The organism is Domibacillus indicus (assembly GCF_023715895.1).
Classification (GTDB): Bacteria; Bacillota; Bacilli; order Bacillales; family Domibacillaceae; genus Domibacillus; species Domibacillus indicus_A.
Genome location: NZ_JAMBOO010000015.1, coordinates 1 through 57,671, shown reverse-complemented (window position 1 = coordinate 57,671; position 57,671 = coordinate 1). Strand labels below are relative to the sequence as shown.

The 57,671-nt window shown below is 40.0% G+C and carries 45 protein-coding genes, 3 rRNA genes, 4 pseudogenes and 1 other annotated feature (1 of these 53 running past the window's edge); of the genes and pseudogenes, 12 read left to right on the top strand and 40 right to left on the bottom strand.

All coding sequences use genetic code 11. The features are described from left to right. The 4 genes in view from M3221_RS17565 to M3221_RS17550 are tightly spaced (at most 31 nt apart) and all read right to left on the bottom strand, a layout consistent with a single transcriptional unit that may run on beyond the window. Positions 1-1,017 carry the 5' portion of a UDP-glucose dehydrogenase family protein gene (locus M3221_RS17565; protein WP_251273020.1) on the bottom strand. It extends 291 nt beyond the left edge of the window, so only the first 1,017 of its 1,308 coding nucleotides appear in the window; the start codon lies at positions 1,015-1,017; its stop codon lies off the left edge, out of view. Between the two features lie 31 nt (positions 1,018-1,048). Then, positions 1,049-2,218 carry a glycosyltransferase family 4 protein gene (locus M3221_RS17560; protein WP_251273019.1) on the bottom strand — a complete coding sequence of 390 codons (1,170 nt, stop codon included), beginning with the start codon at positions 2,216-2,218 and terminating at the stop codon, positions 1,049-1,051. Further along, entirely contained in the window at positions 2,218-3,033 is an 816-nt protein-coding gene (locus M3221_RS17555) for a glycosyltransferase family 2 protein (protein ID WP_251273018.1), read from the bottom strand. The genes M3221_RS17560 and M3221_RS17555 overlap by 1 nt, the downstream gene beginning before the upstream one ends. A gap of 23 nt (positions 3,034-3,056) precedes the next feature. Continuing rightward, positions 3,057-4,013 carry a glycosyltransferase gene (locus M3221_RS17550; protein ID WP_251273017.1) on the bottom strand — a complete coding sequence of 319 codons (957 nt, stop codon included), beginning with the start codon at positions 4,011-4,013 and terminating at the stop codon, positions 3,057-3,059. A 417-nt stretch (positions 4,014-4,430) separates the two neighbouring features. Here M3221_RS17550 and M3221_RS17545 point away from each other — a divergent pair, with 417 nt between their 5' ends. Next, positions 4,431-5,516, top strand: coding sequence for a glycosyltransferase (locus tag M3221_RS17545; RefSeq protein WP_251273016.1), 1,086 nt, complete (start codon positions 4,431-4,433; stop codon positions 5,514-5,516). 65 nt (positions 5,517-5,581) lie between these two features. Here the strand turns inward: M3221_RS17545 and rrf (M3221_RS17540) are convergent. The 5 genes and pseudogenes from rrf (M3221_RS17540) to M3221_RS17520 all read right to left on the bottom strand — a co-directional run bounded on the left by rrf (M3221_RS17540) (position 5,582) and on the right by M3221_RS17520 (position 11,515). After that, positions 5,582-5,696, bottom strand: a 5S ribosomal RNA gene (gene rrf, locus M3221_RS17540). 75 nt (positions 5,697-5,771) lie between these two features. Continuing rightward, positions 5,772-5,927: a sequence feature (23S ribosomal RNA rRNA prediction is too short), on the bottom strand. Between the two features lie 275 nt (positions 5,928-6,202). Beyond that, the gene (locus M3221_RS17535) at positions 6,203-7,237 is read right to left on the bottom strand and encodes a sugar phosphate nucleotidyltransferase (RefSeq protein WP_251273015.1); all 1,035 of its coding nucleotides are present in this window, start codon (positions 7,235-7,237) and stop codon (positions 6,203-6,205) included. A 544-nt stretch (positions 7,238-7,781) separates the two neighbouring features. Then, positions 7,782-8,020 (bottom strand): annotated as a pseudogene (locus tag M3221_RS17530) (TSUP family transporter); the annotation flags it as partial. A 1,044-nt stretch (positions 8,021-9,064) separates the two neighbouring features. Then, positions 9,065-10,225: an FAD-dependent monooxygenase gene (locus tag M3221_RS17525; protein WP_251273014.1), complete on the bottom strand. Its 1,161-nt coding sequence runs from the start codon at positions 10,223-10,225 to the stop codon at positions 9,065-9,067. A gap of 117 nt (positions 10,226-10,342) precedes the next feature. After that, positions 10,343-11,515: an MFS transporter gene (locus M3221_RS17520; RefSeq protein WP_251273013.1), complete on the bottom strand. Its 1,173-nt coding sequence runs from the start codon at positions 11,513-11,515 to the stop codon at positions 10,343-10,345. Positions 11,516-11,711: 196 nt separating this feature from the next. Between M3221_RS17520 and M3221_RS17515 the strand changes: the two genes are divergently transcribed. Further along, entirely contained in the window at positions 11,712-12,146 is a 435-nt protein-coding gene (locus M3221_RS17515; protein WP_251273012.1) for a MerR family transcriptional regulator, read from the top strand. Between the two features lie 423 nt (positions 12,147-12,569). Then, positions 12,570-13,421 carry an aldo/keto reductase gene (locus M3221_RS17510; RefSeq protein WP_251273011.1) on the top strand — a complete coding sequence of 284 codons (852 nt, stop codon included), beginning with the start codon at positions 12,570-12,572 and terminating at the stop codon, positions 13,419-13,421. Positions 13,422-13,591: 170 nt separating this feature from the next. On the opposite strand, the gene M3221_RS17505 is transcribed toward M3221_RS17510, so the two are convergent. Beyond that, positions 13,592-14,026 carry a hypothetical protein gene (locus M3221_RS17505; protein WP_251273010.1) on the bottom strand — a complete coding sequence of 145 codons (435 nt, stop codon included), beginning with the start codon at positions 14,024-14,026 and terminating at the stop codon, positions 13,592-13,594. Between the two features lie 532 nt (positions 14,027-14,558). Here M3221_RS17505 and M3221_RS17500 point away from each other — a divergent pair. Beyond that, positions 14,559-14,879 (top strand): hypothetical protein, encoded by a 321-nt coding sequence (locus M3221_RS17500; RefSeq protein WP_251273009.1) that lies wholly within the window; start codon positions 14,559-14,561, stop codon positions 14,877-14,879. A 561-nt stretch (positions 14,880-15,440) separates the two neighbouring features. Here M3221_RS17500 and M3221_RS17495 read toward each other — a convergent pair. The 9 genes and pseudogenes from M3221_RS17495 to M3221_RS17455 form a co-directional block, all read right to left on the bottom strand. After that, a complete protein-coding gene (locus tag M3221_RS17495; protein WP_251273008.1) occupies positions 15,441-16,421 on the bottom strand; it encodes a bile acid:sodium symporter family protein in 981 nt (326 codons plus the stop codon). Positions 16,422-17,010: 589 nt separating this feature from the next. Next, positions 17,011-17,127 (bottom strand): GapA-binding peptide SR1P, encoded by a 117-nt coding sequence (locus M3221_RS17490; protein WP_251273007.1) that lies wholly within the window; start codon positions 17,125-17,127, stop codon positions 17,011-17,013. A gap of 754 nt (positions 17,128-17,881) precedes the next feature. Beyond that, positions 17,882-18,046 carry a hypothetical protein gene (locus tag M3221_RS17485; RefSeq protein WP_251273006.1) on the bottom strand — a complete coding sequence of 55 codons (165 nt, stop codon included), beginning with the start codon at positions 18,044-18,046 and terminating at the stop codon, positions 17,882-17,884. 330 nt (positions 18,047-18,376) lie between these two features. Continuing rightward, positions 18,377-18,841, bottom strand: a pseudogene (locus M3221_RS27090) (glucuronate isomerase); the annotation flags it as partial. Positions 18,842-19,933: 1,092 nt separating this feature from the next. Further along, complete coding sequence (gene arsC / locus M3221_RS17475) at positions 19,934-20,353, bottom strand: arsenate reductase (thioredoxin) (RefSeq protein ID WP_251273005.1); 420 nt, start codon at positions 20,351-20,353, stop codon at positions 19,934-19,936. A 34-nt stretch (positions 20,354-20,387) separates the two neighbouring features. Next, positions 20,388-21,686, bottom strand: a complete 1,299-nt coding sequence (locus M3221_RS17470) for an arsenic transporter (protein ID WP_285881076.1) — start codon at positions 21,684-21,686, stop codon at positions 20,388-20,390. A gap of 15 nt (positions 21,687-21,701) precedes the next feature. Next, positions 21,702-22,049: an ArsR/SmtB family transcription factor gene (locus M3221_RS17465; protein ID WP_251273004.1), complete on the bottom strand. Its 348-nt coding sequence runs from the start codon at positions 22,047-22,049 to the stop codon at positions 21,702-21,704. Between the two features lie 643 nt (positions 22,050-22,692). Next, positions 22,693-23,454 (bottom strand): polysaccharide deacetylase family protein, encoded by a 762-nt coding sequence (locus M3221_RS17460; protein WP_251273003.1) that lies wholly within the window; start codon positions 23,452-23,454, stop codon positions 22,693-22,695. Between the two features lie 275 nt (positions 23,455-23,729). Further along, positions 23,730-24,887: an endo-1,4-beta-xylanase gene (locus M3221_RS17455; protein ID WP_251273002.1), complete on the bottom strand. Its 1,158-nt coding sequence runs from the start codon at positions 24,885-24,887 to the stop codon at positions 23,730-23,732. Between the two features lie 304 nt (positions 24,888-25,191). Here M3221_RS17455 and M3221_RS17450 point away from each other — a divergent pair, with 304 nt between their 5' ends. From M3221_RS17450 to M3221_RS17430, 5 genes are all read left to right on the top strand, one after another. Then, positions 25,192-26,934: a sensor histidine kinase gene (locus M3221_RS17450; protein WP_251273001.1), complete on the top strand. Its 1,743-nt coding sequence runs from the start codon at positions 25,192-25,194 to the stop codon at positions 26,932-26,934. A gap of 1 nt (position 26,935) precedes the next feature. Continuing rightward, positions 26,936-27,721, top strand: coding sequence for a response regulator transcription factor (locus tag M3221_RS17445; protein WP_251273059.1), 786 nt, complete (start codon positions 26,936-26,938; stop codon positions 27,719-27,721). 109 nt (positions 27,722-27,830) lie between these two features. After that, a complete protein-coding gene (locus M3221_RS17440) occupies positions 27,831-29,150 on the top strand; it encodes an extracellular solute-binding protein (protein ID WP_251273000.1) in 1,320 nt (439 codons plus the stop codon). Between the two features lie 69 nt (positions 29,151-29,219). Continuing rightward, positions 29,220-30,098 carry a carbohydrate ABC transporter permease gene (locus M3221_RS17435; protein WP_251272999.1) on the top strand — a complete coding sequence of 293 codons (879 nt, stop codon included), beginning with the start codon at positions 29,220-29,222 and terminating at the stop codon, positions 30,096-30,098. Positions 30,099-30,160: 62 nt separating this feature from the next. Then, entirely contained in the window at positions 30,161-31,012 is an 852-nt protein-coding gene (locus M3221_RS17430; RefSeq protein ID WP_251273058.1) for a carbohydrate ABC transporter permease, read from the top strand. Positions 31,013-31,245: 233 nt separating this feature from the next. On the opposite strand, the gene M3221_RS17425 is transcribed toward M3221_RS17430, so the two are convergent. From M3221_RS17425 to M3221_RS17395, 7 genes and pseudogenes are all read right to left on the bottom strand, one after another. Continuing rightward, positions 31,246-31,869, bottom strand: a complete 624-nt coding sequence (locus tag M3221_RS17425) for a YesL family protein (RefSeq protein ID WP_251272998.1) — start codon at positions 31,867-31,869, stop codon at positions 31,246-31,248. Between the two features lie 507 nt (positions 31,870-32,376). Continuing rightward, positions 32,377-33,360, bottom strand: a complete 984-nt coding sequence (locus M3221_RS17420; RefSeq protein ID WP_251272997.1) for an aldo/keto reductase — start codon at positions 33,358-33,360, stop codon at positions 32,377-32,379. A gap of 17 nt (positions 33,361-33,377) precedes the next feature. Continuing rightward, positions 33,378-33,914 (bottom strand): annotated as a pseudogene (locus tag M3221_RS17415) (aldose epimerase family protein). 161 nt (positions 33,915-34,075) lie between these two features. Next, complete coding sequence (locus M3221_RS17410; protein WP_251272996.1) at positions 34,076-35,059, bottom strand: glycoside hydrolase family 43 protein; 984 nt, start codon at positions 35,057-35,059, stop codon at positions 34,076-34,078. Between the two features lie 315 nt (positions 35,060-35,374). Continuing rightward, positions 35,375-36,979: a glycoside hydrolase family 43 protein gene (locus tag M3221_RS17405; RefSeq protein WP_251272995.1), complete on the bottom strand. Its 1,605-nt coding sequence runs from the start codon at positions 36,977-36,979 to the stop codon at positions 35,375-35,377. A gap of 83 nt (positions 36,980-37,062) precedes the next feature. Next, positions 37,063-38,454: an MFS transporter gene (locus M3221_RS17400; protein ID WP_251272994.1), complete on the bottom strand. Its 1,392-nt coding sequence runs from the start codon at positions 38,452-38,454 to the stop codon at positions 37,063-37,065. 254 nt (positions 38,455-38,708) lie between these two features. Beyond that, a pseudogene (locus M3221_RS17395) lies at positions 38,709-38,837 on the bottom strand (hypothetical protein); the annotation flags it as partial. A gap of 713 nt (positions 38,838-39,550) precedes the next feature. On the opposite strand from M3221_RS17395, the gene M3221_RS17390 reads away from it, so the two are divergent. Further along, positions 39,551-40,399, top strand: coding sequence for an NAD-dependent epimerase/dehydratase family protein (locus tag M3221_RS17390; protein WP_251272993.1), 849 nt, complete (start codon positions 39,551-39,553; stop codon positions 40,397-40,399). 49 nt (positions 40,400-40,448) lie between these two features. Continuing rightward, positions 40,449-41,288 (top strand): aldo/keto reductase, encoded by an 840-nt coding sequence (locus M3221_RS17385; RefSeq protein WP_251272992.1) that lies wholly within the window; start codon positions 40,449-40,451, stop codon positions 41,286-41,288. Between the two features lie 180 nt (positions 41,289-41,468). Here the strand turns inward: M3221_RS17385 and M3221_RS17380 are convergent, their stop codons facing one another. The 3 genes from M3221_RS17380 to xylA all read right to left on the bottom strand — a co-directional run bounded on the left by M3221_RS17380 (position 41,469) and on the right by xylA (position 45,338). After that, positions 41,469-42,392 (bottom strand): aldose 1-epimerase, encoded by a 924-nt coding sequence (locus M3221_RS17380; RefSeq protein WP_251272991.1) that lies wholly within the window; start codon positions 42,390-42,392, stop codon positions 41,469-41,471. A gap of 12 nt (positions 42,393-42,404) precedes the next feature. Continuing rightward, positions 42,405-43,901 (bottom strand): xylulokinase, encoded by a 1,497-nt coding sequence (gene xylB, locus M3221_RS17375; RefSeq protein ID WP_251272990.1) that lies wholly within the window; start codon positions 43,899-43,901, stop codon positions 42,405-42,407. A 120-nt stretch (positions 43,902-44,021) separates the two neighbouring features. Next, positions 44,022-45,338 (bottom strand): xylose isomerase, encoded by a 1,317-nt coding sequence (xylA, locus tag M3221_RS17370; RefSeq protein WP_396120309.1) that lies wholly within the window; start codon positions 45,336-45,338, stop codon positions 44,022-44,024. A 138-nt stretch (positions 45,339-45,476) separates the two neighbouring features. Here xylA and M3221_RS17365 point away from each other — a divergent pair, with 138 nt between their 5' ends. Beyond that, positions 45,477-46,622 carry an ROK family transcriptional regulator gene (locus tag M3221_RS17365; RefSeq protein WP_251273057.1) on the top strand — a complete coding sequence of 382 codons (1,146 nt, stop codon included), beginning with the start codon at positions 45,477-45,479 and terminating at the stop codon, positions 46,620-46,622. A gap of 481 nt (positions 46,623-47,103) precedes the next feature. Here the strand turns inward: M3221_RS17365 and M3221_RS17360 are convergent, their stop codons facing one another. The 11 genes from M3221_RS17360 to M3221_RS17310 all read right to left on the bottom strand — a co-directional run. Further along, the gene (locus tag M3221_RS17360; RefSeq protein WP_251272988.1) at positions 47,104-47,853 is read right to left on the bottom strand and encodes a ThuA domain-containing protein; all 750 of its coding nucleotides are present in this window, start codon (positions 47,851-47,853) and stop codon (positions 47,104-47,106) included. Between the two features lie 26 nt (positions 47,854-47,879). Then, a complete protein-coding gene (locus tag M3221_RS17355; protein WP_251272987.1) occupies positions 47,880-49,040 on the bottom strand; it encodes a Gfo/Idh/MocA family protein in 1,161 nt (386 codons plus the stop codon). Positions 49,041-49,064: 24 nt separating this feature from the next. Then, positions 49,065-50,108 carry an NAD(P)-dependent alcohol dehydrogenase gene (locus M3221_RS17350; protein ID WP_251272986.1) on the bottom strand — a complete coding sequence of 348 codons (1,044 nt, stop codon included), beginning with the start codon at positions 50,106-50,108 and terminating at the stop codon, positions 49,065-49,067. A gap of 12 nt (positions 50,109-50,120) precedes the next feature. Then, positions 50,121-51,239 (bottom strand): Gfo/Idh/MocA family protein, encoded by a 1,119-nt coding sequence (locus tag M3221_RS17345; RefSeq protein ID WP_251272985.1) that lies wholly within the window; start codon positions 51,237-51,239, stop codon positions 50,121-50,123. 261 nt (positions 51,240-51,500) lie between these two features. Further along, positions 51,501-52,670: a sugar ABC transporter permease gene (locus tag M3221_RS17340; protein WP_251272984.1), complete on the bottom strand. Its 1,170-nt coding sequence runs from the start codon at positions 52,668-52,670 to the stop codon at positions 51,501-51,503. Beyond that, positions 52,648-54,186, bottom strand: coding sequence for a xylose ABC transporter ATP-binding protein (locus tag M3221_RS17335; RefSeq protein ID WP_251272983.1), 1,539 nt, complete (start codon positions 54,184-54,186; stop codon positions 52,648-52,650). The genes M3221_RS17340 and M3221_RS17335 overlap by 23 nt, the downstream gene beginning before the upstream one ends. Before the next feature lie 67 nt (positions 54,187-54,253). After that, complete coding sequence (gene xylF / locus M3221_RS17330) at positions 54,254-55,336, bottom strand: D-xylose ABC transporter substrate-binding protein (protein WP_251272982.1); 1,083 nt, start codon at positions 55,334-55,336, stop codon at positions 54,254-54,256. A gap of 172 nt (positions 55,337-55,508) precedes the next feature. Further along, entirely contained in the window at positions 55,509-55,880 is a 372-nt protein-coding gene (locus M3221_RS17325) for a hypothetical protein (RefSeq protein WP_251272981.1), read from the bottom strand. A gap of 394 nt (positions 55,881-56,274) precedes the next feature. Next, positions 56,275-57,048: a TerC family protein gene (locus M3221_RS17320; RefSeq protein ID WP_242237159.1), complete on the bottom strand. Its 774-nt coding sequence runs from the start codon at positions 57,046-57,048 to the stop codon at positions 56,275-56,277. A 312-nt stretch (positions 57,049-57,360) separates the two neighbouring features. Beyond that, positions 57,361-57,476: ribosomal RNA gene (gene rrf / locus M3221_RS17315) — 5S ribosomal RNA — on the bottom strand. A gap of 76 nt (positions 57,477-57,552) precedes the next feature. Beyond that, positions 57,553-57,671, bottom strand: a 23S ribosomal RNA gene (locus tag M3221_RS17310); the annotation flags it as partial.

The window sequence follows — 57,671 nt, the reverse complement described above, 5'->3', positions numbered from 1 at the left end:
AGGCAGAAGTTTGTTCACAATTTTAATGGCAGGAGATTCTCTTTGGTCATCCGTTTCAGGCTTAAAAGTGAGGCCGAGTATGGAGATTGTCCAGGGTTTCTTTTTTAAAGAAGCAGCCAATTTCGCCAGATACACATCAGGCATTGCTTCATTAACGGATTCTATTTCTTTCAAAATGTGGGTTTTAACACCTATTAGGTCCGCTGTAGAAATCAACGCTTTTACATCCTTAGGAAAACAAGAGCCGCCATAGCCAATTCCCGATTTAAGAAATTCTGCGCCTATCCGTGAATCTAGTCCGACTCCGTAAGCGACTTGAAGGATATCGGCTCCTGTCTTGTCTGCGATTTGGGCTATTTCATTGATAAAGGAAATTTTGGCTGCAAGGTAAGCATTCGAGGCGTACTTAATTAATTCAGCTGTTTCCCAATCACATATAACGTATTTACTGTTAAGCTGGTGATACAGTTTTTTTATAATGGTAATGGCCCCCTGATTGTTTCCGCCAATGATGATCCTATCAGGATTAAGAGAATCATAGACGGCATGACCTTCCCGCAGAAATTCCGGATTGGAGATAACATCGAATAGGGTGCAGTCAGAGATTTTTTTCTCTAGATAATCCGATAACCAGCGATTGGTGCCAATGGGGACCGTACTTTTGATGACAATGACTTTGTAATCATTAATGGAAGCGGCAATTGCATCGGCTACTGAACGGAGATATTTTAAATCGGCAGTACCATCCTCAAGAGAAGGAGTCCCGACGGCAATAAACAAGATGTCACTTGCCTGAATCGCTTCCTTGATCTGATCGGTAAATTTTAATGTGCCCCTCGTGTTATTATCATTCAGCATTTTGTCCAAACCAGGCTCTACAAATGGAAGTATCCCGGCCGATAACTTTTTTACCTTTGCGGAATCCACATCCGCACCGATTACGTGATGGCCTAAAGCAGCCAATACTGCAGCTGTCGTGGTTCCAACATATCCGGAACCAATCACAGTAACTTTCATGATCCATTTCATCCTTTCAAAGTCCTCCGTTTTATGAGGACGAATTTGGCCCTTGCTCATTGCTTTCAAAGAGTTTTGTATAAAGGAGTGCAATATCAGAGGTGACCCGGTCAAAGTTATATATCTTTTTGGCGTCTTTTCGGCCCGCTTTCCCCATTGTGATAGCTTTATGTGGATCATTAAGGATGTCAATCGAAGCAGCTGCGAAGGCCGCTGGATTTTTATAATCATCTATCACAATCCCATTTTTCCCGGTCTGAACTACCTCATGATTGCCGCCCCGTCTGGTTGTAACGATGGGCAATCCTGCCGCCATTGCTTCATAATGCACTCTTGCAAGCGGCTCTTTCCATTGCGATGGACAGATGAAAAGGTCTGCGGCTGCGTAATACTTTGGAATTTCTTCTACTGGTACATAGGAAGCGAATACGATACTGTGTTCATGTTCTCTCGCTAGTTGCTTCAGTCCCTCTATATATTTGCTTGTGGATCCATCTGCATACCACTTGCTTCCAACTATCAGCAATTTTGCATGTTTGACGTTTTTCAGAATCTCGTTCATTGCAGCTAAAACAAGGTGGCACCCTTTGTCTGGAACAAGACGGCCTACAAAGAGAATGACGGGATCTTTTGAATCGAGATTATACAATGAGCGAATTTCATTTCGCCATTTTCGTCCTGTCTTTGACCAAATGGGTGAGTAATCATCCAAATCTACACCAGTGTAAAGGGGCTGGATTTTAGCGGAAGCTTCCGGGAACTTTTCGGCCGTATCTTCAGCGATGAACCTGCTGACCGTAAAAATCCAATCCGCTTCCCTGAATGCTGCTTCGGCAAGAGGGCTTTCTACTTTTAATGTGTTATATACAAGGTTGTGGAGTGACAGGATGATTTTGGACCGGGGGGAGGCCTCCCGAATCAATGGAATATAGCCCGGCCTGTTGTAAACCTGGATCACATCAAACTGAACTTGTTTTACCCTTTCACACACTTGCTGGAAAAACTGGTCCTTATCATAGCGTTCGAAGTAAACACCATTTGTACATTCTGTATCGGGGAGGGAAGGATCAGTGACAGAAAAAACCGTAACTTCATATGTTTTGGCAAGCAATGGTGCAATTTTGCTGATTAATAATTGGATGGCTCCGCCCCTCACAGGGGGGGCGGGGCCCCTGTCTGAACATATTAAAGCAATTTTCATCAAGAGCTACCCCCGTTGACATCAGTGCTGTCTGATCCGTTTCCGGGATTTTTTGACGGGTATTGCACCTCTTGACTCTCCCTTTTCCCGTACTTTTCTTCTAATTTAGCAATCTTCTTCTCATCCCATCCATAAAGCTTTAGCGTGGACTCAATAATTTCAGGATGGTAGATTCTAACCCTGAGGCTGCTGCGATTATCCTCATGGAGCCAATATTCAGCTAAAGGCTCTTCCAGACAATAACCACGATAATAGGCAGCCAGCCGAAGCCACATATCCCAATCCTGGGAATACCAATATTTTTCGATAAAAAGCCCCGTCTTTTCAAAGCAGCTCTTGTGAATCAACAAAGTGGAGGTTCTGATCGTAAATTTGCGGATAAACAAAAAATATTGTAACTGCTCTTTATTCTCACAGGTATTCGGTTTCCGTAGTTTCGTGTATTCCCCTTGATCATTCACATTGTAATACCAGGTATATAAAAATTTGCAGTCAGGGTTCTTTTCGATAAATTCCATTTGTTTTTCGAGCTTCTCAGGTAGAAATCTGTCATCCGAATCACAAAAGGCGATATATTCACCTTCCGCAAGGCGGATACCGGTATTCCTGGCAGCTGAAGGGCCTTGATTTTTCTGCTTTACATAGCGGACCCGATCCTTATATGGCTGCAATAGCTCTTCCGTATTATCTGTTGAACCATCGTCGACAACGATGATTTCATAATCCTTGTACGTTTGAGCAAGGACACTCTCGACTGCATGTACGGTAAACTCTCCCCGGTTATAAGTGGGAATAACGACACTTATCTTGGGCAAAACTCATCACCTCTTACGTAAACTTATTTTGACAGCAGCAAGCTGTATATTCTTTCTAAATTTTCAATTTGTTTATCTATGTTAAAGAACTGTTCAACGGTTTCTCTGCCGTGTGTACCGAACCTTTCCCAATCCTCGGAGTGCTGAACAAGATGCAGCAAGCGCTCGGCCAATACGACGGGATCGCGTTCCGGGACGAGAAATCCCGATTTTCCATCCTCTACAAGCTCCGGTATCCCTGCATGTTTTGTCGAAAGCACAGGCAAACCACATGCCATGGCTTCTTTTAAAACATTTGGAATTCCTTCTTGATTTCCGATGTTGTCAGTCGTACTGGCGAGGGCGAATAAATGGGCTTTTTCCATTTCTTCTACTACAGCCTGATGGGAAACTTCCCCGAGGAACTTGACGATTCCATCCAATTGCAGCTGTTCTACCTGTTTTTCAAGCGTCGGTCTTAACTTCCCATCTCCGGCAATACGCAGCCTGATGCCTGGGTAATGCTGGTGAACCCGATGAACAGCTTCAATTAGGTATTCCATTCCTTTCTTTTCAACGAGCCTCCCGACCGTCAAGACCGTGATGATTCCATTCTCTGGTGCTGTGCGCTTTTTGTATGAAAACTTACTTACATTGATTCCGCTGTGATGGACGAATATTTTATCCGGAGAACATCCGTATTTGATAAGGATTTCCTTCATGTTCTCTGAAGTAACCGTGAATGCATCTCCATGTTCAAATAAATGCTGCAGCCGATCACCATATCTTCGCATGGACTTTACATTTGTCGGCAGGTCAAAACCATGAAAAGAAGTCAACATCGGGATCCCGAGTTCTTTTTTGACTTCAAGCAAATCAGCTCCAGTTACGCCAAACCTTGCGTGAATCAGGCTGATTTTTTGGGCGCGGAGGATGTCTATCAGATCATCATTATCCTTGTATTCATGGATGGTCTCAAAAGGAAAATGCACAAGGTTCATGATCTTCTTGCAACAAACGATAGGGGAAACCGATTTGACATTTACCAATTCAGAGTAAATGAATGTTTCACTGATCGGAAGGTACCGTCCTCTGACAACTGCCACACGTAATATGGTTTTTCACCACCTCTATCGGAGCTGTAAATTAGCAGCGGGAAGCGACACAACCTGTTCTTCCATGCTGCAATCACTATATTTTATGAAAGTCTTGTTTGATGTGTTCATGGGTGTATAAACAGTATTCTCTGATTTTTTTCTGAGGAGAGAGGCTGCAGATTAAAAGGTTAGAAGTATGGTCAGGATGATCATGGAATATCCTCATTTTTCGCCTTTTTGGGTAAAAGCCAAGTACTAAAGGATGTGCGGAACATATATAATAGAATATCTTAGACGGCAGGAAAGGAAGGCGGAGCAGGATTGATTCATTATATTGTCGGAAAAAACCTGGGTCATTTGAATCCCTGTGTGGCCAATATTTCAAAGTTCAAGGAAATAAGCGGTGAAGAGGTGAAAATTTTTGCTTTTTCACATACACACGAATGGTTGAAGTCGAATCTCACTGATACAGAAATACATGATTCCGTACGTTTTAGAAAAGAAGCCGACCAGCTTCTTAATGCCAGCTTACTTATTCATGATTGGAGAGATGAAGTGAAGGCGACAAAAAAGCAGCGGAAAGGCCAGAGACCCATCATAGGCGGAATTTATCATAGTGATATGAGTGTATCTGATGAAGATACAGATCAGACGAAAAAGTTTAAAGAACAAATCCGTGCGGTTTCCCAAAGATCAACAGATATCTTTTTTCACATCAATCTTACACAGCCAAAGGAAATTCCGGAATTGACTACTTTATATGTGCCAATCCCAATCATAGCCCGAAATATCACCATGCAACCGGAACAGGTGAAGTCACGACTGGGAATTCCGGCAGATGAACCATTCATCCTCGTTCAAATGGGAGGAGGGATTGGAAAATTCCGATACCGCTATATGGATGAATGGTATGAAAAAATCAATCAGTTGAAAGCAACATATCGGATTGTTGTTGCAGGTCAGCTCGGGGGTGCGGACTTTCTATTCAATTCAAAAATAGTCCAGGCGCCGCTATTCGAAAACGGCCGCGAATTAGTGAATGCAGCTGACCTCGTGATAAGCAAACCTGGAATGGGCATCTTGATGGACTGCATCTCTACAGGAACTCCTTTGCTGGCATTGCCTGCAGATACAAAGGAACGAGAAGTTAAAAATATGATGCTGAAGGAGCTTGCGGGGGATGATTCTTGTGTCGCGGAGCATGACATGCCCTTGCCGGAACTGGAGGCAAGAATAAAACAAATGATCAGCCAAAAACAGTATTACGAAGCAGCCTTCAGCAAAGTACCTCATCATGGGGCAGACATTGTAGCTCAATCGATGAAAATGCTGTCGGGAAAATCTCTGATGGATTTGCCTGACATATATGAACAAATATTGAAACTGACACCTTTTCAAGCAAAGTAGATCTGTCCAAGTTGTTTACGTCCAATGGATTGAATAGATGAAGGATGTAATAAAAATATAATGGGGGCAGGCGACTTCCTGCTCTCGCAGGAGAAAGTCCTAACTATCACGGGCGCTGAAGAGCTTAACGACCGTGTTCGGGATGGGAACGGGTGTGATCTCTTCGCTATTGCCACCAGACTATATGGAACAAAACTGTTCCTTCAAAACTGGATAATCTCTGTAAAGTAACAGCATACCGTACCACATATGTTTTAATTAAGTCATCGTTCCCAGCTTGCGTACCGCTTTAATGGGCGAACAGCCCAACTCTTGGGACTGACTACAGCCCCAAGATGCGATGAGCCGACACCGAGGTGCCAAACCTCCCCGTCGATCTGGAATCTTAAGAGAGATTATAGAGCGTGATGTAAAAAGCTTTTGCTCTTAAGAGCAAAAGCTTAGACTGCCTGTCGGCAAAGACACAGACATTTTTCATTTAAAAATATCGCCAATGTCTAGAAATTTTTAAATGTTAGAGTCCTAAATGCAGAACTGTTAAAAGCCCCCGCAAGCCTTTTCCTCACTGTACTTTACTGGGCAAAAAGATTCACCTGGATTGGAAACATAAAGTTTTGTACCCCATTGCAATACCGTTCCTATTCTCCTTTATGATAGAAATCTTTTTGTCCGATTCTACAAATTGCTCATGTATCTGATTCCTGCTCATATAGTTCATATACCGATTTGTCTCCAAGGATACAGCGAACTACACCTCTAATCGTATCCCCTTTCACGACTGCCCCCTGCCCTAAAATGCTATCACGAATGGATTGACGAGTTTGAACAGCTGCACCCGCCAGCAAAATACTGTTTTCGATACGGCACTCTTTCACCACACAGCCATTTTGCAAAGATACGTTTGGCCCTATCACTGCATTTTCCAGGATACAGTCATCTCCAACATGTACGTTCCCAAGAAACACACACTTTTCAACACTTGTATTTCGTCCAATGCTAACTTCTCCCTGTCCCTGTTCAGCCATCATCCATGTGTTCGCCTCTAGCCAGCGGCTGTGCGTCCCAACGTCAAAAATGGGTAAAAGTGTTTCACGATACGTCACCGGATAATCATGGTCGATCAGCCACTGAATAGCATCTGTAATCTCGTATTCACCACGTCCTGATGGTTGAATAGCATTGATTGCATCGAAAATAGCAGGCTGAAATACATAAGCACCCATCACGGCCAGATCACTTTTTGGTACGGAAGGTTTTTCTTCCAGTTTTAAAATACGGCTCTGTTTCTTGTCGACTAACGCAACACCAAATTCCTGCGGGTTCGGTACCCGCTTTAAAAGAAGAGACGACTTTCCGTCCGCTGCTGACTGAACTAATGCACGCAGCGGGCCGGTTAAAAGGTTGTCGCCGAGAAGCAATGCGAATGTCTCTTCTCCAATAAAATCTTGCACGGAACGAAGCGCATGTGCAATACCCAGTTGCTTTCTTTGAACCAGCAACTCAATTTTCTGGCCTTTGTAAGCAGTGTTTATATGATCGGCAATTGCCTGCTGAGAAGGATTGATGACCAACCCAATCTCTTGTATGCCGGCCGCCTGAAACTTTTCAATCGCGTGATCGATAAGCGGGCGGTTCATTACCGGCAATAGCGGTTTTGGCAATGAAAAAGTAAATGGCTGCATCCGCGTACCATTCCCAGCGCATAGAAGTATTCCTTTCAATTTAATGCCCCTTCCCCTCACAATGTAATCATAAATTTCCACCATGACCACTGTTCAACGCCGCTTCCAGAAACATGTTTCATGGCACTTTCAGCGAGCGAAAACAAGGATGTCCTTAAACAGCCAGCCAGCTGTGAGAATTTGTCTCTATCCCGTCCTTAAAAGGTACTTACCGAAAACAAATCTGCTTTTATATAAGCAATAGAAGATGCTTAAGTACGGAGGCTAAGAACTATATAACCCCCTCCCTCCTAGTTTCCTAAACCAATCTGTACAGCATTTCTTTCAGGCATTAGGGCTTAAGAGGGCTGGCTGGAAGCTCTTCATACATCCTATTCTCTGCGTAAATGTTGCGTGTTTTTTTTCTCAATTTCTTTCCCGCTTTCGAAATAGGCATCGAGCCTATTCTAAAAAACTAGCGCTCACCCGTCATGTGTTTTCCCTTCTTCTCTCAATTTTAGCAGCCAGGCTTATGTGCAAAAGTTTAGGGTATGGTATTTTATGATACCTGGTATGGATGATACACTCGGCTGTATAGAAGGGATCTATACACGGACGTTAAATCAAGTTTTCCCAAACGGTAAAACGCTAACGTACTCGTTAAAGAGCCCATCGTTCCCACTAATTTATTCATCGCGATCGCTGCTCCTGGGCTCATCCCGGTAAACAACAGGACCGGCAATGTAATCAGCCCTCCTCCCCCGCCAACGGAATCAATAAAGGCAGCAAAAAGCCGAAGATCATTAAAACAATAAATAACGTTAAATCTAATTCAAGATTCATCTTCATCAACCTTTCCAAGGACTCAAAATAAGGCTGTTGGAATTTTTCCAACAGCCGTACATCTTTAATGGATTACATTACATTCTTGTCTTCCTTAGATGAATCGATTATTTTTTCTTGTTGAGCACTTTGGGTATCAGGCTCTTTTAGCATGATTGTCATCAAGAAACTAGTAAGTAGCAGAGCGATATTTAATTCAAGTTTTCTACAAAAAAACTACGCTCTACATTTTATCTCCTATAAGTCATGTTGATATATTTTTCAATAAAATACATATTTGAATTTAACACATAGTGTGAAGAAACAATTTTTCTTTAGCCTTACCTCTATATTGTTACATTCTTTAATTTTCCTTTTTGGAGCTTCTTGTCTGGATATTTCGTGGTGTTGAATTCTTGATATTCTTTTTGCTCTACAAAAGCACTGTTGAAATTTAAAATTCTCGAAATAATATTCATTGTACTCCTCCCTTTCTCATTTTCGTTTTTTCTCTCCATTCAAAAAATTAACAGTAATTATCCTGCTAAAGGCTAAATAAAAAGGCAGGTTCTGAGCATTACCCTTTAATTTAGGCTTACTTTTACTTTACGGTACTTAAATTAGAGGAAAATAATAAAAAAATCAGAAAATGATGAGAATATTGTCAAGAATCAAAAAAAGGAAAGCCCTATGACTTATAGGGCTTTCCTTTACCTTTTATATTTTGATCGATTGCATAAGTCTTACTTTATTTCATTAAACTTCTAATTTATCATCCTGTTTTATCCAGAAAAAGAGGCAATCTCCTTGTTTTCAAAACATACTGGAGTTTGATATATATTTTTTTAATTGGGTTAGAGACAATATCTCCCTTGAACAAAAAATTGTTATAAGCTTTCCATCTACGACAAAATTCTAGAAACACTCCAACTAACGTAGTTGTGAGGCTAGAGGAATGTCATTGTAATAAATAACTTCAGAAAGGATCTTATACTCTCTTATCTTTTCAAAAGCAGCTTTTGCTTCTTTTTCGGTATCGTATTCATACATTTAAAATATCTATATTTATCGCCCAAAAGAGCGACTGAAAGATTGTCCAGATTCCACAATCTCACGTACAATCTTTAAACGGCGAGACTCATATTCCGAAAGAGCCCCAGCTGCCGCAGTTCCTTGTATCCCCTTTGCCACACATTCTGCCAAAGTAGCAGCATCTTGTAATGAAGTATTAAATCCCTTTGCCGTTAGGGGTGTAAGTACATGGGCAGCATCTCCAACCAATGCTATACGCCCTCTCACAAGATTGTCAGGAAGGTATTCGGCTATTGGTATTCCTATAAGGTTACGTGTTTGAATGCTATGAAGAGTCGCGGCTAGCCATGGCTGAGGCCATCTAACAGAAGCTTGTTCAGCCAGCTCAATCAGTGTCTGTTCTGGAATGTCAGGAGCATTAAGCGAATGCCGCACAACGTTTCCTTCTACACACCCAAGACGACGTAACAAGTCATTTCGAGTGTTATCGTACCAAGCCCACGCCAATCGTCGATCTCCTAAATCATAGGAACCGTCTTCTCCAGCAATAATAGAACCGAGTAAAAAGTCACCAATACCATCTGGCATAGTAAACTTCGGGGCGTAAAGGCTAGGCCGATGTTCTTCAGGTATGTCAGTCTCACCTAGAATAGCTACCCATATCAAGTATCCTGCAAAAGTTGCGTTCGGTTTGCGCGGTGCAACATGACGACGCACAACACTGCGATGACCGTCAGCACCAATCAAAATATCTCCGCGAAATGTCTCCCCTTTATCCGTCACAATCCAAGCAGAGTCGCTGTCCTGATTAACAGTTTGAACGCGAGTATCATAACGCAGGTCAATTCTAGGATCGGCTTTAGCTTCTGTTCGCAGTCGAAACTCTATAGATGACCAAGCCTCAACAGACCTCATTCCACCTGAAGCAAGGTTTCTCAAGAATTTCGCTGTTTTATTTCGGTCAATTTCTCCACTGTCAACTTGAAGACCAGCGCCGCTACGCCGTTCTTCTGCAGCTCTCTCTAAAATTGTCACAATGAATCCAGCCCGCGCAAGAGTAATCCCTGCCATTAGTCCAGAAAGCGACGCACCCACAACTAAAGCAGATTTGTCTGCTTCTTGAATGGATTCGGTAAACTTGTCATTGATTGATTCACTCGGGAACCTACCCTTTCCTGCATTTTTTTCAGTCATTGTAATATCTCCCTTTTATAATGAAAAGAAAAGCGCAAGTATTTCACGATTTTCGTGATTTACCTTGCACTTTTCATGTATTTCATAGACTCCAGTTATTTAAGCCTGCTTTATACCTTAGTTAGTAAGTTGTTTTTTTGCAGGATTATACAAGTAACTTCTCAGTAAAATAGATATTAGACTTAATATCAAGAACACTACTCCACCTAATACGATGTATTGTACACCCATCCCTGATATAAATAATCCACCTACTGCTGTACCAATTGTGACCCCTAAATTACCACATGATAAAAACAATCCATTTGCGAAATCAGGAGCTTCTGGAGCCGCAGAGGTAATCCAATATTGGCTAACATTATTTCCTATAGCAAATAAGATTCCCCATAACAAAATCGTAATCATCATAGGTCCAACAGAGGTCCCCGTAAGGAATGACAATAGATGAACGATTCCCAATACAACTGGAAAAGCTATTGCCGTTTTCATGGCATTTCTCGTAAGTAACCTGCCGCCTACAAGGTTTCCAACTAAACTGGCTAGGCCTAATATAAGTAACGCCAAAGTTAAGGTGTTCCCCGATACATTCGTAACGGTTTCAAGATATTCTGCAATAAAAGTATTAATACTTGAAATGGCAGAACCTATAAATATGACAGTCGCAATAGCCAGCCAAGCAAGAGGTTTTTTCAATACGCTTACTTGAGCTCCATAAGAAAGTCTTTCTGTAACAGGCATAGATGGAACAAATACCAATGTAGCTATGAATGCAACTGCGTTAACGATAGCAAAGAATAACATCGCCATTTCTAAAGAAGTGGCCCCAGCAATATAATTGGTAATTGGCACACCCAGTATCATACCTGCAGTTACTCCCAAAATTACTTTAGAAACAGCTCTTGGAGCTTCTTCCTGGCTGACAGATGCAGCGGCTACTGTCAAAGCCAATGAACAATAAACTGGATGGAAAATGGCTGGAATCACACGAGCAATAAGCAAAACGGTAAAGCTTGATGCAAACATGGAGACAACATTGCCTACAACGAAAATGCCAAGTACAAGCAGCATAACCGCCTTGCGGTTTATACCCGAAAACAATAACGGCATAATGGGGCCGGAAACGGCAACAGCAAGGGCAAAGAGACTCACTAACAGCCCTGCTTGGGATACGCTGATTTGAAAGTGATCAGCAATTAAGGGCAGTATCCCAATAACCCCCATTTCAGTAGTGAGGATACCGAAAACTCCTATGGTCAATATTAATGTCAGTAAATTATTTTGCTTATCCATACAAATACATTCCCTACTTTCATTAGATTGGTTTATCCGTGCTTTATTCCGCTGTGTTACCAAGCCATTTCCCCTACTCATTGATGGGTTTACAACTTCCGTATCCTTAGACTATGATGAGGTTACCATCTTCGAGTAACTCGAAGTCAAGGGTTTCGAATAATTAAAAACCATTTTTTTCGGGGAGGACTTACAAATGTATACTGTAAAAGAAGCGGCCAGGCTGCTTGATCTGACCGAACACTCCGTTCGCTATTACACAGATAAGGGATTAGTTCCGAGTGTACAGCGTGACAAAAACAATATTCGTCTTTTTGATGACGAATCCATCAATTGGCTTAGGGGTGTGAAAAATCTGAGACAGGCTGGTATGTCAGTTGAAGCCGTTAAAGCCTATATAGATTTGTGTTTGGAAGGAGACGCTACCATTCCGCAACGCTACGAAATCATTTTGGAACAAAAAGCCGTTGCTCTGGCTCAGTTGGAGGAAGCTAAACGAATAGCCAAATTTATGGAAGACAAAGCAAGCCACTATCTTGACATTATCAATCAAGTGGCTTCGGATGACATGAATCCTGGAAAGTGGACAAAAAACAAAAACCATATCCCCCATGAAACACTGCATTCATAATTTCAGTACAAGTATAAAAAAGCTCGCGATTATCTGGTTCATAATCATGAGCTTTTTTTGTTTTTAAAATAAGCTTCTTCAAAACTGTAAAGTTATGACTACGGTTGTTTTAAATAAAAACAAAAGAGCTCATGATGACTTTATACATAATCGTGAACTCTTTTTTTCCTAATGTATTTACTAGTTGACCGAAACTGCTGAGTAAAGCTGGTGGAAAACACTTTACATGTTAGAGGAAATGAAGATAAGAAAATGGCAGCCTTCAGTTTGAATTGTAATTTGTGCCGTTTTTAAATTGTTCGAAACCTATTGACTTCGTGTTACTCGAAGGTGATAGCCTCATAATAGCCCAAGTGTACTGAAGTTGTGAATATCTATCACAAAGGATATAAAGGGCGAAAATAAAGGATAGGAGAATTGAACATGCAAAAAGTAATCTTAAACAATGGTGTGGAGATGCCGATAATTGGCTTTGGTGTTTATCAGATTGAAGACGCCAATCAATGTGAACAATCCGTTTACGATGCCCTTACCGCAGGCTATCGCTTGATTGATACAGCTGCGGCTTACATGAATGAAGAAGCGGTTGGAAAAGCAATCAAACGAAGTGGCGTGCCAAGAGAAGAAATATTTATTACGACAAAACTTTGGATTCAGGACGCTGGTTACGAGAGTGCAAAGAAAGCATTCGCAAAGTCATTGGAACGACTACAAGTGGATTATATAGATTTATATTTAATTCATCAGCCATTTGGGGATGTATATGGTTCCTGGCGTGCTATGGAGGAATTGTATCGTGAGGGTAAAATTAGAGCAATTGGCGTTAGCAACTTCTATCCGGACCGCCTGGTTGATTTAATCACCCATAACGAAGTAGTTCCGGCAGTAAATCAGGTTGAAACGCATCCTTTCTGCCAACAAATAGAAAGTCATAACCTGATGAAAGAGAACAATGTTCAGATCATGTCCTGGGGTCCATTTGCTGAAGGAAGAAATAACATGTTCCAAAATGAAGTTTTAGCATCAGTTGCCAAAAAGTATAATAAATCCGTTGCTCAGGTGATTTTACGCTGGTTGACACAAAAAGAAGTAGTGGTGATTCCAAAATCTGTTCATAAGGAACGAATCATTGAAAACTTCGATATCTTTGACTTTGAATTAAGCCAGGAAGATATAGAGACCATTGCTACGTTGGATACGAAAGAGAGCGTGTTCTTTTCACATAGAGATCCTGAGTTCGTGAAATGGATCGGTAATGTTAAATTTGATATTTAAAGAACTACTAGATTTCTTTGATTATAAATAAATGAAAACCCAATTTTCTTATAGAAATGAAGAGTGGGTTTTCTTATTATCCTCGGTAACTTCTATACTTAAACTAACCTGCGCGTTACTCGCAGAAAAAAAGCATTACGATTGTTTTAGTAATGCCAAATTTACTTTTCTCAGCCCTGTAATGATACATCTTCATATTGGTAATGTTGTTTGCATAAACCTCTATGGAAGTTCATACGGAAAAAAGAGATTTTACGCAGATTTTTATCACCAGCAACCATAACCGCCTGCTCATTACCTGAAATTGAATAGGCAGCCCAAGAAAACGCCTTAGATGGACATTTTCTTTGGACCGTCTTTGGTACTTGGAAGAGAAGATATTTCTCTTGTTCTATTAAAGATTTTCCCCTAGAAATTACATTCATATTTGTTTCCCCTGTTTTTTTAAGCATGCGGTCTCCTGTCTTTAACATTATACCCCCCAAGTGGTCTTCAGTCCGAGCTCTTAAAATTTCGCACCTCATATCTACTTCTGCAAAAACAATTCCTTCATGGTAGCCCGTTGACTTTTTAACATCTCTCCCCGGTGCAACGATTTGCTGCATCCTAAATAGGCCTGATCGTTGTTATCCCTACAATATTTGATGAAATAAACCAGCAGCTATTTTCAGCAGCTCTCACCCAATCGAACAATTCGTAAAAAGAACGTCCGGATCAGCACCGATAGATTCCAACGGCCATGCAATAGGCATTACTAGAAGTTCTGCACCCTTTCAAGCTAATTCGCGTCTTGATTCTAGTAAGCTTTGAAATCAATCCCACTTTTGATAGAGATAATGGTTTATGATGATGCTCTCTTACTTCATGTGAATGATACAGCGGTCTTTTAATCGTTCTATGTGCATATTTTCTAAAAAGAATATATATAGGCTTTGTTTTTAAAACCCAATAGCTCTCAAATAAAATTATCCTCATTGAATATTATGATTGTGAATACGATAGTGAGAGTATGGATGAAGCATAAAGTATAAATGGATTCGAAAATACATCTATATTTAGGTTTTACTGCTCCTTTGATGAGGTAATCCGTACAAATAGATGCAGGAAATTAAGAATCGATTAAATGAGGGAAATATGATGAAGAAAATAATCTTATGGATAGGAGCAATTCTACTCCTTACTACCGGCTGCAGTTACGATAAAAAAAGTTATAGTATAAGAACATTAAACAATATGACATACGTGAAGAAAACAGAGATTAAGAATGATGTGATTTTGGTTTTTAGGCAGCCCAATGGTGTAAGACGAGAGCTTTACTGGGACGACTATAAAGATTCCTTTCTTATGGAAGATAAAAAATATGATATCGACTTTATAGCTGGCGACAAGAAAAGGCCTGATCGGATTGTACATATTGAATTATCCGATGCCACGAAAGAGGAAAATCCAAATGATTAAGCTTATGTTCCTCTTATTCGTTGCTACAACAGTGTTTCAGATCTACCGTATTATGGCACATTAAAAACAACGACTATTTACGGTCTCTAAAGGTGAAAAGCAGTGCAAGAATAGTAAATAGTATACCAGAAGGAATTGGCTGATAGATCATTGCCCCAAGTTTATGTTGATTAGCAGGAGAACCCAGATAATAATGAATGGTATTTTAGCGATGCATTTGAATCGATTGTAAAAGACATGGTAGTCAAGTCTATAACCGGGCATGCTGGGATATTGCCGGTGCTTAATCCAGAACAAGAATAGAAGGCCTATTTAACCCGGATGCAGGGCATACCTGAACTGCATGGCTGGTTCATCCAACGATGAGCTCATGGGACTGATCTTAGAAGATTTTGTGTATACAGAGAATAAAATCGTTTGATTTTAGATTAAAAACAGCTAGAGCCTTGCTACAAAATCATGTAGCAAGGCTCTTTCAGGTCGATTATTTTTTATTGATATAACGGTATTAAATAACATCCTTTTTAGAAGTTAAGCACTAAAGATTTCTATCTCAATGTTTTAAGAGACCTGCTTCTTATGATTCGCCTGCTTCATTTTCTCTTTTTTTACAGCCTTTTTCGCCCAGTAAGTGGCAATCAACGGTCCAGAAATATTATGCCACACTGAGAAGATCGCACTTGGAACAGCCGTGAGTGGAGAGAAGTGAGCAGTAGCTAGTGCTGCAGCAAGCCCTGAATTTTGCATCCCGACCTCAATTGAGATAGCTTTCTGATCGGCATACGGAAATTTGCACCACTTTGAAATAAGGAAGCCTAAGGCCAAACCAACAAAATTGTGTATAACAACCATACCAAGGATTGCTAAACCTGAATCTAAGATATTATCTTTATTACCGGCCACGACTGCTGAAATGACACCAACGATTCCAATTACAGAAACAAGCGGCAGGATTTTCGCTCCTTCTTCTGCCTTGTCCTTTAAGACCCATTTGAAGACGATACCAAGAATAATAGGAAGAAGGACAATTTGAACCGTTGAGAGAAGCATATCTTTTCCTGACACAGGAAGCCACTGGCTAGCTAATAAATAAATAAGAGCAGGAGTTAGAATAGGTGATACTAAGGTTGCAACCGATGAAACAGCAACTGACAGAGCCACATTTGCTCTTGCCAGATACGCCATTACATTAGATGCTGTTCCTCCAGGGCAGCAACCGACCAATATAACACCAACGGCTACTTCAGGAGGGAGTTTCAACCCAACGGCCAAAAGGTAAGCTATACCCGGCATTATGATATATTGGGCCGCAACCCCTACAAACACCGCGAGAGGTTGTTTAAATACGGCTTTGAAATCTTCTACAGATAACGTTAATCCCATCCCAAACATAATAATTCCAAGCAGGATGGGGATGTAAGGAGCGATCCAGGTAAAACCGCCCGGAAACATCATGGCTAAAGCCGTGAATAGGAGAACCCAGTAGATAAAAGTATTACCTGCTACTGTACTAATTCTTGCTAGTAAATTCTTACAAACCACCTTTTCAATCTATTTTCAATTATTTTATTATACATTATATTCTGATAATATAAATAAATTTTTTTATTGTGTGATTAATAATCATTCCCATTTCAGGGTTTTCTTTTATCTTATTTGGATTTTTATAGAAAGTTTTCAGATACAGTCCAACTTTTAAATAATTTACTTTCTCTTCATTGTCGGAAAATTTTCTAGCCTTTGTCTTACAAAGAGCAAAGGAATTGCTGCCGGTTTCCCTTTCAGTGAATATAAAGGATTGGCTGCATAATAAAGGAGAACATACAGGCAAGCAAGAGAATTTAAAATATTGTCGTGGGAATTATTAAAATATTAGAAGAGGCTTTGGAGATGAATAAATCCCATACTAACAAAAGTGTACTTGAGCGAATATACACTTTTGCTCAAGTACACTTTTGTTAAGTACCTATGCTAGCATAGGTACTGGATCGTAGATCATATGAATCGGTTTCTTTTAAAAATTCACCAACTCACTCAAATTCGATAACATAAATCTGCCCGGATGAATTCATTCATCCGGGCAGATTTATGCAGCCTATTTTATAGTGGTAAAATTTTAATTTTAAACTGGTTATTCATTGCTGCCATTTTCATGGCCGCAACCGCAATCTGCATACAACAATGTTACCTTTTCTTCTTCGAAATGTTCCATAGTTTCTAGACAAGTTTGACAAACGATAGTACCCATTGTGTATTCCTCCCAGCTTTTTTGAAAGCGTTTTTTATTTGAATTTATCATAATACAAATTAGAGGATGAATCAAGTGATTGGGACAAAAAATTCCCACTTTATTTATTTTACATCTGTTTTCTATAAATGAGAAACCCTTTTTCTTTTTAAATAGATAAGAAGGGCTCATTTAAAAAACTTTATATTATCAAGGTTTTCCAAGCATAAAACCGCTCTCTGGTCTGATTTCCTTTGAATTTACTCAGCTAACCAAAATAAAATTTCATGTTAGAGACTTTAAACTTTTTGGGTAAATTAAGGGATGTCAAAATAATATTTTTGATTTTTAATCAACAGGGACAAAACTTGACCCTACGTTATATTTTTTTGTCCTATTAAACAGAAATTTAAATGATTTGTGTTTATTAGCCTTTAGGGCTTTAAACTTTTATTGAAAGGAGCATGAAGTAATGAGTATCATTTTAAAGAAAGCACAGCGATGCCCAGATCAATGACTTCTGTTCCTAAGGAAAAACAAGTGCTTTTTCCATTTTAAAAATACCCTTTCCTGCCGAAAGCGCCCCTACCTAAAGAGATAAACACGCCTTTAATGATCGAACCTATTTGCTTTGTAAACACAAAAAACCGATCTCATCTCTAAGGAATCAATCGGTTTTGAGTGTTATCCGTTATTGGACAGAGTGAAATACAGTTTCATCCGTTCTTTTTAAGAATCTACTATCTTTGAGCTATCTGCCCGCCTTTTCTTTAATCTATGCGATGCATAGCAAGGCTAGTTCTTTTCCATGCTTCAATATCGCAGCGGCTTGTTCGAGTGCTTCTCTGGATATGACATCTGCTTGAAATGCCTTCGCTTCACGGCCACTTTCCTCAATTTCTTCAACGAGCTGATTTGCTTTCTCAAGGTTTCGGCTCACAAGCGTCTCCCGCCAATTGCAACCACTGTTTTTCCGCTCAAATCAAATAGTGTATTTACTTTTTCTCCTTCGTTACTTCGTTAAATTGCCATCTTTGTCAAATATCCATTCCGCCGATTCGGTTAGAACTTCAAGCTGCGGATGGTTTTTCACATAATCATGCAATGCTGCCGACACTTCAATTTCACCGATTTCAAGTGTGTTTTTAATGCGGACCATTTTTACCTTGGTGAAATCTAGAATGTTGCACGTTTTAATGGCGGCTTTAATCGCTTCTCGATCGTTTGCAAGAGTCGGCGCAATTTTCGTCGGCGCACAAACCATCTGCTGCTCCATCCCGTCTATATGATCGTTAAACCACCACGCGGAACCAAATTGAATTTTCCCCGGCACACCTGCTTCAGAAAAGTTGCCAGTCATGCCCGCAAGCACAGGATTGTCTTTTTAAATAGGACTGTTCCTGGCAGGCTTTCGTCTGTTTCCAATGCATCAAAGGAATCGTGACAGCCCTTCTGCTATATCGCCGTCTCCGGGCGAATCAAATCCGGCTTCCGGGCCAATTTTTTCTTTCATCGGTGTATCGTTATTACGCATCGCGCCTATATGAAGCTGCATGACCCACTCTTTTTCGGCGTACATTTTACCGAGCTCTTTTAATAGGAATGAGCGGTAGCGGAGAATGTCCTGCTCAGTTAATGCTTCATCGTTCATTCGTTTTGTAAATACGGCTTCCGCTTCTTTCTTCGTTGTTTCAAGGTACACCATTTTTCGCACATCATGATCAAAGGTTTCCATCTCTCGCTTGCTTCGGAAACCTTTGAGTGTGGCTGCCTTATCAACAACAAAAGTGTACCTGTGCTTAATAACTTTTTAATTGGAGTTGTTGCCGGTGGATTATTACTGTTTTATCTCATACCTTACTGACCCTTAACTTTTAGTGAAAACTAAGCCTATCTTTCTAAAGGTCTCTATTCCTCTGGATAATTCCTCGGCGTACGTAAGCATTTGATTTATATTTTCCCACATGCCAGGTGTCTGTGGCGGATCACTAGCTCCCGCCTGAGTCGGCAATTGATCAGCATTTTCTAAAAGATCAGTCTGCAGAGGAGACGCAGCTTCTTCTTGAGACGGTACTTGGTTGGTACTCCCCGGTATACCTGGTATCTGCGGTGAAGGAACAAATCCCAGAGAAGGTCCTTGAGTCAGCCCCTGTAAAAAACTCCCCAATATACCAGGTCTCTGAGGGGGAATTGGAGCTCCCTGAGGAGGTATTTGAGTCAGACCTTGTGAAAAATATCTCGGATCCTGATAGATGAGACTGGAATATCGATGAAATGATCTTCGATTGGATGGAAATGGTCCGAAAAACGGGTCAAATGGTCTTGGTCTTGGATTCGGAGGATAAAATCGCATGTTTTCCATCTTCCTTCTTTTTAATTTCTGTGCTCTTTTGGTGAATACATATTGTTTTACAGATAAAGGGATTGTTTTTCTTTAAATAAGAAAGTGGCGCCTATTCTTTGCAAAAACATTTTTAACCGTATAACATCGTAAAGAGCCAGATCATTCACGTTATTGCTCATTATTATCATATGGGAAAAATAACAGCATGATTGTGGCAAAATCACTATAAAAAAAGAGAATGGATATGGGTGATGATAAATAAGAAGCGGCAATCGATATAATGAAGATATATATAGAAGAACAGAGAGAATAGAAACCTTAGCGCCTAACCCCACTAAATCAAAGGTTTTGAAGGAGCTAGGCGCTAATTTTTATTCAATTTTCTTAATTGTCATACAGCTTCTATACTCCATATATAATCATGTACCTATAAGGAGAGGATAGAAAAAGCCGCGAGAATGTCTCACGGCTTTTTCTTTTCTATTATTCGCCTGTTTTTGCAAAACGTTCGATACGCTCACCGATTTCATCGCGAACACGCTGGAAGAATGCCCATTTTTCTTCTTCTGTTCCTTCTGCTTTTGCAGGATCATCAAATCCCCAGTGAACACGCTTAATGTGAGACGGTGTTACCGGGCAGTTGTCCGCCGCATGCCCGCATAATGTAACGATTAATTCCGCATTGTTTAGAATTTCAGGATCAATCACATCTGATGTTTGGTTTGAAATATCAATGCCTGCTTCTTTCATGGCTTTTACCGCATTTGGGTTTAATCCATGTGCTTCTAATCCGGCACTTTTCACTTCCCACTCATCACCTAAATGTTTTTTCGCCCATCCTTCTGCCATCTGGCTGCGGCAAGAGTTGCCTGTGCATAGGAAGTAGATTGTTTTTTTAGACATAATCATGTTCTCCTTTTACATTCGATTAGTTAGATTAATGAATCAATAATAACCATACATATAAGCCAACCAGCGTGATAAACAAGGTTGGAATGGTTAAGATGATACCTGTTTTAAAATAAGTACCCCATGAAATTTTTACGCCTTTCAAACTAAGGACGTGAAGCCACAATAGTGTAGCAAGTGATCCAATTGGCGTAATCTTTGGACCTAAGTCTGAGCCAACAACGTTCGCATAAATTAAGGCTTCCCTGATCATTGGGGATGTAGCCGTATCAGAGATCGCCAATGCATTGATCATGACAGTTGGCATGTTATTCATGATCGACGATAGAATAGCAGCGATAAAGCCCATACCGATTGTGGCAGCGAATAGACCCTGTTCTGCCGTTGCTTGAATGGCATCTGCCAGAACCGATGTTAAACCGGCATTGCGCAGTCCGTAAACGACTACATACATGCCAATCGAGAAAAAGACAATTGCCCACGGTGCGCCTTTAATGACGTTTTTCGTGTGAACAGCCGGGCTTTTTCGTGCCATCGCCAAAAAGAACACAGCGACGATGCTGGCAATAATGGATACCGGAACGTCCAGAAACTCACTGGCGAAATAACCAATCAGCAGGATGCCCAGCACAAGCCAGGACAAGCGAAACATCTTATGATCTTTGATCGCTTCATCCGGTTCTTTTAACATGGACATGTCATACTGTTTCGGGATGTTTTTGCGGAAATAAAGATACAACACCGTGATGCTGGCTATTAATGAAAATAAGTTCGGTACAACCATCCGGGATGCGTACTCCGCAAATCCAATGTTAAAGTAGTCGGCTGAAACGATATTTACAAGGTTGCTGACGACTAATGGCAGTGCCGTTGTATCGGCAATAAATCCACTAGCGATGATAAAAGGAAACACCATCTTTTCCTCAAATTTCAGGTTTCGGACCATTGCCAGTACAATCGGCGTTAAAATAAGTGCCGCCCCATCATTCGCAAAGAAAGCCGCAACTAGAGCGCCCAGTATAGATACATATACAAACATTCTGACGCCGTTTCCTTTGGCCATGCGGGCCATATGTAGAGCCGACCATTCAAAGAAACCAATTTCATCGAGGATGAGAGAAATAATAATGATTGCAATAAACGCCAATGTGGCATTCCAAACAATCGATGTTACATCGATGACGTCTCCAAAGTCTACCACCCCTGCCAGTAAAGCAACTACAGCACCTACACAGGCTGACCAGCCAATAGATAACCCTTTCGGCTGCCAGATGACAAAGATGAGCGTCACGAGAAAAATAATGGATGCTGCAATAATAGAAAACAAACCTCTTACTCCTTTCTAGTCACAGGAAATACGCAATCCCTGCGCTTCCAGTTCAGCTAATCGTTCTCTTTGGTCTGGAAGATGCTTTAATAAATCTTCGACCAAAAAAGCACAGTCATGGTCCCGGTTAAAGGAGTAGAAAATCCACTGTCTTTTCCGGCTTTCCTTTACCAATCCAATGTCCTTTAGCTTGCGCAAATGCTGGCTGATAGCTGGCTGGCTCATGTTAAAAAGTTCAACAAACTCACATACACAGAAATCCTGCGATTGAAGCATTTTCATCATGGTCAGGCGCGTCTTATCACCAAGCAGCTTCATGATTTGGGATACTTCCTGCACATCTAACTTTGTATCGACATTCATGTATGATCCCCCCATTCCGGTATCAGTATATAATAATATACTTATATAAGTACATACTTTTATCAAAAAAATTGATTAATTGATTACAAAATGCTTCTTTTCAATACGCTACATATAGCAAAATATTTTTAAGAGGAATGACCCTGTAAGAGCGTATGTTGGGTATCATTGTGATCTATACAGGACAATCCGGCTTAGCAGTTGGTTACTATTTGCAAAAAGCAGGTCTTCAGTTTTTAATTCTGAAACAGGGTTTACAGGGTTTACAGGATCACAGCTCCTGGTCCACCTATTATGATTTGCTGAAGCTGTTCTCACCAGCTGGCTTTTCGTCCCTGCCCGGTATGAAGTTCCCTGGCAAAGCAGACCGATACCCGGCAAGATCAAAGGTTATTTCCTACCTGGAAAAATACGTTCATCGATTTCAGTTTCCCATTAAGTATGGAAGCAGGGGTACTCTTTCAGTAAAATCTGATAGATTTCAATATACTTGCCCTTATATTTCAATATGAATGTGAATTTCTCATCGAAAATTATTACACAACAAAAAACTGACTCAAAAGAGTCGTAAATCAACGACCTTTTGAGTCAGCCTCATTTTTTAACAATGTACCTTTTTTTATAATCCTTAAAGAAAATGTGTCTAATATCCTGTTTTAACCATTCTAATAAAGTCATCTAAAGTGTGGTTTTGAAGAATCATAATACGAGGTAATTCATATCGGTCGCTCTGGTCTGTACTGAGCCCGCCGCCTACTTTAAAAGCTCCTTTAAACCCTAATTCTTCCAGAATAGAAATTGTATCCGCATTATAATTTCCATAAGGATAAGCAAAGACATTTGTCTCCCTGCCTGTTAACTCTTTAAGAGCGGTCGTTGTATCATTTATTTCTTCGTATTGCTGTTCTCTGCTTAAATCAGCAAGGAAAGGATATGATACCGAATGATTTTGGATATCAATACCATTTTCCATTACAGCTAAGATCTCGTTTGATGTCATATTCCAGCTGCCATTTACCCAATCTGAAACAGTAAATTGAGTTGCCTTCATCCCGTATTTCTGTAAGACTGGATAAACATAAGGATAAAAATCATTGGAATTATCATCAAATGTTAGCAGGATAGGCTTTTCTGGCATTGCTGCTTTTTTATCGAGGATGTTGAAATATTGCTTCATCGTTAAGGTCCGATAGCCATTCTCATGAAGATAAGCCATATGTTTTTCAAATTCTTCAAGGCTAAATTGATATGGATTGTTCGGGTCAGGGTCAGGCTTTACAACATGATATAGTAAGACAGGAATTTCAACGTTTTGTGATTGTTTTGCGCTTGCTGTTGACATATAATCCGTGTTAGAAACGAGTAGTAACAAGAAGGAAAAAACAATGCCCAATATTCTTATCATTAACATTCATCCTTTCTACATTCGAAAAATGGAAAGAAATAACAAAAACCTAATTTAACCCGCTTAGTTTGTCGCCTTCCCAAACTAAGCGGGTGTGAACAATTATAGTACGAAAGGAATTATATGCAGTTCAATAACGAAAAGAGATTCATTATCTTACTGATCCACACCTGGCTTTCTATTCAATGGCTTCCCGGAACCGGAAAGATTGATTAATTCAGCCTGCTTGACTGGCTGGCCATGCACCGATCCAATGGCCTCCATTCCCAACGGCTTTAGCTTTCTTCATCGATGATAGCCCAATAAGCTGGTTTGACATTGTAATCTTTATCGAAAACAAATGGTGCGTCTGCGCCTACCCCGTCATTATATTGTTCTGCACGGTCATTTAACCATGTATGGTTGTCAGCAACGCCCCAGAATGTCACACTGCTAATTTTATCATCCAATTTCTCGTATAACTTGAATAGTTCATCGTAATGAGCGGCTTGACGATCGAATTCGCTTGCTGGAATTTCGTCATAAGTTGGGTAAGCTGGTTTTGGCGGCCAACCGTAAAGACTAACATCTAGTTCTGTAATTTGGTTGTCCAGGCCAAGGTCTGCAAACATGTTAATGGTTTTCTCGATTTCCGCTATAGCTGGCCAGCCGATTTGGATGTGAGCCTGATGTCCCACTCCATCAATTGGAACTCCATCCTCCACTAATTCCTTGACAAGATTGTATAAGGTTTCTCTTTTAGGGTCTATTTCTGTGTTGTAGTCATTGATATAAAGCTTAGCGTCTTTCCCTGCATAACGGTCCGCTGTTTCAAAAGCAACCTTGATATAATCAGTACCTGTGATTTGATACCAAGGTGAATTACGTAATTCCCCATTATCATCAACTACCTCGTTGACCACATCCCAAGAGCTGATATCATTTTTATAACGCTTGACAATGGTTTTAACATGAGTTTCTAAACGCTTAAGTAAAAGCTTTTTATTTTTTTCACGCTGCTTTGGATCTGTTTCATCTACCATCTTATTTCCTTCTTCATCAAGGAAAAACCACTCCGGTACCTGGCTGTGCCAAATAAGGGTATGGCCGCGAAGCTTCATATTATTTTCTTTTGCAAACTCAACAATTTTATCCATTTCTTCAAAAGTGAACTTTCCTTCTTCAGGCTGTATATTAATCGGCTTCATTACATTCTCGGCCACAAGGCTATTATAATGGCGCTTTAATACTTCAGCATCTTTTCCTTGAAGCATGGAAGGCTCAACGGCTGCACCAATATCGAATGATTTTGCATATCTTTCATCAAGTTCAACCGCTGCATCTACTGCACTAACTGGTTGATTTTCAGCTGCAGAAACACTGGATAATCCAGCAGGTAATACTATCGCTAAAGCTAATCCAGAAATAAGTGGTTTACGCAATACTTTTAACATGATTTTTTCTCCCCTTTTTTTCAAAGTATGTTAGTATTTTATAAAACCTGAAAAAACTCTAGCTTCCCCCCTTTACTCTAGTTTACTAGTCAGGAAAATAAGTAAGGGCTTTCATATTTTTCGCAGCCTGCTGGCCTGACCTCAAATTAATTATAACAGCATCAAACTTAGTTTATCCACTAAATAAACTAAGAATTTAAACATTTCCGAAAATATGATAAAATAGCCCTAGACTAAGCTCCTGTTCTTTTTTAGTTCCTAATAAAAATTGGATATTATTTTACTATAGAAAGGCGAACCATCAATGCGGAAGCAACTAAAAAAATGGAATACATTACGCAACCAGATTTTGTTTATTTTTTTACTTGTTATGATCATAGTTTTATTGATTGTCAGTCTCCTTACGTTGAGACAAGTTTCCTCTTTGTTGAAAAATAATGCGGAAAAACAAATTCAGCAAGTAGCCATTGAAGCAAACGGCCGAATTGAATCCCTTTACGAGCAAATCAATATGAATTCAAAGCTTGTAATCACGGATGAAGAAGTCCAGCGTGTTTTAACGAATGTCTATGAAGGAAAACAAGTAACCTTTAACGACCGTCAAAAATTAATGGGACATATTAATAGAATTATGGGAAATACAGATGGAATCTTTTCCTTTCAACTTTTTTCTGGAAAGCATCAGCGCGTTCTTCCCCTTGATGAAGATGAGTTAAAAAACCGAATTGGCAGCAGGTGGATTGAAGAAGCGAATCGAGCAAGAGGAAGAATGGTTTGGATCGGTGAAGACCCTCATGATAAAAATTACTTTCTGGCCATCCGCAGAGTCAATTTAATAGAGCGACAGTATAGCAATGGTGGTTATCTTTTAATTAGTATTAACCGCGATCATTTTAACTTTGCAAATGAAAAGTATGAAAACGATCAATACTCCATTTTGTTAGATCAATACGAAAAACCGATTATCCAAAATTTCACGGGAGATATAACGAGCATTATTGAAAACGATGAAAGCATTATTGAATTAAATCAACGGGATTATATGGTGACAAAGCAATCATCTGGCCTAACAGGCTGGACCGTTCTTATTTTAACCCCCGTAAGTGAACTAACGGAAGGAATGTCAGGGATCCGAACAGGAATTATTTTTTCGGGAGTTGTTGGCGTATTTATTTTTACCATTAGTTCCTTTTTCCTTTCAACAATCATTACAAGACCAATAGTAAGGTTAACGAAAACCATGCAGCGTGCCGGAGAAGGTTCATTAACACTGAATCCGGATATTTCTTCGGTAAATGAAATTATTGAATTAAACAGTACGTATAATCAGCTTGTAAAAGAAACCAATCATTTGATCCAGATGGTTTATCAAAAAGAGATTTTACGCAGCCAAAGTGAATTAAAAGCGCTTCAGGCACAAATAAACCCGCATTTTCTCTTTAATACATTGGATGCGCTTCATTGGTCACTTGAAGAAAAGGACGAGGAAGAGCTGGCTGAACTTGTTGTAGCCATGTCCGATTTATTTCGTTATACCATTACAAAAGAAACCGATGACGATTGGGTGTTCTTAAAAGACGAAATCAAGCATATCGGTGACTATATGGAAATTATGAAAATGCGTTTTGATGAAAGATTACAATGGCATGTCTCTGTTCCTGCAGAATATGAGTTTGTAAGAATACCAAAACTGATCATACAGCCTTTGGTAGAAAATGCAACCTTGCATGGAGCCGGAAAAAAAGCAGGAAAATGCCAAATTTCCGTAACAGTTGAACCAGTGAAACGAGAAGATAAAGAACGGATTCGCATCTCTGTACAAGATGATGGCTCCGGGATGGATAAAGAGCGGCTTGAATGGATCATTCAAGCCATGAAAACTGGCGGGACATCCTCCGCGACCGGGAAAGGAATGGCTATTTCGAATGTCTACAAGCGCCTGCAGCTATATTACAAAGGGATTTTACATTCAGACCTTTTGATTGAGAGTAAAGTAAACGAAGGGACAAGGATTTCGTTTGAACTACCGATTGATGGAGGGGAATAAAATGTATTCTAGAAATATCATAATCGTTGATGATGAACCAAGAACAAGACAAGGTTTGCAAAGAACGCTGGAAAATTGGAATAATGGTGAATTTACCGTCCTCACTGCGGAAAGCGGTGAGGATGTCCTCCGGATTGCGGAGGACAAAAAGATTCATATTTTGCTTTCCGATATCCGGATGCCCGAAATGACTGGTTTACAACTATTAAAAACTTTGAAAGAAAAAGGTATATCTCCAGTGGTCATTATTATTTCCGCTTACTCCGAGTTTGAGTATGCTCAGGAAGCGTTAAGACTCGGTGTAGTGAATTATCTTTTAAAACCGATAGGAAAAAAGAAGCTGATAGAAGCGGTTGAAGAAGCCGTTAAGATTATGGAAAAGCAAGTACGGGCTGGGATGATCGAAAAAGTAGTGGATGAAAAAATAGTCGATGCCAACAACAAAATGGATTCATCCAAAGGTACCATTCGCAAGGCTATTAGCTATATTGACCAGCATTTAAAGGATGAATTCACCCTAAAAGACGTTGCTGCCCACGTTCATTTAAATCCGAGTTATTTTAGCGTGTTGTTCAAGGAGCAAGTGAATATGAATTTTAGTGAATATGTTACAAGACGCAGAATTCAGCGTGCAAAGGAATTAGTGATTACAACCAATCTTCCGATAAATGAAATTGCTGAAGAGGCCGGCTATAAGACTTCTAAATACTTTATTAAAATCTTTAAGGAAATTGAGGGGATGACACCAAGCGCATACCGAAAAACATACAATGAAAGGGCTTTCTAAAAATAGTAGTATTTTTCCTAATCACAGTTCCTTTTTTTATTATATTCCCGATGGTAAACTAGACTTAGTTGCAAGGATAGACAAACACACATTAAGGGGGTTGTGCTGCATGAAGAAGAAAGCGTTTTCTACCGTGGCTTCTTTGGCATTAGTAGGCGGGTTGGTTTTAGGAGGTTGTTCATCCTCCTCTAGTACATCGGAGGATTCAAGTAGTTCTGGCGGTGACAAAACAGTTGTCAAAATGATGCATTTATGGCCTGAAGGAAGTGCAAAGGCACAGTATACCATTGTGGATGACATTATCAAGACTTATGAAAAAGAACATCCTGATATAGATATCCAAACAGAAATTTTAGCAAATGAACAATACAAAGAAAAAATCAAGGTTTTGTCAGCATCTAATGAGCTTCCAGACCTTGGGATCACTTGGGCAGCTGGTTATATGCAGCCATTCGTAGAAGGTAATATGCTTGCACCATTAGATGATGTTCTTGATGGCGGGCTTAAAGAGCAATTTGTTCCAGGTACTCTCGAGGCTTTTCAAATGGATAGTAAGACTTACGGATTACCTCTTGAATTGAACATCGCACCTGTTTATTACAATAAGGAAATCTTTAAAAAGTATAACCTTGAAGTACCAAAAACATATGATGAATTTTTAAACGTAGTTGAAACCCTTGCGGATAACAAGGTTACTCCAATTACAGTAGGAAACAAAGACCGCTGGACAGGTTCTATGTGGTATATGTATCTTGCCGATCGTATTGGCGGACCTGAAACTTTAAATAAAGCAATTAATCGTACAGGCAGCTTTGAAGATCCAGCTTTGGTGAAAGCTGGTCAGGAAATCAAAAAACTGGTTGATATGGGTGCATTCGTTAAAGGGTATAACGGATTTTCAAATGATGAAGCAAAAGGTTACTTTATGAACGAGCAGGCAGCTATGTATATGATGGGTACTTGGGAATTGCCAAACTATACAACAAGCCCTGATGTTGCACAGGAATTTAAAGATAAAGTTGGTTACTTCAAATTCCCTGCGTATGAAGGCGGAAAAGGAAACATCGATAGCTTTGTTGGTGGACCTGGAGTTGGTTTGTTTGTATCTGAAGCTTCTAAAGTGAAAGATGAAACAAAAGATTTTGTTTCATACTTAGTTCAAGAGTGGGGTAAGCGCTCCGTAACAGAAGCCGGTGTTATTCCAGCTACAAAAGTGGATACTTCTAATACAGAACTTGCTCAAATGTACATTGATATTCTTAACGATTTAGGAAATGCTTCAAATATTACATTATATGCAGATGTTCAAATGTCTGCTAGGGTAGCAGATGTTCACTTGAATCAGATTCAGGCATTATATGGCGGCGAGGTATCCCCTAAAGAATTCGCTAAAGCTCAAGAAGAGGCTCTTGCTGCTGAGGAGAAATAAAAATTGTAATAGAGAGGGCATATTGCTGAATATGTCCTCTTCTTCATAGAAAGGTAGTGGAATAAAAACATGAGAAACGTTATGTCCAATAAATACATTATTACCCTTTATACACTCCCAGCTTTACTTCTTCTTCTCGTTCTAGTTTATGTTCCTATTGCTTTATCAGGATATTACGGTCTAATGGATTGGACTGGAATAGGTCAAATGCAGTTTATCGGGTTAGAAAACTATATAAACTTGATGAAAGATGAAAAGTTCTGGGCTAGTGCAGGCCATTCTTTCTTGTTAGGGCTTTTCTCCGCGGTTAGCTTACTATTTTATTTAGCTGTTTCACTCGTTTTAGTTAGTAAAATAAAAGGTTCAGATTTATTCAGAAAGATTTACTTAATTCCCATGCTATTATCATCTGTTGCCATTGCTCAGCTTTGGTTGAAAATTTTTGACCCTTCGAATGGGATGTTAAATAAATTGCTTGAGACGTTTGGAGTGGAAAATACGCCAGTTTGGCTGGCAGATCCAAGTACTGCCTTATATGCTATTTTCGTTCCAATTGTTTGGCAATATGCAGGTTTTTACATTCTTATTTATTACGCAGCCTTGAAAAATGTCCCAGAAGAAATTATCGAAGCTGCAAAAATTGATGGTGCTACTCCACTTCAAATCGCATTTAAAATTAAGTTACCTATGATCTCAGCTGTGTTTAAAGTTACGATTATGCTTGCCGTCGTTGGTTCCTTAAAGTATTTTGATTTAATTTATGTAATGACTGGCGGAGGCCCAAATGGGGCGAGTGAAGTAATGGCTTCATATATGTACAAAGAAGCGTTTGAACTTAACAATTTTGGTTATGCAAGTGCAATTGGCTTTGGTTTATTGGTCATTTGTCTTGGAATGACATGGTTGACTTCAAGATTAACGAAATCTAATGATGATGTTCAATATTAAAGGGGGAGTGAATGAAGATGAGCGAGCTTGCGAGAGAAAGACGAACAACACCGAACCTTTCTATGACCGAAGGATCAAAGAAATCTTACTGGAGCAAATTAGGATATGGCCTTCTTTACTTAGTTTTAAGCGTTTTCGCCATTATTCAGATTTATCCACTAATTTGGCTGGTCTTCTTTTCATTAAAAAACAATCAAGAAGTATTTGGCATGTCCCCTTTCTCCTTGCCGCAGGACCCGCAATGGGGAAACTATGTGAAAGTATGGACTCAAGGAAATATTGGACTTTACTTTTTTAATAGTGTATGGATGACTGTTTTATCTGTATTTCTAACAGTTATTCTGGCTAGCTTTGTTACATTTGCAATTACTCGGATGCACTGGAAATTAAGCGGACTTGTCCTTGGATTATTCATGATAGGATATATGATTCCGCTCCATTCAACGTTAATCCCATTGTTTAATTTTTATAACAATATAGGTTTAATTGATAATCCATTATCGATTATCTTGTCTCAAACAACCTTTAATTTACCGTTAACTATTATGATTTTATTAGGTTTTTATAAAGCTTTTCCTCGTGAAATTGAAGAAGCGGCTGTTATGGATGGATGCTCGGTACACCGAATTTTCTTCCAAGTTACGCTCCCGATGACCGTACCGGTTCTTTCAACAACAGCGATCATTAACATGATTTACAACTGGAATGAATTCGTATTTGTTAATACATTCATTAGTTCTGATCAGTGGAAAACATTGACTGTTGGAATTAACAACTTCGTTGGTCAATATTTAACAGATTGGGGTGCTATTGGTGCCACTTTAGTCATCAGTATTGTTCCAATTCTGCTCACCTTCTTATTCCTAAGCAATAAGATTGTTGAGGGAATGGCAGCTGGTTCTGTAAAAGGTTAATTTGATTTAAAGAAAGCTCGCCGGTTAGCGAGACGCAAGGCGAAGACAGAGACGTATTTGTCCTTGGCTTATAAGAAAGTTTATACTTTCTTATAAGCCAGTTAAAAGGCAGAAAGGGAAGTTTCCTTTTACAAGCGAAACTTCCCTTTCTGCCTTTTTTGTTACCTCTTCTAATCATAGGACCGCTAAAATGCGGTCCATTTTATTTAAGAGGATTCATTTAAAGAACTTGCCTAAGAATGGGTCCGCCGCTTTTTTTCCATTTTTTCAAAAACATGATAGCATGCAGCCATTATAATAGCTGCCGTTAGACTGCCCCCGAAGAAAAAGCCCAAACCTGGAATGACCTTCACCACAAAGAATACGGCAACAATTCCAGCAATCATCGTAAGGTTTTCAAGCGGGTTAATAAGCATCATTAAGAATGAATTTTTGATTATTTGAGCCAGTTTTAACTCATAATGAACGTAGACTGGGAATAGATAGAACATAGTCATGACTGCTGCAAACATCATTATATATAAAGGAATTTGAATAACACTTATAAAACTGTTTCCCGAATTCTTCATAAAAACTAAGTCAAGTACAATAAGTCCCGCTACAACCGCTACGAGTAAACCTAAACCATTACTTCGTATAAACTCCGATTTATAGGTAGTCCAAAAGGTTCGAAAAATCGGAATGTCTGTGTCCCCCATTAGCCATTTACGAATGATCGTAAACATCGAAATCGTCGCTGGGAAAAACCCAAGGATAACCAGACCTATCAAAGAAAAACCAATCCATAATAGGTTAATATACGCAAATTTTGCAATCCATTCCACAGCAACATAGGCTCGATTTGCCGCATTATTCATCTAATCCCTCCAAACTAGAAACCTCTTAGATTTATTCCAACCAATTATTATAATAAAAAAACACCTGCTTCTATTATATAGCAGTTTTCCTCTATGGGGCCTTTCTCCATAATTTTTTCCCCTGGATAATCATGGAGGATATTCTTTTTTGGTTACTCTTTCTTCTATCCTTTGAAAATGCACTAAGCAAAACGTGAAAAAATCACAAAATTTAATTTCTCCAACAGATAAACCTTTTCAAACAAAAACAAAGGAAAGCACAAAAGTAATTATTGTGCTTCCCTTACTTTAAATCAGATTATTTTTATAGTTTACTTACGGTCACAAGTTGATAGCCTTGTGAAGTTAATTAATCTCGGGATGTTTCGCCATTTGCTCACTGACATAAAGAAAGTTGCTTTTCCTTTGCTTTCGTAAATGCTTTTAATACTTGTAGCGTATAGATAGAATTTGAGCGATCATCAAAGGTAGTGGCTTCCGCTTTTTGTGAAGTTTAAACCCCGTTTATCAATAAGGACCTCTGATAAAATCCTTTACCTTTTCATGATAAAAACGTTGAATCTCTTGCTTTTCTTCTTCTGAGAATGGTTTTGTTTCCAATGCTGAAAGATTATCCTCGACCTGTTTAACGTTTTTAAAACCAGGAATAATACATGTAATTTCTTTTTGATCCAAAATCCAGCGCAATGCTGCACTAGACATAGTTTTCCGGCCTTCTGCAATCCACTTTAACTGGTCAGCCAATTCAACACCTTTGCGGAACCCAAGGCCTGCAAAGGTTTCCCCGACATTAAAAGCCTCTCCATTTTCATTAAAACGGCGGTGGTCATCTTCCTCAAATACATGATCATTGGTAAATTTACCAGTTAGCAGCCCGCTTGCAAGCGGCAATCTGACTAGAAGTCCCACACCTTTTTGATAAGCTTCAGGGATTAATTTTTCCAATGGCTTTTGGCGGAACATATTAAAGATGATTTGCAGGCTCTTAACATTTGGATATTCCAGGCAAATAAGGCCCTCTTCAACGGTTTCCACACTTACTCCATAGTGACGGATTTTTCCTTCTTTCTTCAGACGATCCAGTACTTCAAATACACCGCCATCTTTCAAAATCTCCGTTGCCGGGCAATGAATTTGATACAAATCAATCGCTTCTCTATTTAAACGGCGGAGGCTGTCTTCACAATAAGAGCTAACGGTTTCATAGCTATAATTTTTCGGGTCAAAAATATCACCCTGGCGGCAAAACTTTGTAGCAATATAAATCTTGTCTTCCTTGCCTTTAGTGGCCTTGGCTAATAACTCTTCACTATGTCCGTCCCCATATACATCCGCTGTATCAAAAAAGTTAACACCCTGCTCAATTGAATACTCTAAAGATTTCAGTGCTTCTGTGTCGTTTGTCTTTCCCCATGAACCGCCGATTGCCCATGTTCCAAAACTGACCTCACTGATCAGGATCCCTGTATTACCCAGTTCACGATAATTCATGTTCATCACTCCTTATTTTAATTCTGTTTAACTCCAAACTTATATACTGCTACAGAAGAATACTTCTGATCGATATCCAGAATCGTTGATGGAAAATGAGGATGGTGGATGGCATCAGGTAAAGCCTGCGTCTCAAGGCAAATACCCAGATATTTTCTGGATAGCGTACTTCGGAATTCACCATCTGGTTTCAAGGAATTTCCCGAGTATACCACAACACCGGCCTGATCCATTTCAATTGTTAAAGTACGACCGCTTTCGTTGTCCTTTAAGACAATTTCCGAATCATGATTTGTATCTAAAAGAAACGAGTAATCGCAGCCTTCCCCTACCAGTACGTTTTAAGGATGGCTGGATCTTGTTCCAGTGTTTATCACCCTTGCACTTCTAAAATCAAATGACGTGTTACCCACTTCCATAAATTTGCCGGTTGAAATAAATTCCTGATCAATTTCAAGAAATTTATCGCTTTTTATTCCCCATGTGTAGTTCAAGATATCTCTCTTCAGATTGCCACTTAGATTAAAATAGGAATGATTCGTTAATGTGACCAATGGGTTTTTTTGTCTAAATCTAAATTTACTTTGTAGTCAGAGCCGCCTGAGCCTTGTCCTATTAACGTAGTTTAGTCAAACGAATAATATAGAAAAAACTCCCCAGTATCTGCTTTGGTATTAAGCTCAAAGTCAAAATACCGTTCCAGCCGTCAATTTTATTATTTATCTGCATAAGGGTCAATCGTTTGAATGCTTCCGTCATCATTATATTTTAATTCAGTGAATTTCACCGAGCGCTTATGGTTCACACCATCTGATAATGAGCAATCATGATAGAACAGATACCACTTATCCTTAAATTGAACAATTGAATGATGCGTGGTCCAGCCAATGACAGGAGTAAGAATCGTTCCTTTGAACACAAATGGTCCTTGTGGATTTTCACTTACAGCATAAACAATTTTATGAGTTGTACCCGTTGAATAAGATAGATAGTAAAGACCATTGTATTTATGAACCCATGGTCCTTCAAAATATCTGCGATCTTCGTCACTTGCAAGAATAGGATTGCCGTTTTCATCTACAATGGAGATTTCCTGCGGCTCGTTTTTAAAAGTCAGCATATCGTTGCTTAATTCAGCTACTCTTGGTCCTAAAGCTGGTTCTGTTGGAGCGGGACCTTCAGCATCTGGATTAAATGTCCCTGTCTGCCATTTTTCTAATTGTCCTCCCCAAAGGCCGCCAAAATAAACATAGGCTCTGTCATCATCATCAACTAAAACAGCGGGGTCAATACTGAAGCTGCCGGGTATATAATTTTCCTCTGGCGTAAATGGTCCTGCAGGATTAGGGCTTGTTGCGACACCAATCCTGAAAATCCCATCTTTATCTCTTGCAGGGAAAAATAAATAATACTTATCATTTTTGTAAGCTGTGTCGGGTGCCCAGAGCTGCTTACTTGCCCAAGGAATATCTTTTAAGTGAAGCGCTTCCCCATGGTCTACACATGGTGCATCCACATCCTCCATGGATAAAACATGATAATCTTCCATCTTATATTGATCACCATTGTCATTAGAAGGTTCATCGTGATCAAGGTCATGAGAAGGATAAATATAAAGCTTTCCTTCAAAGACATGCGCGGAAGGATCTGCGGTAAAAATATGCGTAACTAAAGGTTCATTCGGTTTTGAATTTTTCATAATAGTCTCTCTCCATTAAAATAGTTTGAATACTTACAAATTTATTATAGCTGATGCTAGCTATCTTTGTATATCGAAACAACTAACTTTTCAAATATATTTTATAGAATATGATTAAATATACTTTTTACTCCAGACTGTCCCAATAATAACTAGGCACTACAACACAAAAAAGCAAGAGAACGGCCACTTTCTCGAACCGTTCTCCTTCATACTCCCTTTATTCTACCTTTATTAAAACTGTATTACTATGTGCCTTTTGAGAACGATTTTTGGCAATTTCCCCATGCCATCATTTTTTGTATTACTTGTATTTTACTTTAGTTCTTTATAGGTAAAATGGTCAAAATCAGCAGGATGATTCGTTCCGCTAGTGTCTTGACAATGCATGCCAACAAACGCCCCAGTAAATCCGTTTAACTGGACATATTCATCCGATAACTTATAAGATTCAAAAGTTATCGGAATATCAGTCCAAGTTTCGTTATCAAAAGAATAAGCAAATTGATAGGTATGTTCCCTGACCTTCACTTTTAAATGAACATATTCGACCGATTCCGGAATTTGGATTTCTGAACCATGTAACGGCTGTGAAAAAGTAAAGTTATCACATCTTACAATATCAATAATCCTGCCCCTTTTTTCATTCCAGGTAATTTGAACAGATGTCCAATTCTCGGTATTGTAATAGCATACCAAGCCTGCAGCCTGTTGGAATGTATTTGGCTGGAAGGCAACTGCTGTGCTGGCATCAAAATGTAATGACTGCCAACGACGCGCAACCAATGCCTGGATAAAGCAAGATGTTAGTGACTCTTTCCCATAAAGGCGCAAATTTCCCGGCCTGTCAGTCAAAGACATAATATCCCCAGTTAAGGGAATACGTAATGTCTGATAATGATGGTTCAAGGTTGTGCTATCAAAATGTTCAACCTCATCGTAATCCCGCTCCCATTTCACTTCTTCCATTTTAGGCGCATCTACTTCAACAGACCCCTGTTTCCCGTCAACAACATATGGCCAACCGTCTCTCCATTCAAGTTTTTGAATGGCAGTCTCTCTTCCCAGCGGACAAAAACCGCGATAATCAAGTACTGGTTTGTCTTCGTGAGGCAGTGGTCTGCCGGTTAAGTGTGCCAAATACCATTCATCGGTATGTGTGTGAACGATAGAGGCATGTCCGCATTTTTGCAATGGATTTCGAGGGTCGTGCCAGGAAGTGAGCAAAGGATTATCAGGATGCAATTCATAAGGTCCCTCAATATTTTTCGATCTTGCCAGAGTTGCAGCATGAGCATATCTTGTTCCACCTTCTGCTGTCAGCAGATAATAATAACCGTTGATATGATATAAATGCGGTCCCTCTGTCAGCCTAATATCTGTTCCTTCAAAAATCACTTTTGGCTTTCCAATTAAACGTCTTTCCTCATGGGAGTATTCTTGTAAAACGATTCCTCCAAAAGAGTGTTTATAAGCTCTTTGGTCCCAAAGCATATTAACGATATATTTTCTTCCGTCCACATCATGGAACAAGGAAGGATCGAAGCCAGAGCTATTCAAATAGATTGGATCGCTCCACTCACCATCAATGGTGTCACAGGTGGTCAAGTAATTGTGTGTATCCTTCCATGCTCCCGTGTGCATTTTGACATCCGAATAAATAAGCCAGAACTTACCTTCGGCGTAAGTTAAGCATGGTGCCCAAACACCCCCGGAGTTGGGATTCCCTTTCATATCGATCAGGGAAACTCGATTTAATGGACGTGATATAAGACGCCAGTTTACCAGATCCTTTGAATAATGGATTTGAACACCTGGAAACCATTCAAATGTAGATACAGCAATATAATAATCTTCTCCTACTCTACATATACTTGGGTCAGGATTGAAACCTCTAAGTACTGGATTAATGATTTTCATCTGAATTTCTCCTTAAATGGTCATTTACTAAGCACACAACATAGAGCTTTATCCATATTATCATTGATGATGATATCTATTTTTTAACTCTTAAATTCATGAATATTATCCAAATATACTTTATCTCTATTTTCTAATTCGCGTACCATTTTTGCATATTTTTTTTCATCTAAATTATAGAAGTTAATATCAATCATAGCCAAAATAAGGAAAATAACAGGGACAACTGTTGTCGTAATTAAAATTCCTGTTAATGCCTCAGGAGTCTGTACCTGATTCGCAACATATCCAAACTTATCCAATACTAACCCTGGCACAATCCCGCCGAGTGCCATACCAAATTTAAAAAAGAATCCAATAATAGCATAAATCAATCCACCCATTCGTTTTCCTGTCTTATACTCCCCGTATTCGATTGTTTCGGGAATAAGTGCCCACATAAATCCTCCAGCTGTAAGGCTTCCTGCAGCTGCAATTAAACGAAAAAGGAGCACAAGAAATACATTGCTTGGTGGTATAATTAGGAGAGCTAAAAGACCAACAATATTTAGTAATAAGGCATAATTCAGTAATTTTTTCTTTCCTAGCCGTTTATTAATTTTCGGTAGAAACGGCAGAATAACCAAAGCAGGCAAACTTCCCAATAAACCATACCACTTTACTAAATCCTCTCTGCCTAAGTTATACGTAACATAATAGATCCCAACAGAATTACTTATTGAATTGACGCCGAAGATAATAATAAAGAAAATGCTTAGTACAACTAATGGACGATTAACTCTAAATTGCTCAAATAAATCTGAGAATTTAATTTTCTCTTCAGACTTTTGAAGCACTACACGTTCTTTTGTGCTTTTAAAACAGAATATTAATAAACATGCACCAATTATACCTAAAATACTCATGGTTAATTGCCAGCCAAGAACTGCGTTTCCAGTCGTATCCCGTAAGTAAGTAGATAATAATGGAACAAAAAAAGCAACGATTAATCCACCAAGATTGGCAAAGAACATACGAACAGATGTAATACTAACAACTTCTTGATTATTCCTGGTCATGGCAGAAGTTAATGCACCATACGGAACATTTATAGTTGTGTATGTGAGCGACAAACCAACATAAGTAATATAGGCATATATTAATTTTCCCATATCTGAAAAGTCTGGAGTTGTAAAACAAAGTATTGCTAGAATAGCAAATGGGAATGCTCCAAATAAAAGATACGGTCTAAAACGCCCAAATCTACTGTTTGTTCTATCCACTAACGTTCCAATAAAAGGGTCAGCAAGAGCATCAACTATTCTAACAACCAAGAACATCGTACCGGCAGCTGCTGCCGATAAACCAAATACATCGGTATAAAAAAATAAAAGATATGTAGAAACGGTTGCATAAATTAAATTACACGCAAAATCTCCGGAAGCGTATCCAACCTTTTCAATCATGCTAACCTTCTTTAAATTTTCACTAGACATGATTTTTCCTCCTTTATAGATCACAAAAACTAAATGCCTCTAAATGTGCTTGTGAGCGAAAAATGCTCTGTTCATCTGAAAGCACTTTCAAATAAAATTATAAGAAATAATATGGATAAAAGATGATTCTTAATAACTTGATTATCTTTGATTTAATTTCACAAAATCTCTTATACTCTTTTCTGGTTTGAATGGTTAATTTTCTTTACTAAAAAAATTTCCACTCATCGAAAAGCAATACTGTTCTTTCATCATTTTCCGCCTATAACTTCTTCAGGGTTATAGTGTTTAAAGGGTAACGGATTATTAGAATCTATTCCTTCATAAATAAATTTGTTTACGCTTCCAAAACATTGACTTATACCAGCGTAAGATTGGGCCATGTTGTTTTCCTCCTTCTTCTAGATGCGATAAACTTTAAAATGAACAGCTCATATTTAGAATGAGCTATTCACTAACAGCATAAGTTAAATTAGTTTATCGATTCAACAAACTAATTTGGTTCCATCTTACAAAAAAAAAATACTTTTTTCAACAAAATTTTTAATTTATAAAAAATTTTTTAAGTATTTTCTTTTTCCTGAATTACAAAAAACTAGAAAAAACACTCCAACTTGATGGGAAGACTGTATAAAGAGTCAGATAAAAAATCGGAAAAGTTTTTTACCTGCAGGCTCTATTTTACTTGAAGTGTTCTCTCTAAAACCTTGAAAACCCGATTTAAATTGCTCTAGTATACCTACTTAATTAAAGATAAACAGAAAAAGCAGTTTGGGTAGATAAATCATTCTTTAAGCTTTGCATTTTTTCACGATCCAATAAATCATGTGACAGGCAATATTACAGAGCTCTTGCATTATGTAAATAATAGCTAATCACCATGGCTGGCCACTTTCAAAAAATTCATGAGATGAATTACTTGAAATCTAAGAATCATCTATTTATACTTAGTTTTGTCATACAACAAACTAAGTTGAGAACTACTTTCAATTTTAGTTACTTATTTTAGATTTCAGCCGATATTTTGGAAGTTGCACCCTGGTTGTGAAATGATGGAAAATCGACAGGCTATTTAGTTAAGAATGGAGGTATAAAAATGAAAAATGTTATCGTAACAGGTGGAAGCGGCCTTCTTGGTCCAGCAGTAATAAAAGAATTTTTAGAACATGATTATCATGTTGTCAATGCAGATATTAAACATCCAAAAGAAGCTCTTTGTAAAACGGTAATAACAGATTTAACAAACCTTGGTGAAGTATACGGAGTATTAGCAGGTGCTGATGCAGTTGTACATCTTGCTGCAATTCCAGTTGCTTACTCACACCCAAATGAAGTAACCTTTCAAAATAATGTCATGTCCACCTATAATATTTTAGAAGCTGCTGGGAACCTAGGAATTAAAAAGGCTGTTATCTCTTCTAGTGAGTCTTCTTATGGTATTTGCTTTTCAAAGCAAGGCTTAACACCACAGTATGTACCTATAGACGAAGACCACCCACAAATGCCGGAAGAAAGTTATGGATTATCTAAGATTGTAAATGAGAAAACAGCTGATATGATCTACCAAAGAAAAGGTATGCAGGTAGTATCAATGAGATTAGGAAATGTTATTTCTCCTGAAATGTACAAAAATTTCCCGAATTTCATCCATGATCCTGAGCAAAGAAAAACAATTCTGTGGAGTTATATTGACACAAGAGACGCAGCAACAGCTTTTAGATTAGCAGTTGAGACAGACGGACTTGGTTCAGTCGCCCTTAATATTGCGGCTGATGATACGAGTATGAATATTGAGAGTAAACAACTAATGGAAACTTGTTTTCCCACTGTAAAAGATTTTCGCAAAGATTTATCAGGTTTTGAAACATTGTTAAACAATGAAAAAGCTAAAAAGCTTTTAAATTGGAAGCCCATTCACGAATGGAGAAATTACGTAGAGCTTTAACTCTTGCTTTTTAGTATTTTACTACTAACTGATAAAGGGGCAAAAAACTATGCTGAAGAATTTACAAAGCACGACAACATTATATAATGGTGTAGAAATGCCATGGATTGGCTTAGGGGTTTTTAAAGTACAAGACGGAGAGGAAGTTGTTAGTTCAGTAAAAGCTGCTCTTGAAGTTGGCTATAGAAGCATTGATACCGCAGCAATTTATGGAAATGAAGATGGCGTAGGCAGAGCAATTGCTGAATCAAATGTACCTCGAGAAGAGCTATTTATCACAACTAAAGTTTGGAACGCTCATCATGGATTTGACTCTACATTAGCAGCTTTCGATGAGAGTATGGAGAAATTGGGCTTAGATTATTTAGATCTTTATTTAATTCATTGGCCTCTGCCTTCCAAAGGGCAATATGTAGAGACATGGAAAGCGCTTGAAAAGCTTTATAAGGATGGGCGTGTTCGTGCAATCGGCGTTAGTAATTTTAAAATTCATCACCTTGAAAGCATTATGGCAAACTGTGAAATTAAACCGATGGTCAATCAAGTTGAATACCATCCGCGATTTAACCAAAAGGAATTACATGATTTTTGTAGAAAAAATGAAATTCAGCTTGAAGCGTGGTCTCCATTAATGCAAGGCGGCCTTCTTAACGAATCCGCTTTAGTCGAAATTGCAAACAAATATAATAAATCAACTGCTCAAATCATTATCCGCTGGGATTTACAAACTGGAGTAGTGACCATACCGAAGTCAACAAAACCACATCGTATTGCTGAAAATGTGGATATATTTGATTTTGAACTTTCACAAGAAGATATGGACAAAATAAATGCTCTTAACCAGGATAAACGTATGTTTGCAGATCCTGATGAGTTTAATAAAATATAAGTTTAGCCTCTTTCATTTAGTGAATATTTATGAGTTTTTGAACAAAAAATGAGCGCCGCATTCCCCTTTAAAATCTTTGATTTAGTGAGGGTTAGGCGCTATTTTTTTGTTCCAGCTGGCTATTGATATAAAAACTCCTCAATCCCCTTCTTCCCCTCACCAAAAAAATCTGCAGTGATATCACTGCAGATGGGTTACTTCTATTTCAGCTGTTACGACATCTTCTTTACCCGGCTCCAGCACACGGAGGCCAGTTACTTCAGCCGGCACATCCATATTAAACGCGTTAGTGATGCACGTATACGGTTCTGGACAAAGGAAACCCTCACGGCCATTTCCATTGTAAACAACCCAATGTTTAAACGCAGAATCCGTTCGATACGTGATGGTGCAGCCTGTTTCCTTGTTATGGAGCACAGCTTCATTTCCTTGTTCCACAGCGGCAAACGCGTCGTCAAGCGGGACGCCCTGCAAGTTTTTCTTTTCTATCGGCTCACCCGGAACCTGTTCACCTGTCGGAATGGCTTCATCAGTTAACGCCCATTGGCTTTTTTTCGTTAAAGAAAATACCGAATTTTTTTCGTCAAATAACAGAGCAGTATGGTAGCCAATTCCCCAGGGAAATGCCTCGTTGCCATTGTTTTTCACGACTGCTTTCTGACGCAGGACACTCCCGTCAAGCTCATAGTTTAAATGAATCGACGCATTTTTATAAATCGCCGGCTTTTCGAGTTGAATCGCGGTTTCAATTGTAATTATGCCATTTCTTTCGTTTTGAGCTGTTACGACCCAGGGTTTGTCATACACAAAACCGTGAATATGATGTTTTCCGATTTCATTGATCGGAAACTCATGGGTAACGCCGTTAAATTGGAATGTCCCACCTTTGATCCGATTTGGCGGAAACAACACCGGAATGCCATGCAAAATCGGGCTTTCCTTTAAGGTTGCAAAAGAATCCGGCTTGACCAGCAATTCCCGGCCTGTTTTTACATCAACGAGCGAAATGACGTTGCTTCCGAACGACGGAATCAGTATCATTTCAAGCTGTCCATTTGATGCTTGTATCGCTTCTTGCCCGTCAAACAGCACCTGTTTAATCATTATAAAACTCCTTTATACACGGAATGACTGCAGTTGTTCGTTAATCGGCTTTGTTTGGTCATATACTGTTTGATAAATAGAAAACAATGATTTATACTGCTTTGCCCGTTCTGCATCCGGTAAAAATGTCTGGCCTTCTTTAATAAAGACCTCCGCACACTGTTCAAGTGATTCAAACATCCCACTGCCGGCCGCTGCGATCATCGCTGCTCCCATCGCCGGTCCCTGCTCATTTTGCAGCTTTACTACTTTCGCCTCGAAAATATCCGCCTGCATTTGCAGCCACACATCGTTTTTTGCCCCGCCGCCAATTGAAATGACCGTGTCGACATTTTTCCCTTCTTTCCGGAATAGGTCGATTGATTCCTGTAATGAGAAGGTAATCCCTTCCATTACGGCCCTTGCAAAATGCGCTCTTGTATGGGAACTATCAATGCCAATGAAACTCGCGCGAATCACAGAATCGGGATGAGGGGTGCGTTCACCGACCAAGTATGGGGTGTATAGAAGCCCGGCCGCCCCCGGTGGAATGCTGCCTACCTCCTTCAGCATCTCATCAAACGATTCATCCTTCGCAAAGGTTTCTTTAAACCATTGCAGGCTATGTCCAGCAGAAAGCGTGACACCCATCGTATAAAATGCATTCTTTTTGCCATGGTTAAAAAAGTGAACTTTCCCTTCAAAATCCCGGGACGAATCGTCTTCATGAGCTAAAATGACACCGGACGTTCCAATGCTGCACATTGTTTTTCCCGAACTTAAAATACCCGCGCCAATTGCTCCGCAAGCATTATCCGCTCCACCCGCAAAAATAGGAGTTTCCGCGCGCAGCCCGGTTATTTCGGCAATGGATGAAAGCAGTGTGCCTGTCTGTCCAGTAGACTCAACAAGTGGCGGGCAAAGAGAAAGGGGAATATCAAACGTTTTGCAAATAGCAGCACTCCATTCTTTTTTCGCTACATCGAGAAGCAGTGTACCCGCCGCATCCGAGTAATCCATATGCGCCTCGCCGGTCATTTTCAAGCGGACGTAATCTTTTGGCAGTAAAAAAAGGGCAGCTTTTTCAAACAGCTCCGGCTCGTTTTCCTGCACCCAGCGAATTTTCGGAAGCGTGAAGCCTTCCAATACGCGGTTCCTTGTAATAGAAAGCATTTCTGTTCCAAGCGTTGCCGTAATTTCTTCGCATTGTTTTGTCGTCCGCGTATCATTCCATAAAATCGCTTTTCTGAGGACGTTACGCTGCTCGTCCAGAAGGACAAGTCCATGCATTTGCCCGGAATAGCTGATACCCTTAATATTTTCTGCCGGAACATTGGCCTCTTTCATCATTTCTTGCAAAGCGTCAATCGTCCCTGTTACCCAGTCATCCGGATTTTGCTCACTCCAGCCAGCCCGCTCATGAAAAAGCGGGTAGCTTTTCGATGTTTCCGCGCAAATTTCGCCTGTTTCATTGACTAAGATGGTTTTGACGGCACTCGTTCCAAGGTCAACCCCAATCACATAGTTCATTTTTCCCACTCCTTTGAAAAATGGATCGGATTTTCTCCCGAACAACCAGATTTGCAATAATCTGGCCGTTCAAGTTAATTCTCCGATCCATTTTATATTTTCCGGCCGTTCAAGCCGTTTTTAGTTGCTGCCCAGCAAATACTGATTCAAGATCGCTTTTAAATTTTCCTGGCGGCCTGAACGATTTTGAATTTGGCTGTTCTCAAGCGCATATTTTTCAAGCGATTGGAAATTAGCGCGCCCTTCTACAATTTCAAGGCCAATGCCAGTTGTATAGCTGCTGTAACGGTCCGCGATCACGTTTTCAAACGCTTTGTCTTCAATTAATCGTTGCGCTGTTTTTAAACCGATGGCGAATGCATCCATGCCGGCAATGTGCGACAAGAACAAGTCGTCAGCTTCAAAGGAAGCACGGCGTACTTTCGCATCAAAATTTAAGCCGCCTTTGCCAAGCCCGCCATTTTGCAAAATCTCGTACATCGCAAGCGTAGTAGAATAAAGATCCGTTGGAAATTCATCTGTATCCCAGCCGATAAGCGGGTCACCCTGGTTCGCATCAACCGAACCAAGCATGCCATTAATGCGGGCTGTGCGAAGCTCATGCTCAAATGTATGTCCGGCAAGCGTTGCGTGGTTTGCTTCCAGATTTAATTTAAAATGGTTGTCGAGTCCATATTGGCGCAGGAATGACAATGTTGTCGCCGCATCCGTATCATACTGATGTGTTGTCGGCTCTTTTGGCTTCGGCTCAATTAAAAATTGGCCGTCGTAACCGATTTCTTTTGCATAGTCGACCGCCATATGGAAGAAGCGCGCCAAGTTATCAAGCTCCAGTTTCAAGTCCGTGTTTAACAATGTGTCGTACCCTTCACGGCCGCCCCAGAACACATAGTTTTCAGCACCAAGGAGTTTCGCTGTTTCCAATCCCTTTTTCACCTGCGCTGCTGCATAAGCGAAAACATCCGCATTACTGCTTGTTGCCGCCCCGTGAACAAAACGTGGATTGGTAAACATGTTGGCTGTATTCCAAAGAAGCTTCACATTGCTTGTTTTCATGTAATCCTGGATCATCGAAACAATAACATCCAGATTTTCATTGGTTTCTTTTAAGTTGCTGCCTTCAGGAGCAATATCCCGATCATGAAATGCAAAATAAGGTGCACCTAGTTTTTCATATAATTCAAATGACGCCTCAACACGCGCTTTGGCGAGATCCATAGCGGAATATTTATTCCATGGGCGCTGCATCGTGCCGGCACCAAATGGATCGCTGCCGTCTGCTGTAAAAGTGTGCCAGTAAGCAATAGAAAAACGAAGCTGTTCCTCCATTGTTTTGCCGCCTACAACTTCTTCCGGATTGTAATACTTAAAGGCAAACGGATTTTTGGAATCTGCCCCTTCAAATTGAATCTTGTTTACATTTTCAAAGTATGTCATTATTTTTTCCTCCTTCATGTTTGTTGCTTGGATAAACTAACTTAACTCATATATTACAGAATCCGCTTTCATTTTTCAAGCTTTTTGTTATAATTAATTTAAACTTTATTTAAATAAACAACAAAGTGAGTGATATGAATAATGATAGCAGATCAAAACTTAGTAAAAAAAATGAATAAACGGCGGCTTTTGCAGGAGGTCATTCATCACTCTCCTATCTCACGCGCTAATTTGTCCAAAACAACCGGGTTAAACAAATCCACGGTTTCCGCTCAAATTCAAGAGCTGGTTGATGAGAAATTTATTTTTGAAATCGGACAGGGTCAGTCAAGCGGCGGACGCCGGCCTGTGATGCTTATGTTTAACAAACAAGCGGGATATGCCATCGGCGTAGACATCGGTGTAGACGATATGACTGTTCTTTTAACGGATTTGGACGGATCGATTGTGAGCGAGCATTATTTTGACTTAAACCAGTCTTCTCCAGATGAAACAATTGAGCTTCTCTTAAAAACCATTCAGCAAGTGACCGATAAAATGCCTGGTTCTCCGTACGGGCTTATCGGCATTGGTATTTGTGTTCCAGGTCTAGTGAATCGCTCCGAACAAATTGTTTTAACACCAAACTCGCACTGGGACAACATTGAATTAAAAAAAATAGTTGAAGACGCCTTTCATGTACCCGTTACGATTGAAAATGAAGCAAATGCTGGCGCCTATGGAGAAAATATATATGGAGCTGCAAAAGCATACAATAATTTCATCTATGTGAGTGTCAGCACTGGGATTGGTCTCGGTCTCGTCCTAGACAATAAACTGTACAAGGGCATACATGGCTTTTCTGGCGAAATGGGCCACATGACGATTGATTTTAACGGCCCAAAATGCAATTGTGGAAATCGCGGCTGCTGGGAGCTGTACGCTTCTGAAAAAGCGTTCCGCCAGTCCCTGCCTGCTGTATGGAATGATGCAGAGATAGAGGCACGCTACAAGCAAAATGATGTCGAGCTGTTCACCGCACTTGAAAATTTCGGCCATTACCTAGGGATCGGCCTTGTCAACATTACCAATACATTTGATCCGGAAGCTATCATTTTACGAAATCCACTTATTGAGTCAAACCCTTTCGTGCTAAACGCTGTCAAAAACACACTTTCGTCCCGAATGAACATCCGGTTTGAGGCGGAATGTGCCTTCTTGCCTTCTTCCCTTGGCAAAAATGCGCCTGCGCTCGGTGCATGTTCAATGATGATTGGACGTTTTATTAATGGGTTGACTACCTAACGAAATCCGCAACTTATTTATTATGGATTTTGTTATTACTTTTTTTGGTAGAATAGCTAGCATGAGGGTAGAGATCCTTTTATAATAGACTGCCAAAATGCTCTTTGATGTCAGTGAAACAGACAATGCGCTTTTGCAGCTCGACGTATTCCTGACTGTTATGTATCTTCAGTTAATACCACAGGGTTTCGAAAACCCTGTGTTTTCTATTTTTTTAATGGTCTGATAGGAAAAGGATAAAAAGTGTTTGGTTTTATATTTTTCTATATAGATTAAATGAATACCTAAACATGATTTTGTCTACAATAATAAGGAAAAAGGATGGGAAAAGACCATCCTTTTTCATGAAAACTATTTTTAGAATATGTTTTACAGGCAGGCAGAACATAGAACGTGTACGTTCATCTTAATAAACAACCATTCTTAGAACTCCATATATCATCCCCCAATTAATAGAGTGAATGATACCAGTCTTTAACTATTATTCACTATCACCCATACCTGTATATACTTTATTTTTACCATTCCCATATGTTCCATATGTCGGTGCATCCGAACGGCCGTAAAGTTCTTTTCCTTCAGAAGCCCATAAAAAGCCCCGGCGCATAATGGATGAAACTTCTGGCATCGCTACGATATCTGCTTTATGGCCAAGTGCATTGTAAAACACGCGGCCAAGTCCCCAGCGTTTTGTCCAAACAACCGGCATATCAACTGCTCCATTTGCTTTATAGGGCCCGTCGACAACTGGGAATCTCGTTGTGGCTAATACTTCCACAGCCGGGTCTACATGAAGATAATATTGTTCGGAAACGACTTTGAAATCGTCAAATCCTTCTAACAATGAACTTGATGAATGCTTAATATTTACCATATATTCTACGCCGTCATTTCCCGGATGCGCTACCCAGTTGCCGCCGGTCATAAACTGCCAATCAACATTGTTGCGGAAAGAATCACACATCCCCCCATGACAGCCAGCAATTCCTACACCGCTCATAACTGCTGCCGAAATATTCAACACATACTTTTTGCTGATTTCACCCATTGTCCAGTGTGGCACAATTAAATCCAGTGACTTCAGCTTTTCCAGATCGGCATAGGATTCAAGTGTATCTGATACGTCCACCTCGAAATTTTCGTCTTCTAATATGCCTTTAAAAATCTCGGCAACCTGGTCCGGCTCGTGCCCGTCCCAGCCTCCCCATACGATTAGCGCTTTTTTCTTCATATTATTAGCTCCTTCTGTCTTTGTCTTTACAAATCGCTCGGCTTGATCCAGCGGCGTTCTTCAATAGACAAATCTACCGCTTCCAGTACTTGCTGGCACTTTACACCGTCTGTAAAATCAGGAATTGGCTGGCGATCTTCTTTAAAGGACTGCATTAGCTCCACCACTTCATGAATAAATGTATGTTCATAGCCGATTGTATGTCCAGGCGGCCACCATGCATCTGCATAAGCATGGGCAGGATCGGTGGCCAGTACACGGCGGAATCCTTGCACATCATCAGCGTCGTCCGTGAAGTATACCTGCAGTTCATTCATCCGTTCAAAGTCAAATTTCACGCTTCCTTTGCTGCCGTTAATTTCAAATGAATTTGTACACCGGTGGCCAGATGCATAGCGTGTTGCTTCAAAGCTTCCGAGCGCACCATTTTCAAATCGGGCCATAAACAGCGTGGCGTCATCAACCGTTACTTTTTCTTTTGGTGAATCTTTGCTTGCCTGGGCGCTTAAGCCTGTCATATTGTCTGGAACAGGCCGCTCTTTCACGAATGTCTCACTCATACCGATGACTTCTGAGATGCCGCCGACAAGGAAATGAGCCAAGTCAATTAAATGCGCGCCTAAATCTCCATGTGAACCTGATCCAGCAATTTCTTTCTGCAGGCGCCACGTCAGTGGGAAATCTGGGTCAACAAGCCAGTCCTGCAAAAACCAGGCGCGGAAATGATGAATGTCGCCGAGCCGGCCTTCTTCAACCAGCTTCTTCGCCAAAAGAACAGCTGGCGCGAATCGGTAGTTGAAACCGATCATGTGCTTAACACCTGCTTTTTCGGTCGCTTCTAAAATTTCCCGGGAATCCTGCAAGGTCAATGCCAGCGGTTTTTCACAAAAAATGTGCTTTCCGGCTGCTGCAGCTGCCAGCGCAATTTCTTTATGGGCATCACTTGGTGCATTAATGTCAATCAAGTCAATATCAGGGTTATCCATTAATTCTCGCCAATCCGTACTGCTCTGTTCCCATCCAAACTGCTTAGCGGCTTTTTGAACATTCTCTGCATTTCTTCCACAAATCACTTTCATTACTGGTCGTGGCTGATCTGGGAAAAACATCGGCAAATCACGATATGCGTGACTATGTGCTTTTCCCATAAACTTATAACCGACCATGCCAATGCGAACTTCTTTCATTGACGAATACCCTCCCTCTTTTTATTAGCGTCCATTCGGATAAATCATAATTTTCAGTGTATTTTTCTTATCTTGAATAGCTTTTTTAAACGCTGCCTCTATTTCATTAAGCGAATCATAATAATCTGTTATAATTTTCTCGATATCAATCTTGCTTTCTGATAACAGCTGAATCGCTTTTGGGTATGTATGGTGATAACGAAATACCCCTCTTATATCAATTTCTTTGCTAATGATTTGGGCAATGTTAAGCGGCGCTTCATCCTCGGAAGACATCCCAACGATCACTGCTTTGCCGCCACGGCGCACTCCTGAAATCATACTCTTTAATGCTGCCGGGCTTCCGGCTGTTTCAATCGCCACATCCACGCCGAGTCCATTTGTATACTCCGAGATCTTTTCCTCAAACGATTCGGTTTTTACATTAATCACCTCATCTGCACCTAGCTCTTTTGCTTTATCCAGCCGTGCCTGTTCCAAATCAACGCCAATAATTAGTCCTGCGCCGCTCATTTTTGCTGCTGCAGCCGTCAGCAAGCCAATAGGGCCCATTCCTAAAATAAGCACCGAATCACCGGCCTTTACTTCTCCCCGGCTGCAAGCATGAAGGCCGACAGAAAATGGCTCAATTAATGCACCCGTTTCGTCACTCATTTCATCTGGAATTGGAAATACAAGGTCGCTGCGCATCACAATGTACTGGCAGAAGGCACCGTCATATGGGGGCGTTGCTAAAAACTCCACTTTCTTGCAAAGATTGTAGCGCCCGCTTTGGCAATGAATGCATGTATCGCATGTTTTACTGGGTTCAATGGCAACCCGCTGGCCTTTTTGAAGACCCTGGACATCCTTTCCAAGCTCTGCAATTTCCCCCGACACTTCATGGCCTAAAATAATCGGCTTTTCCACGATAAAGTCGCCGATTTTCCCATGTTCGTAATAATGAATATCCGATCCGCATAAGCCAACTGCTTTTACTTTAATCAGGACTTCATTGTCAGCAGGAACTGGAATGCTCTGTTCCTGCAAATCAATTTCTTTTGTTTTCTGCAATACGGCTGACTGCATAGCGATTCCTCCTTATTTTCCTGACATGAGATCATGAAAATTATCCTGGTCAATGCCTGTTGGAAGCGGAGCTGGCTGGTCACATGTACTGCTCAATTCATAATGCTTTCCTTGTTCGGCAGCGTCATGAAACCCATGCATAATATCAAGTACGTGGTAAGCAAGATCGCCGCTTGCTCTTGGTGAGCGGCCTTCTAAAATGGCATACGCCATTTCCGAAAGGCCAATGCCCCGGCTGTTTTCTGAAAAACCATGTGTCAGCGGAATGTCTGACCACTGTTCCTGCCCTTTTCGGCGTACCCGCACAGGGCCGCCAAATGTATTCGGGTCTGGCACGACAAGACTGCCCTCGTCTCCGTACACTTCAATGTACGGCAAATTATGATGCCACGTATCAAAGCTTGTAATAATCGAAGCGACGGCTCCTTGATGGAACTCCATAATACCGTTAATTTGTGTAGGCGTATTGACTTGGATTTTTTCTCCATACTTTGGCTCGCTTAAAATGGTCCGTTCCGGGAATGTCACGCTTGCAGCGCCTGTCACCCGCTTCACAGGACCCATCATTGAAATAAGCGCTGTAATATAGTAAGGTCCCATATCAAACATCGGGCCGCCGCCTTTTTGATAGTAAAAGCCTGGATCTGGATGCCAATGCTCGTGGCCATGATTCATCATAAAAGCGGTTGCAGATACAGGTCGCCCGATCCAGCCATCTTCAATTAACTTGCGCGCGGTTTGAATGCCTCCGCCTAAAAATGTATCCGGCGCATTTCCGACGTAGCAGCCGCTTTCTTTTGCAGCTTCCTGAATGGCTTGTCCTTCTTCACGTGTTACAGCAAGCGGTTTTTCACTGTATACATGCTTGCCGGCTTTTAATGCCTGAACAGCAATATCGGCATGAGCAGCCGGAATTGTCAAGTTTAGAACAAGATCGATATCCGGGTCCTGGATCAATTCTTCTGGTGAATAGGCTTTTTCAATATTATGCTTTTCAGCAGTTGCTTTCGCCCGGCTTAAATCTAAATCTGCACATGCTGTGATATCATAAAAATTAAACTTTTTGGCATTTTCAAGGTAAATGCCGCTGATGAATCCACATCCAATTAATCCTACACGCACTTTTTTCATTTCTTTTCCTTCTTTCTAAAATGAAATCAATATTATCCTTTTACGGAACCTGCAGCCACACCTTTTACAATTTTTTCTTGCGCGAAGAAATAAACAAGTAGCAGCGGCAAGCTGGTCATTGTCAGTGAAGCCATAATCTTTGGTACATTATATGACCAATCACTTGGGCTTTTTTATTTTTTCATTCTAGGCTTGATTATTGGTATGAATGAAATATTGCTACTAATAGCAGCTTATATTTTTTAAAATTTACAATGATTATTATTTTTTGCTTGAAATGTCAAGCCACACAGCAAAAATTAAAATAGAGCCTTTAACGATGTATTGCCAAAACGTCTCAATATTCATCATGCTCATTCCGTTATCAATACTAGCCATGATAAGTGCACCAATAATCGCACCCATAATTTTCCCTTTTCCACCCATTAAACTTGTTCCACCGATTACACAGGCGGCAATTACATCTAATTCAAGCATGTTACCGGCACTCACCGTTGCCGCATTTAATCTGCTTGTTAAAAGCACTCCTGCTACTCCTGCTAGTGCGCCCATTAAGATAAAGACGTACAATACATTTCGTTTAATGTTAATCCCTGAGAGCGCTGCAGCTTCAGCGTTACCGCCGATCGCATAAACATATCGTCCGAAAGACGTTTTCAGAGATACAAAAAGGAACAATCCAGCAAATGAAACAGCAATCAACATTGAAATAGGGATTCCCAAATAACGATTTAGCATATAAGTAATTAATAGAGTAAAAAAGGAATAAACTGTGACTCTACCATAATCAACAATAGTAGACGGAACGGCTAAGCCCATGCTTTGGCGTTTCGCTCTCATACGTGCGGTTGACACAAAAAGAAGGACAACACTGACAGCGGCAATAATATAACCTATACTGTATGGTAAGTAACTGTTTCCAATGAGTTTAAAGCTGTCATTCAACGGAGCAATTGTCTGTCCTTCACTAATTCCAATTAAAATCCCACGAAAAATCAACATGCCACCCAGTGTCACAATAAAAGCGGGCACAGCACGATAGGCAACCCACCAGCCTTGCCATAAACCTACGAGAGCACCAGCTGCAATGGCAACAATGACAACAACAACTGTATTCATTCCAAACCAAACTTGGAGAATCGCTGTGATTCCACCCGTTAAACCCACTAAAGATCCAATAGATAAATCAATATGTCCGGCGACAATAATAAGAGTCATTCCAATTGCAAGGACAGCGACCACAGCCATCTGTGTGAACAAATTTGATAGATTACGGGAGGATAAAAATTCACCATTTGTAAAAAACCCAAAAATGAGTGCAATTAAAACGAGGGCAATGATCAATGTATAGGCTTGAAAATCAAGTTTAAAACTCAGTTTTTTATTTTCTTTTGGAATTACATTCGTATTAGTAGGCAATGGATTGTTCACGAATCTTCCCTCCTGTGGCACATGCCATTATTTTTTCCTGTGTGGCTTCTTTCCTTGTAAATTCACCACTAATACTTCCTTCTGTCATGACTAATATTCGGTCTGACATTCCAAGAACTTCTGGCAATTCAGAGGATATAATGACAATTCCAACCCCTTGCTCTGCAAGTTCATTAATAATTTTATAGATTTCATATTTTGCACCTACGTCAATGCCCCTTGTTGGTTCATCTAAAATAAGGACTTTGGGGTTATTTAATATCCATTTGCTGAGGACAACCTTTTGCTGATTACCTCCACTCAACTGACCAACCTTGGTTTCAAGGTTAGGGGCTTTTAATTTCATTTTTCTTGTAATCTCATCTGCACGCTTTACTTCCAGCGCATCGTCAATAATGTTGAACTTCATGACTTTGTTTAACGCAACAAGCGTCGAGTTTTTTGCAATGTCCATCCCCAGGATAAGACCGTATCTTTTTCGATCTTCTGAAACATAGGCTAAGCCTTCCTGAATGGCATCGGCCGGCTTTTGAATATTTGTTTCTTTTCCGTCAATAATCACTTTGCCTTGCTTTTTCTCTTTAAGCCCTCCAAACAGGCTGGTGAATAGTTCACTTCTTCCAGCACCCATCAAGCCAGAAAACCCGAGAATTTCCCCTTTTTTCAATGTAAAGGACACATTTTTTATGATTGATTTTCCACTATGTGCTTCAAAAGAAGAATAGTTCTCTACTTGTAAGATTGGTTTCCCTATCGGCCGAGCCTTATAAGGGAAAAGCTCCGTCAGTTCCCTTCCAACCATTTTTGTTACTATTTTATCCTCTGAAAGCTCTTTAATTGGATCCGTGCTGATTGTTTGCCCGTCACGCAAGATCGTTACGGTATCAGCTAGTGTCATAACTTCTCCAAGTTTGTGAGAGATATAAATACACGTAACACCTTTTGACCTCAAATCTTTTAAGAGTCCTATTAAGATCTCAACATCACTCTCTGTTAATGCAGCAGTGGGTTCATCTAAAATTAAAATATCTGTTTTATTAGTGAGAGCCTTCGCAATCTCGATTAACTGTTGTTTTCCTACTGTTAAATCACCAACCTTTGTTTGTGGATCAATATTTAATCCAATGTTGCTAAGCCACTTCTGTGCTTCCGCATTTATCTTGTTCCAATTAATCACTTTTTGTCTCATAAGGTCATGACTAAGAAAGAGGTTTTCCGCGACTGTCATTTCCTCCACAAGTGCAAGTTCTTGATAAATAATGGATACGCCGGCTTGTCTAGATTCTTTTATGGATTTAAAGAACGCGGCCTCTCCGTTAATTAAGATCTGGCCACTGTATGTACCCACTGGATATACACCACTTAAAATTTTCATTAACGTTGATTTCCCAGCCCCGTTTTCACCACACAATGCATGGATTTCCCCTTTACGTACAGAAAAAGTCACGTTATCTAATGCTTTTACACCAGGAAAGGTTTTTGTAATACCCTTCATTTGAAGTGCGAAAGTATCCATGTTGATGGCCTCCTTATCTTATTAAGAATAGGGGGCTTCCCCCCCTAATCCTGTTCAGCTCTTATTTTTATGGACGCGGTGGACGCTCATTCTCAGGGACATTTTTGTAAATCTCATCATAGGAATGGAAACCATCTTTTATAATAGTATCAACAATATTTTCTTTACCTACCATAATTGGATCTAGTTTGATGAATGGCACATCTATTTTCCCATTATTAACAGAGCCCCCAGCTTGAACACTCTCACCCTTCGCAAGTTTAACCGCGACTTCTGCACTCATTTCTGCAATAGTTTTAATTGGCTTATAAACTGTCATTGATTGTGTACCTTCTGCAATACGTTGGACACCTGTAATGTCAGCATCTTGCCCAGAAACCGCTACCTTTCCATCTAAGTTTTGGCCTGACAATGCTTGAATGGCGCCACCAGCCGTATTGTCATTAGAAGCAACAACAGCATCAATTTGGTTTTTATTAGCTGTAAGCGCATTCTCCATTATTTTGAGTGCTTCGTTTGCTTCCCAGTTCTTTGCCCATTGATCCCCTACAATTTCAATGTCACCTTTATCTACCAGAGGCTGGATAACGTTCATTTGTCCTTCCCTAAACATCTTTGCATTGTTATCCGTCGGTGATCCACCCATTAAAAAGTATTTACCTTTGGGAACTTTATTTACCAAGTATTCTGCCTGCATTTCTCCAACGCGTATATTATCGAAGGAAACATATGCATCTATTTCTGAATTATTGATTAAACGATCGTATGCCAATACTGGAATACCTTCCGCTTTTGCTTGATCGACAACCGGTGTTAAAGAATCAGAGTTTATAGGAATAATAACAAGTACATCAATTCCCTGTGAAAGCATATTTTGAATTTGTGACAATTGTTTTGCTTCATCACCATCTGCAGATTGAACTAAGACTTTAGAACCAATTTCTTCAGCCTTCTTAACAAATATATCTCTGTCATGTTGCCATCTTTCTAAAGATAAGTCAGATACAGAAAGACCAATTCTAATCTCCTTATCAGCTTGCTCTGAATCGCTACCGCTTACATTTTTTCCTGCATCTTGCCCGCAGGCTGCCAGGATAAATACTAGTAACGATACCATTAAAACGTTTAGAAACCCCTTACATTTATTCATCTGCTTGCCCCCCTTTTTTTATTAGTTAAGAATTTGAATACTCTTAATCTTGGAATTGAGTATAGCAGGGGTTACTTTGTTTGTCTAGTAGCTAAACAAAGTTTGTTATAATAATTAATAGTAAGTTATATAAGCTTATCGTAGAGGGGCTTATTTTGGATATGCTACACTATCACTTACCACTATTTATCTGTTTTGAGACGAAAAGCGTTTCTTCTCTTTTTTTGACCAAATTGGCGCAGCACCTCTTTACCCCAGCCGATTTTTTCAGGTTTGCCGCGGAGATCATCGTGACTTTCCAAGGATTTATACCTTCAACCGCCAGCTGGTCTTCCATGTTTCTCAGGCCATACTCATGAAACTCCCAAGAGACCGCCACTTTGTAAGTCCACACTTTGTCTGCTGTTTCAACCGCACCGTTTTGGTCCACAAACCTTTTCAGCTCTGATTTCAGCATCTTTAGTGACGACTCCATGCGCTCAATTTCCGCAGCAAGCTCTACCGCATCTTGTGCAGACTTGATTTTTGGAACATCCATTAACATAACAGGATTTTCTCTGTTTTTTTCTCTTTAATTCGCAGATATTCTTTCATTGCCCGGATTTGTTCCGGGTCTCGAATCGGATCAACCGTATTTTATCCTTGCTTTGCTGCCAAAAAGACCCTCCTATTTTATTCGTTATGTCGCGTTCAACGTGAATATATTATTCAATATGTAACGTTGAAACTTCTTCTTCTAACTAAAACAAGCGCCATTCCTTGTCTTTCAAAGGATAGCGCTTGTTTTATTGGGTTATCCCGAACGCAACATAATATCTCTCATGTACTAGAAAGTCAAGTTTTATAATAGATGAATAGTAATGAATAGTAAGCTGCTCATCTTTCATAAAAGTCCCGTCTGTTCTTATACTCACTGTCACCTTTTCTTTTTTTACCTTTTATAGATCCTCTTTTTCTAATGACTTATTGGCGGGTGCAAACCAGCCAAGCAGAGCAATACCAACTAATACTCCGTAGAAGACCAGCGTCCAAGCGGTACTGTGTGGAAAATCATGGTCTAAGACACCAATATCCTCATGGGCAAGAGTAATGACAGCAAGCTTGACACCGACCCAGGCAACAATTGCATAGGCGGTTGTTTCCAATGCTGGACGTTGATCGAGAAGCCGCACAAACCAGGTTGCTGCATACTTAATCAAAATCAGGCCAGCAATCCCTCCAAGAAGAACAACAATAAACTTACCTCCATCCATCCCGCCGAATTCACCGAGCGGCGAATCTGGAAGGCCGAGGGCTAGAGCAACTGCAGCAAGAATCGAGTCAATGGCAAAAGCAAGATCGGCTAAACCAATCTTCCCAACAGTAGGCCAAAAACCTTTCCCTGCGGCTTCCTCTTTAACTTCCTCACGAATATTCTCATTTTTCTTCCCGAACCGGGCCTGAATGACATGCTTTAAGCCCAAGTAAAGAAGATAAGCTGCTCCTATCGCTTGTACCTGCCAGACGTTTGCGATAAAAGAAATGGCAAAAAGTGCAGCAAATCGGAAAAAGAAAGCCATGATAATTCCGTAACTTATAGCCTTTTTTTTCTGATCTTCAGGTAAATGCTTGGCTATAACCGCTAATACAAGGGCATTATCAGCCGATAACAATCCTTCTAATCCAATTAGGATTAACAATGCCCAAGCATACTCTAGCCAGATTGACTCCATTCATCTCTCCCCTTTCTAAAATACCACTTATTATGTAAAAAAGTTTCGATAACAATAGTATTACCCTTAGATTCCACAGTTAATCCTACAGCAGTGTTGCATGCTCCGACACTTTGGTCAACTGCATTGCCCAGTTATATTTTAAAGAAAATACCTTCTGCCTAAACAGTATAACAGGCCGTACACACCGGTCTCTGAAATCACAAATATAAATCATGAATATATTTAATTTTCCAATCTTAAAACAAGAAGCAGCAAACCAATTCCTATACAAAATACAAAAAAGGACAGCTTTTGCTGTCCTCACTGTTTGCCTGGCGGCGTCCTGCTCTCACAGGGGGAAACCCCCAACTACCATAGGCGCTGAAGAGCTTAACGGCCGTGTTCGGGATGGGAACGGGTGTGACCTCTTCGCTATTGCCACCAGACTATATATGGAACAAAATTGTTCCTTCAAAACTGGATAATCTCTGTAAAGTAACGGCATACCGTGCCATGTTAATCTTGATTAAGTCCTCGATCGATTAGTATTCGTCAGCTCCATGCGTCGCCGCACTTCCACCTCGAACCTATCTACCTCGTCATCTTCAAGGGATCTTACTTACTTGCGTAATGGGAAATCT

What these genes read in the sequence shown, in the direction of transcription:
- M3221_RS17345 (WP_251272985.1), bottom strand. Translation starts at nt 51,239, where the DNA reads ATGAAAAAAGTGCGTGTAGGATTAATTGGATGTGGATTCATCAGCGGC.
- xylA (WP_396120309.1), bottom strand. Translation starts at nt 45,338, where the DNA reads ATGACATACTTTGAAAATGTAAACAAGATTCAATTTGAAGGGGCAGAT.
- M3221_RS17430 (WP_251273058.1), top strand. Translation starts at nt 30,161, where the DNA reads ATGACCGAAGGATCAAAGAAATCTTACTGGAGCAAATTAGGATATGGC.
- M3221_RS17425 (WP_251272998.1), bottom strand. Translation starts at nt 31,869, where the DNA reads ATGAATAATGCGGCAAATCGAGCCTATGTTGCTGTGGAATGGATTGCA.
- M3221_RS17455 (WP_251273002.1), bottom strand. Translation starts at nt 24,887, where the DNA reads ATGTTAAAAGTATTGCGTAAACCACTTATTTCTGGATTAGCTTTAGCG.
- M3221_RS17380 (WP_251272991.1), bottom strand. Translation starts at nt 42,392, where the DNA reads ATGATTAAACAGGTGCTGTTTGACGGGCAAGAAGCGATACAAGCATCA.
- M3221_RS17405 (WP_251272995.1), bottom strand. Translation starts at nt 36,979, where the DNA reads ATGAAAATCATTAATCCAGTACTTAGAGGTTTCAATCCTGACCCAAGT.
- arsC (WP_251273005.1), bottom strand. Translation starts at nt 20,353, where the DNA reads ATGTCTAAAAAAACAATCTACTTCCTATGCACAGGCAACTCTTGCCGC.
- M3221_RS17460 (WP_251273003.1), bottom strand. Translation starts at nt 23,454, where the DNA reads ATGATAAGAATATTGGGCATTGTTTTTTCCTTCTTGTTACTACTCGTT.
- M3221_RS17350 (WP_251272986.1), bottom strand. Translation starts at nt 50,108, where the DNA reads ATGCAGTCAGCCGTATTGCAGAAAACAAAAGAAATTGATTTGCAGGAA.
- M3221_RS17500 (WP_251273009.1), top strand. Translation starts at nt 14,559, where the DNA reads ATGAAGAAAATAATCTTATGGATAGGAGCAATTCTACTCCTTACTACC.
- M3221_RS17550 (WP_251273017.1), bottom strand. Translation starts at nt 4,013, where the DNA reads ATGAACCTTGTGCATTTTCCTTTTGAGACCATCCATGAATACAAGGAT.
- M3221_RS17385 (WP_251272992.1), top strand. Translation starts at nt 40,449, where the DNA reads ATGCTGAAGAATTTACAAAGCACGACAACATTATATAATGGTGTAGAA.
- M3221_RS17560 (WP_251273019.1), bottom strand. Translation starts at nt 2,218, where the DNA reads ATGAAAATTGCTTTAATATGTTCAGACAGGGGCCCCGCCCCCCCTGTG.
- M3221_RS17440 (WP_251273000.1), top strand. Translation starts at nt 27,831, where the DNA reads ATGAAGAAGAAAGCGTTTTCTACCGTGGCTTCTTTGGCATTAGTAGGC.
- M3221_RS17515 (WP_251273012.1), top strand. Translation starts at nt 11,712, where the DNA reads ATGTATACTGTAAAAGAAGCGGCCAGGCTGCTTGATCTGACCGAACAC.
- xylF (WP_251272982.1), bottom strand. Translation starts at nt 55,336, where the DNA reads ATGAATAAATGTAAGGGGTTTCTAAACGTTTTAATGGTATCGTTACTA.
- M3221_RS17520 (WP_251273013.1), bottom strand. Translation starts at nt 11,515, where the DNA reads ATGGATAAGCAAAATAATTTACTGACATTAATATTGACCATAGGAGTT.
- M3221_RS17325 (WP_251272981.1), bottom strand. Translation starts at nt 55,880, where the DNA reads ATGTTAATGGATGTTCCAAAAATCAAGTCTGCACAAGATGCGGTAGAG.
- M3221_RS17465 (WP_251273004.1), bottom strand. Translation starts at nt 22,049, where the DNA reads ATGAATGTCGATACAAAGTTAGATGTGCAGGAAGTATCCCAAATCATG.
- M3221_RS17445 (WP_251273059.1), top strand. Translation starts at nt 26,936, where the DNA reads ATGTATTCTAGAAATATCATAATCGTTGATGATGAACCAAGAACAAGA.
- M3221_RS17525 (WP_251273014.1), bottom strand. Translation starts at nt 10,225, where the DNA reads ATGACTGAAAAAAATGCAGGAAAGGGTAGGTTCCCGAGTGAATCAATC.
- M3221_RS17510 (WP_251273011.1), top strand. Translation starts at nt 12,570, where the DNA reads ATGCAAAAAGTAATCTTAAACAATGGTGTGGAGATGCCGATAATTGGC.
- M3221_RS17450 (WP_251273001.1), top strand. Translation starts at nt 25,192, where the DNA reads ATGCGGAAGCAACTAAAAAAATGGAATACATTACGCAACCAGATTTTG.
- M3221_RS17435 (WP_251272999.1), top strand. Translation starts at nt 29,220, where the DNA reads ATGAGAAACGTTATGTCCAATAAATACATTATTACCCTTTATACACTC.
- M3221_RS17360 (WP_251272988.1), bottom strand. Translation starts at nt 47,853, where the DNA reads ATGAAGAAAAAAGCGCTAATCGTATGGGGAGGCTGGGACGGGCACGAG.
- M3221_RS17390 (WP_251272993.1), top strand. Translation starts at nt 39,551, where the DNA reads ATGAAAAATGTTATCGTAACAGGTGGAAGCGGCCTTCTTGGTCCAGCA.
- M3221_RS17355 (WP_251272987.1), bottom strand. Translation starts at nt 49,040, where the DNA reads ATGAAAGAAGTTCGCATTGGCATGGTCGGTTATAAGTTTATGGGAAAA.
- M3221_RS17505 (WP_251273010.1), bottom strand. Translation starts at nt 14,026, where the DNA reads ATGCAGCAAATCGTTGCACCGGGGAGAGATGTTAAAAAGTCAACGGGC.
- xylB (WP_251272990.1), bottom strand. Translation starts at nt 43,901, where the DNA reads ATGAACTATGTGATTGGGGTTGACCTTGGAACGAGTGCCGTCAAAACC.
- M3221_RS17490 (WP_251273007.1), bottom strand. Translation starts at nt 17,127, where the DNA reads ATGGGTACTATCGTTTGTCAAACTTGTCTAGAAACTATGGAACATTTC.
- M3221_RS17335 (WP_251272983.1), bottom strand. Translation starts at nt 54,186, where the DNA reads ATGGATACTTTCGCACTTCAAATGAAGGGTATTACAAAAACCTTTCCT.
- M3221_RS17400 (WP_251272994.1), bottom strand. Translation starts at nt 38,454, where the DNA reads ATGTCTAGTGAAAATTTAAAGAAGGTTAGCATGATTGAAAAGGTTGGA.
- M3221_RS17410 (WP_251272996.1), bottom strand. Translation starts at nt 35,059, where the DNA reads ATGAAAAATTCAAAACCGAATGAACCTTTAGTTACGCATATTTTTACC.
- M3221_RS17420 (WP_251272997.1), bottom strand. Translation starts at nt 33,360, where the DNA reads ATGAATTATCGTGAACTGGGTAATACAGGGATCCTGATCAGTGAGGTC.
- M3221_RS17320 (WP_242237159.1), bottom strand. Translation starts at nt 57,048, where the DNA reads ATGGAGTCAATCTGGCTAGAGTATGCTTGGGCATTGTTAATCCTAATT.